Consider the following 57,671-nt stretch of genomic DNA (forward strand, 5'->3'; position numbering starts at 1 on the left):
ATAAACTTCCAAAACACGTTTGATAAAACCAGATTCAAATAAAGATTTTTGATACCGCTGGTTCACAATCGCAATGCCGTTTTGTTGTGCCTTTTCCCAAAGCGATTTGTCTTGATACAATGTCATTGCCGCTTCAGCAATACTTTCCAAATCGTCTGCAATCATTCCATTCCACGGCAAATCACCACACATTGATTCTGCTCCGATAGTTGTTGTAACGCTTGGTGTTCCGCATTGCATCGCTTCTAATAATTTGCCTTTGGCACCGGCTCCAAAACGGATTGGCGCTAAAACAACACGAGATTTTCCAACAACTTGAGCAGCATTTTCCGCGCGTCCTAAAATTAAAAACTGTTCTTTGGGTTGGTGCAACTGCAACACTTTCTGCGACGGATAAGCGCCATAAATCTGCATCGAGGCTTCGGGAAGTTTTTTTCGAATCAACGGCCAAACGGTTTCTTTTAAATATTGAACCGTATTCCAATTGGGTTCGTGTAGAAAATTGCCGATGAAGATGAAGTCTTTACGTGCTTCGAATGGCACCCAGTTTTTAGTGGTTTCTTCATCGATTTCATCGACCAAAAAAGGCAGATAATGCAACAAATTCGCATCTATTTTGAACTGGTTTTGCAGCAAATCCATTTCGATTTCTGAAATGATTAGCGACAAATCGCAACGCAACATACTTGCTATTTCCCTTCTGGCTGTATCAGAAAATAAATCCTCAGTTTCAAAACTTCTTTTTTCCTGAAAAGCTTTTTGACGCGCCAACCGCAAACAGTGTAAATCTTCAGTATCCAAAATACGCAAAGCTTCAGGGCATTGCTCCGCAACACGCCAGCCGAATTGTTCCTCGACCATAAAACGATCGAACAACACGATGTTCGGATTCAGTGCTTTGATAAAAACATCGAAATCAGAATCATTAAGGTTGATGGCTACTTTTTCAACCCTAAGCGAAGTCACGTCAAACATAAAATCACTGTCGGAAGCCGCGCTCGCAAACGTCACTTTCCAGCCTTGTTTTTGAAACAAAGCGATAAGTTGCAACATTCGCGTTCCGGCCGCAGAAGAATTGGGTTCGGGCCAGACAAAGCCTATGATTAGTATTGTAATCGGTGTTTTCATATTCTCGTTGCAAAATAACACTTTTAAAAACAGCAATTAAAATAAATCGCGGGGATATACCAACCTGAAACTTTTGGCGTTACTTTTGTACTAATCATCATCAATCAACTGGCTGCGGGAAACCGGCGCTACAAATCAATCATCATGTTAAAATCATTCTTCATCCTGTGTTCCGGGGCGGACAAAAATCTTTTACAAGATTGCTCCGAAGGCGAACAAACCAAATTCGTTGGCATCGGCGCCACCGTTTTCTTTACCGCTGTAATGGCATTCATCGCCAGTTCTTACGCCCTTTTTACAGTGTTCGACAGTATTTATCCCGCGTTACTTTTCGGTATCGTATGGGGTTTTTTAATTTTCAACCTCGACCGTTTTATCGTATCAACCATTCGCAAGCGCGACAGTTTCGCCAGTGAGTTTTTGCAAGCCACGCCGCGGATTATTTTAGCAGTTATTATTGCAATCGTCATTTCAAAACCGCTTGAAATCAAGATTTTTGAGAAGGAAATCAACACCGTTTTATTGAAGGAAAAAAATGCGATGGCACTCAACAACAAGAAAGAAGTTGCGAATTATTTTCAATCGGATCTTGATAAAAACAAAACGGAAATTGACAGCCTCAAAACGGAAATTGCGAAAAAAGAAACCGAAGTCAACAGTTTATACGAAACCTACATCACTGAAGCCGAAGGCACTAAAGGCACGATGAAATTAGGAAAAGGCCCGGTGTTCAAAGAAAAAATCGCCAAACACAATCTGGCCAAAGCAGAACTTGATACGTTGCGTAAAAACAACCTGATCAAAATCGCCGAGCGCGAGAAAAAAACCAAAACGCTTCAGGCCGATCTCGATAAAAAAGTAACCGAAACCCAACCCATCATTGACGGTTTCGATGGCTTGATGGCGCGGATTAACGCTTTGGGGAAATTGCCTTTGATTCCGTCAATGTTTATCATGCTGTTGTTTTTCGCGATTGAAACTTCGCCGATTATCGCCAAATTGTTATCCCCTAAAGGCGAATATGATTTCAAACTTGAAGATATCGAAACGGCTTTGAAAGCGACTTTATCGCAAGACAAATACCAACGCGAACTGCTAGTAAAAACCAGCGCTGCAATGCACGATAAGGTTTATGAAGATATTGCACAAGATAAAAAACTGTATGATTTACAACGCAAGAAAGCTACGGAATTGTTAGAATTGCAGGCAAATGGCTTTTTGGAAAAACAGAAGCGAACTTTATGATTTTGCCACAAAGGCGCTAAGGCACAAGTTTATAAAAGTGTACAATGAAAAACCCGATAAATAACTTATCGGGTTTTTCATTGAAAATCTTCGTGACTTAGTGTCTTCGTGGCATTTATTCCATACCTAAAACTTCACCCTGCATTTTCTTCGTCAAACTTTTAAACACCAAATCATACGAATGATCAATCAGTTCTTTTAGAAAACGATCGTTCACATCACGATTGACTTTCACGGTATTCCAATGCACTTTGCTCATGTGATAACCAGGTTGAATATCATCATACTGCGCACGCAATTCTTCAGCACGGTCGGGATCGCATTTTAGATTCACTGATGGATTGCCTTTTTCCCATTCTTGTAAAGAAGCCAAGGCAAACATTTTACCGCCGACTTTAAACACCAAAGTATCTTCATCAAAAGGGAAATGTTCGGTGACGCCTTTTTTGGATAGACAATATTCGAAGTAAGTTTCGATGTTCATATCGGGTTATTTAATTACTTTTTCCATCATTTTCTCCGGATGCGCCAATAAGGCAAATCCGAATTTCTCATATAAAAAGTGCGCGTCGCTGGTGGCCAGTCGCCAGATTTTCACTTGTTGCAATTGAGGTTCTTTCATCATCGCCTCGATTAAAATAGAGGAATAGCCTTTGCCGCGGTGATTCTCATCAATAAAAACATCCATCAGATAAGCAAAAACAACGTAATCGGTGATGACGCGCGCGAAACCAATCTGTTCACCATCGAGATAAATTCCGAAACAAAACGAATGGTCGATGGTCGTTTGCACTTCTTCTGTCGTTCTTCCAGCAGCCCAATAAATGTCTTTTAAGAAATTTTGGAGGAACGGTATGTTGAGCTTGGCTTTATCGGTTGATACAGTAATCATAAGTTATTTTGAATTTTAAATTTTGAATTTTGAATGAAAGCCCCAATTCAAAATTTAAAATTTAGAATTTAGAATAGAAAATAAAACGGGTTTGCTCGGGCTCGCGTCATTTTCAAACGAAGCGATCTGTAGGTTTAACAAATAACTTCCGTCAGCCACTTCATCAGGAATAAAAACCATCTCGGTAATTGTTGCATGGATTCGAGCATCTTCATTCAACTCATTGACATCTTTAACATTCCAAAAAGCTTTGTGCGCGGCTAATTTTCCGTCGTCATGCTCTTTGTCGACACTTGGTAAATCAATGAGTAAATGTTCTACGCCGATGTCATGAAGGAATTTCGCAGCTACATCTTCTAAGTAAGGTGGATTGGTATTCGAATAATTCTGACTTAACTTATGATCGTCGTTGGGTAAAGTCCGGATGATAATCGCTTCAGGTGTTTTTCCAGCCAATGCTTTTTCAATTTGATTTTTAGTGATTACCCAATCTTCGCTTTGCCATTCAGGAGCAATGGAAACGAGTTCCGCCACAAAGAAAAACTGTTTCAATGCTTGGTTGATGCTGTAAAAATCTCGTGTAATATGTCCCAAACATTCGGTGTGTGTGCCGTGTCCGTGTGGATTAAAAAAGATGTTGTTGAAATTGGTTGATGAACTTCCTTCAGACACTTTTCCGATCCAGTCGCCAAAACGAACGGGTTCTATGACGGGTTTGTCGATATACCAAGCAATGGGGTTTTTATCGGTATTGGTTAGTGGAATGGAAATGTCGATGGGTTGGGAAAGATCGACTTTAAAAGTTTGGTTTTGGTGTTGAATGGTTGTTTGCACTTGTTTTGTTTTTGTAACTACTCCAAATTTAATAAAAACAAATCACTCGCGATTCCATCCGTTAAAAACTTTCCTTTGGTTGTCGTTTTTAAAATAGTATCATCAATCACTAGCAATCCATCGTCGAGGAATTTTTGAGCTTGTTTTTTCAAGTAAGTCAATGTTGCTGTGCCAAATTCTGTTTCAATGTGTTGCAAATCAACACCCCAAATCGTGCGCAATCCTGTCATGATGTATTCGTTGTAGCGATCATTTATGGAAAGGATTTCAACTTCATTCGGCAATTGATCTTCCTGAATCGATTTTAAATACAAACTGTTATTCGCCACATTCCAACTTCTTGAAACGCCATTATAACTATGGGCTGATGGGCCAATTCCCAGATATTTTTTTCCTAGCCAATAACTCGAATTGTTTTTAGAGAAGTAATTGGGTTTTCCGAAATTCGATAATTCGTAATGAATGAAACCGTTTGTTTGAAGTGTTTCTACTAAAATTACAAACTGTTCTTGTGCGACTTCATCATTCGGCTCAACAATTTTTCCTGTTTGGATGAGTTTTTTCAAAGCGGTTTTGGGTTCCACCGTTAACGCATAACTCGAAATATGCGGAACACCAAAAGACAATGCGGTTTCGATGTTTTGTCGCCATTGGTCGTTGCTCATGCCGGGAATACCGTAAATCAAATCAATCGAAATGTTATCGAAATATTTCGTGGCTTCGGCTAAACAAGCTTTGGCTTCTTCGGCATTGTGCGCGCGGTTCATCATTTTCAAATCATTTTCGAAAAACGATTGGATTCCGATGGATAAACGGTTGATTCGATTTTTACAAAGCTGTAAGATTTTATTGTTCGATAAATCGTCAGGATTGGCTTCGAGTGTGATTTCAGGATGTTCCGCGACGTTATAGTTCTGATAAACGGTGTCAATCAATAATTTCAATTCGGGAATCTCCAGTACGCTTGGTGTTCCGCCGCCGAGATAGATGGTCTCGATGATTTCATTTTTGAATTCACCAGCACGCATCACTAACTCTTTCACCAACGCAAAAACCATCTCGTCTTTTTTCTTCATCGAAGTCGAAAAATGGAAGTCGCAGTAATGGCAAGCCTGTTTGCAAAAAGGAATATGGAGGTAAATTCCGGACATATTATTTTTTAACGCGCTCCTCGTTCTGTTTCACAAAAGCGTCCCAACCCGTATAGCTTTTCGCGCCGACGACTTTGCCCGAATTGAAGAAATGACAAACGGCCGCCGCCAATCCATCAGTGCTGTCTAGGTTTTTTGGTAAGGTTTTCAATCCTAACAATTGCTGCAACATTTTGGCGACTTGTTCTTTACTCGCATTTCCGTTTCCGGTAATCGCCATTTTGATTTTCTTCGGCTCGTATTCGGTAATCGGAATCTGTCGCGACAAACCTGCGGCCATCGCCACGCCTTGTGCCCTTCCGAGTTTCAACATCGATTGCACGTTCTTTCCGAAAAAAGGCGCTTCAATAGCAATTTCGTCGGGATGATGCGTTTCTATGAGTTCGATCGTGCGTTCGAAAATGACTTTGAGTTTGGTGTAATGGTCGTCGTATTTGCTGAGGATTAATTCGTTGAGTTGTATGAATTCCATGTTTTTGCCGACCACTTTAATGAGTCCGAACCCCATAATTGTGGTGCCGGGATCGATGCCTAAAATGATGCGTTCGTTTGCCATGTTGTTGCTACTAAGACGCGAAGGCGCAAAGTTTATTGAAAGTTATTTTAATCGACGAGAGTTTCCGTTCTTTGCAACGATGATTGCAATTCCCCACAAAGCTAAACAATTCCTCGTTTTTACCATCAAAGTTTTGATCGTATGCGGCGCTTTTTATTTCATCTACCGCCAACTGGCCGACAACGACCAGCTCGATTGGCAAAAGTTCACGGCGATGTTCCATAAAAACCAATCGGTGGGCGGGATTTTGTTTTTACTGCTGTTGAGTTTCCTGAACCGTTTTTTCGAAATCCTGAAGTGGCAGAATCTCGTCGCTTCATTCCGGAAAATTTCTTTAGGCGATGCAACGGCTCAAGTGTTAGGAGCTTTAACCGCCGGAATCTTCACGCCCAACGGACTCGGAGAATATGCAGGGAAAGCGTTGTTTTTTGAAAAAGAAAAAACTAAAAAAATTGTCTTTCTGAACCTGATTTGCAACGGCATCCAAATGTTGCTGACGGTGGTTTTCGGGATTTTTGGGTTGTTGTATTTCAATGCCGAATTCAATATCATCACGACCCAAACCATTGCGATTCTTTTCGGATTGTTGCTCGTTTTGGTTCTGGCTTCATTCTTCTTAAAAACTTTTTCGATTAAAGGCTATTCGATAGAGAAACTCGTGCATAAAATCAACCAGATTCCGAAGCGAATTCATCAGAAAAATATTGTTTTGGGATTGTGTCGTTACCTTGTTTTCTCGCACCAATATTACTTTTTGTTTCTCGCGTTTGATGTGCATTTGCCTTATTTCATTTTGATGTCAGCCATTACGAGCATTTACTTTTTGGCGTCGTCGTTGCCGAGTTTTCAGTTTCTCGATTTCGCCGTCAAAGGCAGTGTGGCGGTTTATTTCTTCGGATTGTTGGGTGTTAATGAATGGATTGTTATTTTTATCACGACGCTGATGTGGTTCCTGAATGTAGTGATTCCGGTAATCATCGGAAGTTATTATGTGTTGAATTTTAAACTCAAATCCAGAACATGATTTTGATTTTACTGCTGATTTTGATGGTTTATATCGTGACGATGGCGCAATTGATCGTGGGTTTCGACAAGATCAAAACCGTACCTTTCATACCAAGCGAACCCAAAACCTTTTTTGCGATTGTCGTTCCGTTCCGCAATGAAAGCGCGAATTTGCCGGTACTTTTAGAAAGCATCAAAAACCTCAAATATCCCAAGGAATTGTTCGAAATCATTCTCGTGAATGACGCTTCGGAAGATGATTCTGTGCGGCAAATCTATAACTGGCGTATGGAAAACGGCGTGTTTCAAACGACGCTTCTCGAAAACATCCGGCTTTCGGGTTCCCCCAAAAAAGATGCGATTTCGCGCGCGGTTCCGATTGTTAAAAATGAATGGTTGGTAACGACTGACGCGGATTGTATCGTTCCTGAAAACTGGCTCATGGCTTTGGACGCTTATATTCAAAAGCACGATATTGAAATGATTGTCGGTTCGGTAGTTTATGATACCAAGAAATCGTTTCTGCACCATTTCCAGCAATTGGATCTGATGAGTTTGCAGGGCGCAACGATAGGCAGTTTCGGTATGGGATTAGGGTTTTTGTGCAATGGAGCGAATTTCTGTTACACCAAATCTGTGTTTGAGAAACTGCATGGTTTTGCAGGAAATAACCAGATTGCAAGTGGCGATGATGTGTTCCTGTTGCAGAAAGCGATGCAAAAAAGCCCTGAAAAAGTACATTTTTTAAAATCGAAAGAAATTATTGTGCATACCAAACCGACTTCAAGTTGGGCGGAATTGTTTTCGCAGCGTGTGCGTTGGGCATCGAAAGCGGGTGCGTATCAAAGTGTGTTTGGGAAAGATTTGGCGGTGCTTGTGTTTGCAGGGAATTTGGCGATTGTTCTTGCTTCCTGCTTCTGGGCTCTTGAGATACTTTCGTGGAAGATTCCCGCGCTAATGTTTGCGTTGAAGTTTATGACAGACTACTTACTCTTATATAAAACCAATCGATTTTTAAGGAAGAAACGCATGCGGTTTTTGCTGTTCGCAAGTTTGTTCTATCCGTTTTTTTGCGTGACTGTTGCCATTTTTTCTTGGTTTGGAAAGTACGAATGGAAAGGCAGGAAGTTTTAAGGAAACGAAAACCCTAGCCCGGATAGAAGGGAAAATCCTTTTTTGTTTTTAAGGATTCTCAATGTATGTAGCGAGCCTTGATAAAACAAAAAAGATTGGAATGATAGCCGGAACAGCTCCTAAAAAACTACTTCTTCGCTACATTTAAAATCACCGGAAGCACAAATTGCGTCTTCACGGGAATGCCGCGCTTGATGGCCGGATTCACTTTTGGGAAATCGACCAATCTTGTTTTGATGATGCTGTCGATTTTGGCAGTGTCATACGAAAGGGTGTCGTTGAGTTGCGGCTCGAATGCTAAGGTTGCGTTCGCCAATACGGTGACTTTGACGTTGATCGTGTCGAGTTGCGGATATAAAACCGTGAGCGTGTCGCTGCTTAATTTTTGTTGGATCAGTTGCGTGAGGTACTCGAAAAAGCATTGTTTCTTTTGGGTTTTGTCGGCCACGGAATCGCAGCTTGTGAAATTGGGCAATTCGTCTACTTGGTTCCAGTTGATGGCTTTTAATTCTTTTTGCAACAACTCGTTTTGATCGGGAATCTGGGAGTTGAAATACTGACAAGAGTATAAACTAAGGCTTAGCAAAAGTAGTATTGGAATTGTTTTTTTCATATTCGTAGACGAAACCAAGGCGGATTGTTGGGCTATAAAAGTAGCATTTTATTTTTCAAAAATACTAAAAAATACTTTATGGGGCATTGCGATATCATTATAGTAGCCATTGACAAAGCGTAACAAAAAAACCAGCTTCGTAAGAAACTGGTTTTTTATATTTAGCAAACCTATAGGGCTTATTTTCGCATCACTTTTTTGATCACTTTCGATTGATTGGACGTTGTAACTTCGATGAAGTAAAGTCCGGAAGCCAATGAGGATAAATCAATGAAGTCGGTATTCGATGGCGTTGTTACTTTTTTGTGCAACATTGATTTTCCTTGAGCATCATATACTTCTATAAAATCGATACTGTTGCCATTGTTTTTTAAAGTAACGTTGAGCACATCCTGAGCCGGATTCGGATAAAAAAGGAAGTCTGTATTTTCGAACTGGTCTACAGCCAAAGTCGCTACGAATTCCGTTAAGAAAGTATTGGTGACAATGACGGGATTATAATCAAAATAAATTCCGGCAGTATTTGAAATAATATCGCCTGTTGCATATCCTGCTTTAGGTTTTACTTTGAAAGTAACATATCCTTTTCCGGTATTCATATTTTCCACGGAAGGTGGCAATTGAATGTTGTTGAATTTCCAGGTTAAGTTAGTATCGAGGCGGTCTAAAATATAATCATGACTTGCATTGACCATTTTGATCGAAGTTTCGTCGAGTTTTGAATCGAGTACATCTGAAATTCTAACATTGATTGCGCTGGCTGTTCCCGTGTTTTCGAAACGAATCGTATAATACAGATAATCGGTAGAGGCAAAACTCGAAGTGAGGATTTTATCACCATGAGATTCCATTTTGTCGTTCGGATCGTAGGAGCCGATTACAATTTCGGAAAGTGTACTGGCATTATTTTCCGGCACCACATCGCCAGCTAAAGGAACAATTGTCGCGCTGTTGGTGAGCAATTGACCAAGCGTCACACTAGGAATTGGCGGTACTTGCATTGAAACAGTCATCGTGCGCACTTCAAAAGGCAACAGATTGGTGAAAGTATAACTGAATCCATTGGCGTCCGGAGTGGTTCCGGATTGCGTATTTGCCGTAATGGTTAAAGCAGTATCTTTCGTAAAAGTTAGGGTCCCCGAAGCGATGGTTTGATTTCCATAGTTCGCATATACAACTTTATTGGAGTAGACAAATCCGGCTCTTGGTTGTTGCAACGGAATGATGCTGACCGCTAAATCTTGGAAAGATTGCACTACTGTTACTGGGAAACTATACACCTGCATTCCTGCTCCAATAACAGGGCTAATATTACTATAGGAAGCGGTTGTAAGCGCGTAAGTTGCACTATAGGCAGGATCAATAGTATATGCTAAGTCGTACGAACTGGCAGCGTTTTCATCATAAATGTTGTACACTCCGGAAGGAGACGTGATGTTGTGCACATTGTCATCGTTATTTTTCTCTATTTGAAATTGACCAAGCGGGAAATTTTGTTCGCCAACATCTTTCGTTCCATTGGAATTGGAGTCTAAGAATGCATTCAATCGAATGCCAGAGCAAGCTATTCCGCCTTGTGTATTGGCTGTTTCTGTGATGCGGATGTATCCGGGATCATTGCTGTAATTGGTAGTCATAATCAAATAATATTGACCCGTTTGAGCATTGTTAATGATAGGAAATTCGATTGCATCTACAGAATAGCTGCAACTCACAATATTATTTGCTGTTAATGCATTGTAGCATGGTGCCGTTGGCGTTGTAAAAGGACCGTATACAATATAGTCTACATCTAACAACTGATTGTCAAAATTGATGGATCTGTTTTGTTCAATTTTCAAATTAATCACGCCCGGACTGCTTACGGGTAAATAGAACCAGGTTGGGTTTGGGTGGGAAGCCAAACAGCCGTAACTCGCTCCAGGCTCATTAATGTTTAGGTTTTGTGTATTAGAAAACGGCGCGCCCAATGCATTGCATAAGGAATTCGCATTAATGCAAGTGGAAGAAACATTGCAGTTCGGTGTGGCTACTAACACTAAATTATAAAGCGCATCACATCCCGGCATAGTTACTCTAACTACAATAGGCATTGAATTGCCACCCACCGCTAAAGAGTATGACGTCGGATTTACAATAGGATTGATTCCATCCAACGCTTCTTGATAATTAGCATAAAAGGTTAGACTTCCCAAGTCGTTTATTTGCGATTGAACTGTGGTCAAATCAAACACCACTGAACCATCATTGTTGTCATCGCATTGAACCATATTGGGCAATGGAGTGGTCCCCGTATTTGCGGTTTGCATTATTAACTGGAATGTAAAAATTTGTGTTTGGTTGTTGGTAAGGTTCAGTAAACGTGCAAAAATAAGTACTGAGGGCGAAGAAATACAGGTGGGTTGGTCTGTATTGATGGCATTGGTCCCGGAACTAGCGCCAGATTGAGAAATATGATAGGTAAGGGCGTATTCCGACGGATTGAGTGTGCCTAAAATCGGATTGTTGTTGTCGTTCAAATTGAAACAAGCGGAACCAGTATCACTGCACTGAATCAAATTGTTAGGTTGTCCAGCCACATTACATTGGTTGGTTGTAATGCTATACGGCCCTGCCCATTCGCTAACGCCATTTTGTGTGCAGACACTTCTTACATAAAATTGGTAAGCAGTGCCACAAGGAAGTCCGCCAAATGAATATTGAGTCACAGTAGTAGTTCCAATAGGCGCCGTATTTTGTGTTGGCGCTGGAAGTCCCGCAGCTTGAAAGAATACATCATAACCTGACGCTCCTGTTGGTGTCCAATCAAAATTGGCCATGTCCTGAAAAACCATAGTTCCCGTAACCGCAGACGGAGCGAGGCAATTCGGATTGCATTGAACAATATAAACATTCACTAGTCCTGTTGCAGTACAGCCAGAAGCGTTGTTGTCCAATCGATAATACAATGGTAAAGTAGAAGGAAGTGTATTTAGAATAGTATAACAAGTCGTATTTTGGATAGGATTTGTTCCTGAACTCGCATTCGCTTGTGTTTCATAAAAGGTAACGTTGAACGCACCTCCACTAGAGATATTCCCAACTATTGATTCTAAGTTAACACAGATTGGCCCTGTAGTTACATTACCACAAACGGTAAGATTTTGCGTTGGAGCCGGAGGTGTATCTGCGAAATAAATCCCAAAAGAGGCTACAACTGAAGTATTGTTTTGAAGATCAAGCAACCTCGTGAAGATTTGCTCAGAAGCGCTAGTGCAATATTGCGTAGCGGTTAGGATGGGATTGCTTCCCGTTTGCGCATCCGCTGTGGTATTGTGATAGGTAATTTGATATTGAGATGGATTTAAGGTACCTAATATATTGGCGTCATTTTGGGTCAAATCAAAACAGGCAGTGATGCCGTTTCCGCATTGGAACAAATCCTGTGGCTCACCACTGCCTTGGGAACATGGAAATGTCATGAACGAAAATGGCCCAACCCAAGCACTTAATGAAGTATTAGAACATATTTTCTTTACATAATATTGATAAAAAGTATCACATATCAGTCCGGTTGCGGTATAAATGTTTGTTGATGAGGTGCCGGTAGCTGGCGTGGTTTCTAAAGGGGCGGGTGCTCCGCCCACAGTAAGGTATACCTCATATGACGCGTTAGAGTCGCTAGACCAACTCAGCTGCGCACTGTATTGAGAAACGTTTGTCACAGTTAGTGCTGTTGGTGCAACACAGACGGTTCGATTATTCGTTTGCCCGTAAATAATACTATTTAGCAACAATATACAGAGTAAAAGTAATTGTTTTTTCATGATGTAGAATTGCGTTTGATTTGAAAAATATTCAAGCTTTAAAAAAAGCACAGCAATGTACATTTTTTTAATGAATTGTAAATCAAAATAATGGAAGTATTTTTAAAAACAAAAAAGCTGTCCACAAAAGTGGAAAGCTTTTCATTGGTCTAACTACTAAACCGGCTACGAGTTACAAAGTCGTAGCGAAAACAACACAACTCTCTTTAGGCGTTCGCCTTTTGGGACAAAAAAGGTTTCCGTTTCCGAAAACCTTTTTCCCAATTTAGCGGTCTGGACGGGACTCGAACCCGCGACCCCATGCGTGACAGGCATGTATTCTAACCAACTGAACTACCAAACCTCTGCTTAATTGCGGTTGCAAATATACTATAGATTTTGTTATCTGCAAGTGATTGTGTAAAAATATTTAAGTATTTTAAAATGGCTTAACCAAAAGATTGTTTTTCAACCAAGTAGGTGGTGAGGATTTTTTCGAAATCGGCGCCAACATTTACCGGAACATACTTTATTTTGTTCTGTGCGCAGGTTTGTGCAAGCTTGGTAAAGTAACTTTGAACGCTTTCCTCATAGATTTCTTTTACATTTTCAGCAAAAAGCGTCACTTCATCTCCGTTTTCGATGTCGATGAATTTTCTCGGTGCGTTGTCGTAATCGAAATGAAGTTCGGTTTTGTCATCAATCACGTGGAATAAAACCACTTTGTGTTTGTCGTGTTTGAGGTGTTGCAACGCGTTGAAAAGCGCATTATCATCTTTGGTCTGCAACATATCGGTAAACAAAATAATCATCGAACGCCGGTGGATTTTCTCAGCAATTTGATGCAGGAACGTAATCGTATCCGTAGTTTTTGTTGCCGTTGGCGTTTCGAGTAAATTTTCGAGTTTGTTGAGCAACATTCTTTGATGACGATCGCTGCCTTTTTCGGGGGCATAATATTCGTAAGTATCAGAATAGATGCTCAAACCCACAGCATCGCGTTGTTTTTTGAGCAAGTTCATCAATACCGCGGAAGCCAATACGGAAAAACCGATTTTATTTTCGTAGAACGGTTGCCCTTCTTTGAGTTTCGGGTAGTGCATCGAAGAGGAATTGTCGATGATTAGATGACAACGCAGGTTGGTTTCTTCTTCAAAACGTTTGGTGTACAAACGGTCGGTTTTGGCGAACAGTTTCCAGTCGATGTGTTTGGTGCTTTCCCCTGAATTATAGACTTTATGTTCGGCAAATTCTGCAGAAAACCCATGAAAAGGAGATTTGTGCATGCCCGAAATGAAGCCTTCAACAACTTGATTGGCGAGCAATTCCAGATGCTGGAAGCTTGATATTTTTTCTAATTGTGATTCGATGTTCATGTTTCAAAGATAATTTTATTTCATAGAATTCGGTTACGCCTCGGGTGAAAATTTGAAAGTTCGGAGATTGGCAAACGGAAATCTATGGTATAAAAAAAGGCCGATTTTCATCAGACCTTTTTCACTCAAAAAAACTAAAACCTTGCGTTTACTCTTTTTTGTCGACCGATTTTTCAATGAATTGGCTTGGCAATTGACCGGTTTTAATGTCCGTTCCGTCAAACCAGATGGCTTTTGCGTTTTCGGTTTTATTATTTTCGTTAAACATCACCTCGTTGATATTGTTGTCGAACTCTTTTTCGAGCAGCGCTTTTGGTAGTTTGGTTTGTTGCGCATCAATTCGGTCGCCCACGGCAATCCACGAAACTGAAACATTACTGCTTCCATTGTTGAGTTCCTTAATGGTGAATCCGTTTTCATCAATCGATGCAATGTAAAGTCCGTTGCATTCGCCCATTGGCGATACGGTTATAACAGGAATTTCACCTAATAAATCGCTATAGTTTTTGTCGAAATCTACTCTCGCGCCTCCATTGACGAGCAGTGTTTTTCCTTTTTTGTAAATGATGCTTTCCGTTGAAGTTACGGTATAAGCAGCTGTTTTTTGATTGCCTGTATCCACAAGTTCGATTTGTTTTCCTGCGGTATATTCGTCGCCACTGTTATAAGAAGCGAATAGCGACCCGGAGCTCATCTGACCGATAATGTTGCCTTTGCTCCACGAACCGATCATGTCGCCGTAAAAGCCTCCGCCGATAGAAGTTGCATTTTGGCGCTGACTCATTCTTCCGGCTCCTGTTGCCAAAGCGGCTGTGGCGTATACACCGTAATTGGTTGGCGCACTGCTTCTGTATCCTAAACTTCCCCAATAAACGCCGTCCCACACCGCACCGAGAACACCGCCACTGCGGTTATAGCCAGCGCCCGTGTCGTTGTAGCTGAAGCCGCTCACACCAAAACTATACTTGTCGCCCCAATTGTTGTGTCCTTTGACCGCACTGTTTGAAGCGTCGCGCGAGTAGGCTGTGCCATCGTTTTGAGTAGTTCGGGTTCTGAATCCATAAATACTGCTTTGACCGTCATCATTGGGCGGAAGAGTAGTCTGTACGTTGTATACATATAGTTTATCCTTTCCTGAAGGCACAGTGCCAATCCCAAATCTGGCGGTGTTGATGTTATCCATTGCTTCGCCATAAAACACATTTCCAATTGACATTTGATAGTCAGCTGCAGGGTTGATCACATCACTGTTGGCACCAATACTGATGTTGTAATTGCCGCTTGTAATGTTATCTCCAGCCCGAAATCCGCTCGAGGTATTGTATGTTCCCGTAACATTCAACAGTGAATAAGCGCCTTGCGAGGTATTTCCTGCCCCCATTGTTGCCGCTCCCATCGCAAAATAACCCATCGCGGCATTGTTGTTTCCTCCGATGTGGTTTAAGGCATAATATCCTAATGCCGTATTATTGGAAGCATTGCCGTATTCCAGAGCATAATTCCCAATTGAAGTATTGCTAATCCCATCAGTATTGTTTTGCAAACTTAAATAACCAACACCGACATTATCGACTCCCTGTGTGTTCTCCGCTAAGGCACCATTGCCGACGGCGATGTTTTTATGCCCAATCGTGTTGGCTTTCAGCGAGTAATTTCCAACCGCCGTATTGTTGATTCCATTCGTTACTGCTGTTGGATTGTTATTGAATAAAGATTCTACACCCACCGCAACATTATCAGTATCGAACGGTGCGCCGCCATTAGCAAAACTCTGTTTATAAAGTGCCCTTTCGCCCAACGCTACATTCTTCGAGGCATTAGTATTAGCTATCATAGTACTCCTGCCAAAAGCCGTATTCGAAGAGCCTGCTTTATTGTACGCTAATGATTCCCTGCCAAGACCGGCGTTATAAGATCCGGTCGTATTGCTAAGCAACACGTTCATACCCACGGCTGTATTGTCAACGCCCGAGTTAAATCCTAAGATATTTCCACCCATCGCGCTATTGCCTATGGCCGTATTTCCGCTGCCGGTATTAAACCGCAAGGAACCGCGCCCGAACGAAGTGTCGTAAGTCCCGATTCGTCCGGCATCAAAAGAATCCCTGCGGAAAGTCACGTCTTGATCATCTGTGGTTCCAATAAAATTGAAGGCAGGATCTGTTCCGGCATTTCCTGTCAAACTCCAACCAGTATTCGCTCCAATGCCTTTCCAGCTCGTTGACGGATTGTCCCAATAATAAAACCCAGATTGGTTGGCTGGTGCCGTTAAGAAAACCATCATGCCGTTTTGTGCGGCCGTTGGATCGGTTATTGGGAACGCATCAATTTTTGGGATAATTATACCGTCGGTATTGTCCGGCGTGGTTTGGTTGGAAGCATTGATTTGAAGTTTGGCCTTTGGTGCAGGTTCGTTAATCCCGATTTTTGCCAATGTTGCGCTATTCATCGCAGTGCCATAAATCACATTGGCAATCGACATCTGATGGCTTCCCGCTACAATAGGAACATCTGCATTAGCGCCCAAAGTCAAATTGTTGTCGCCCGTGGCTAACTTACCTGCTCGATATCCGATAGCTGTATTGTTGTTTCCGGTTAAGTTTTCATACAATGCTTCAGAACCATTTGCTGTATTATTTAATCCTAAAGTATTTTTGTAGAGCGAATAATAACCAATAGCCGAATTGTCATTTCCTTGTGTATTGTATTCCAAAGAATTGCTTCCAAGCGCCGTATTGTGCTGGCCAATCGTATTGGTATATAAGGTGTTTGAACCAATTCCGGTATTAGAACTTCCTGAAGTATTGCCAAATAATGCGTAGTTCCCAAAAGCGGAATTAGAACTTCCGTTGGTGTTGCTTGACATGCTGCTGAGTCCGAAGGTCGAATTGTAGATTCCCGAATTCGCCGGATTCATGGAACTTCTTCCGAACGACGTGTTGGCCATCCCGATCTTTCCCGAAATCACATTGTCTCTACGGAACACCACATCATTGGCATCAGTGGTTCCTATGAAATTGACGTTCGGGTCGGTTCCGGAATTTCCAGTGAGTTCCCAACCTGAGCCCCCGAAGCCTTTCCATTGTGGTGTTCCGGTGTTGTCCCAATAGTAAAATCCGGGTGGTTTTCCTGCCGAAAGCGTCGTGAGGTAGACCATCATGCCTTGTTGCGCAGCCGTCGGATTGATGGCTGGAAAGGCATCGATTTTTGGAATTAGAATTCCGTCTTTATTGGTTGGTGTCGCCTGGTTGCTCGACTTGATGTGGAGTTGCGCGTCGGGCGATGTAGTGTTGATGCCAACTTGGGCGTATCCGTCGATTGCGGTGCAACACAAACCTAAAAACAGTAGTATCTTTTTCATGACCATTAATTTACTGACAAATTTGGCGCTAGTTTCCGTGTCAAAAAACCACCAATAGACCAATGCGTTTTTAAATAGATGAACGACCGAAATTTTGATGTTGGTTTTTTATATATATTTGATTCAACTTCAACGCGCCATGGAAAAATTGCAGTGTATTATTGTTGACGACGACGAAATCGACCGATTGACCGTGCTTTCGTATGCAAAAAAATTTCAGCAACTTCAAATCGTGGGTGTTTATGCTTCGGCTAAAGAAGCGTTGTCGGTGTTGCAAAGAAGCCATACCAAAATCGATGTGCTTTTTTTAGATATCGACATGCCCGAAGAAAGCGGTTTGGATTTAAGAAAAAAAGCGTCAGAAGTTCCGGTCTGCATTTTTATTACGGCGCATCCCGAACATGCCGTGGAGAGTTTCGAATTGGATACTTTGGATTTTATCGTCAAACCGTTGAAACTCGATCGTTTTTCGCAAACCATCCGGCGCATCGAGGAATTCATGGAAATCAAACACAAGGCGTTGCTGTTCGAGTCGAGCATTGGCGGCAACACGATTTACATCAAGGAAGGACACGAACAGACCAAAGTGAAACTGCACGATATCCTGTATCTCGAAGCCCTGAAAGATTACACGCTGATCGTCACGCCTCAAAAAAGGCATTGTGTGTTGTCGAGCATCGGGAATTTGCTTAAGGAAAACCATTTCCAGTCGTTCATCCGGACACACCGCAGTTTTGCCGTGCAGAAGCAATTCATACAGAAAATAGGCTCGACCGAAATCGTGCTCAACAGCGGCGCATTGATTCCGATCGGCAGAAGTTACAAAGACAACCTAAACGCCGTTTTATGAAGAAGCTGCTTGCCATTTGCTGTGTGCTGTCGTCCGTGTTCTGTTATGCCCAGACTCCGAAAACAATGGATTCGCTCAAAGTTTACCTCAATACCAAACCGAAAGACACCAATTATGTGCAGGCGCTGAATGACTACGCTTTTTTAAAGGTTCAGGAAGCCCAATTTGATGAAGTTGAAAAGGCCATAAAACAAATGGACGCGCTCGCGAAGAAACTCCATTACGGCATTGCCTATTACAAAGCGATGAACATGCGCGGCATTGTCGAATACTCGAACCAGAACCATGAGAAGGCGATGGAGTATTTCATGAAGTGCAGCGAAATCATCAAAAAGTATAAGCTTCCGAAGAAAATCTACCAGAACTGGCTCAACAACATCAGCATCATTCACTATCAACTGGGCGACCAGGACAAAGCCACATTCTATGCGATGAAGCTCATCAATTATCAGGAAAAGTACAAACTCGAACCGCTCAAGACTTCGCCATATGACCAGATAGGGCACAACCTCAAGCAGTTGAAGAAATACGATGAGGCGCTAAGCTATTACAACAAAGGATTGGCAATCGCGAAAAAGAACCAGAATTTCGTCGATATGGGCATCAGTGAGAATAATCTTGGGAACCTATACGACGACATGCACCAAACCCGTGAAGCCATAAAACACTACGAAACCGGATTGCGCTACGCCGAAGAAGCCAATTACAAATTGCATCAAACCGATTTCCTCTCGAACCTTGGGCGCATGCAACGGCAATTATCAGACTATGCTAAAGCCGAGCAATACCTGAAAAAGGCCGAAAAAATCTGCCAGGAACTCGAGGTGACGGCGCCTTTGAAAACGATTTATCAGGCATTGGGCGATGTGTATTCTGATCAGAAAAGATATGCTTTGTCTGAAACCTATTACATGAAATCGCTACGGATTGCCCAAGAATCCGGTAATTTTGAGGAATTGTATACCATCAATACGGCGCTCGCCGAACTTAAAAACGAAACCGGAAATTATAAGGAAGCTTTTCAGTATAAAGAAGCTGCGGATGTGGCTAAAGATTCGACCTTCAAACTCGAAACCGCCGAAAACACCGAAAACCTGCTCCGTAAATACGAAAGCGAAAAGAAAGAACAGGCAATTAAGACGCTTTCGGCACAGAACACCGTAAAGAGTCTCCAGATTGACAATGCCAACAAACAGCGTTGGTATTTTGTTTTCGGTTTGTTGTTGTTCGCCATTATCGGAAGTTTGCTGTTTTACCAAAGTCGAAATCGCAAAAAAGTCAATCAAAAACTACAGCTTTTAAACACCGAACTCGATCAAGCCAATAAAACCAAAACACGTTTTTTTAGCATATTGAACCACGATTTGCGAAGTCCGGTGTCGAACCTCATTCACTTCTTACACCTGCAAAAAGAAAACCCGGAACTCTTGGATGAGGCAAGCCGAAAGCGCATGGAACACAAAACGATTGTCGGCGCTGAAAATCTTTTAAGTTCGATGGAAGATATTTTGTTGTGGAGTAAAGGACAAATGCAAAACTTCGAGCCTAAAGCGAAAAGAATAGCGATAAGTGCTTTGTTTGAGGATATTCAAAACCACTTTTCCAGTGAGGAAAAAGCCAGCATTACTTTCGAAAACCCACAAAATATCGAATTGTTTACCGACGAAAATTACCTAAAAACAATCATTCGGAACCTGACGGGAAATGCCATCAAGGCTTTGGAAAAAACCGATCAGCCAACCATCATCTGGAAAGCCTGGCAAGAAAACCAACAAACATTGCTGTCGATTACCGACAATGGTTCGGGCGCCACACAAGAGCAATTCAAAGCGTTATACGATGATTCGGAAGTCGTCGGCATTCAAACGGGATTGGGTTTGCACCTGATTCGCGATTTGGCCAAAGCGATTGGTTGTGAAATTGCCGTGGACACAAAATCAGGTTCAGGTACCGTTTTCACTTTGAAATTGCCATAAAAAAAGGCCCGACTTGCATCGAACCTTTGTATAAAATTTAATCTTCTGATTTACAAAAGCGCATTCAAACTATCCGCATAAGTCTGTTTCGGAGCCACACCAACTTGTCTTCCGACAACTTCCCCGTTTTGAAACACCAACACGGTTGGAATGTTTCTCACACCGTATTTCGCAGCAAACTCTTGATTCGCATCAACATCTACTTTTCCGATGACGGCTTTTCCGGCAAATTCTTCACTGATCTCATCAATGATCGGACCTACCATTCTACACGGACCGCACCATGCTGCCCAAAAATCCACCATTACTGGTTTATCTGATTTTAATACCACTTCATCAAAAGTAGCATCGGTTATTGCTAAAGCCATAGTTTTATTTTTAAAAATTGTAGGACAAAATTAGCGATTTATTTTCAATGACAAGGCCAATAAAATTAGTTTTGGCTATTAACGTATTGCCTCTGGCTATTTTTGATTTTATAATGATTTTCAGGAGCTGTTCCCGCTGTTCAATACAATCTTTTGCGGCGAACCCCGCCCCAAAAGGATTTCCATTACCATCAGGGCTAGGGTTTTTTGTGCCGAAACTGTTTTGTTCTGTAACAGAACATTTTGTTTACGCTCCATGTTTTACGCAATAAAAAAATAATACATTTGATTCTCTAATTAAAAATTAACTTTAAAACCCAAAACCCCATGATGTTAGTTAAAAAAATGATCAGCGCCTTTACTTTGTCGCTCATGATTTTCTCTTGCGGCGGCGACAATGAAACGACTACAACTACAAGCGCACCTGCAAAATTAGCCAGAACCACGACCCCGAAAAAATTCCTGTTTGACGCTACCAAAGCCGAAACTGCAGGAAATGCCGACTGGGTGATTTGTGAAAATTCAAGCGGAACACCGATTCGTTTTCCAAACCCATTGCAAAGTACCGTAACCGCAACAACGCCCGAAACTTATTGGCGTGGCGCTTTATCAGCATGGGGCATTGCCTTAGCCAAAGAAGGACATTCCGTAGAAACTTTAGCACCGGGAGCCGCAATCACTTACGGCAACACGAGCAATGCACAAGATTTATCGAAGTATGACGTTTATGTCGTTGACGAACCCAACACTCTTTTTACAGCCGCGCAAAAAACAGCGATTCTTAATTTCGTAAAAAACGGTGGCGGACTTTTCATGATTGCTGACCATAATGTTTCCGACCGAAATAACGACGGTAAAGATTCACCTGCGATTTGGAACGACTTGATGACGAACAATACCGTACAAACCAATCCATTCGGATTAGCGGTAGAATTGACTAACTTTTCGCAAACTTCCACCAATGTCTTGACCGATGCGACCAATACCATTCTAAACGGTTCACAAGGCGCGGTAACACAATTAAAATTTAGTGCCGGAGCTTCGATCAAATTGACGCCGACGGCCAATGCTACGGTAAAAGGCTTAATCTGGAAAACAGGTTTGTCAAGAACGAGCACTACGGGCGTGATGTGCGCTTCTTCCACATTTTTCAACGGAAGGGTAGTGCTGATCACTGATAGTTCTCCGGCAGATGACGGAACAGGTGATCCGGGCGACACTTTATATCCCGGCTGGACAGAAGTCGGCGGCAACCACGCGCGATTGCATTTGAATGCTTCCTATTGGCTTGCTAAATTGCAATAAAAAGACTTTAAAATCTTTTCAGGTTTGTTCCTGAATTCAAATATGACCAAAAACAAGCGTATTAATTCACGTTTGTTTTTGGTTTTTTATTTTATGTTAAATGGAGCTTTCGCTTCGAATTCTAAATAGTATCCGTCGAATTCTAAATGCGTTTCATGGCATCGAATCTAAGTATTATATTTACGAGGAAAATTAAATCAGAATAGTATTCCATTTGAAAAGCATCACATGTTCTCCCCTAAATATATGAATCGTTTATTTTCAAAAGACAACCAATATTTTGCCATACTGTTGGCTCATATCCTATTGGGTTGCATACTTTATAAATACCCTAAGCTGGGTTCTTATTTCGGAATACTGGTAGCGGTTTCAGGTTTCTTTTATGTAATATTCCATAAAAACAAGAATCACGAAGTGCTTCAGGTAGCCGGTTATTTTATCGGAAGTGAAGTGTTGTTGCGCATGACTTATGGTTTTCTGAGTTACGAATTCATGAAATGCAGCCTTCTGATGTTGGCCGGACTCGGTATTTTCTACGATGGATTTTCCAAAAAAACATTACCCTATTGGATTTACCTTTTGGCTTTGATTCCGAGTATTTTTTTTGAAAATGACCTTAGCAACATTACCAGAACTACCTTAAACGGAATCGCCTTTGATCTTTTAGGACCCGTTTGTCTCGGTTTTTTTGCTATTTATACCTACGGAAAAAAAATATCGCTCCAAACACTCAACACCATCCTGATGGCTATAGGGCTTCCGATCCTGAGCTGCGGTGCGTATGTTTTTCTGTACAATCCCGACATTGATATTTATTTAAGAGGCGTTTGTTCCAATTCTATGTTTTCGGGCGGATTTGGTCCCAATCAGGTTTCCACCATCCTCGGGTTGGGCATGTTCATCTTCTTTATGCAGTTGGTCATCAACAGCGCTACTAAAATTCGCTTTGGGGTTCATTTATCGATTTTTTCCTTGCTGTGCTATCTTGGGTTTTTGACTTTTTCAAGAGGCGGAATGATTACCGGTTGTGCCATTTGCATCATTTTTCTGATTTCAATCTATTACGGTTCGGAAAGTTATGGGAAAGCCAAAGCGAAAACGGGATTGGTTTACTTTACATCGGTTGTTTTGCTAGTCATCGGCTTGATTTCTTATCAGACAAACGGGCTCATTGAAAAAAGATATACCAACCGCGATCACAGGGGAAAAGTACAAAAAGACACTTCCGTTGATAGGAAAGCGCTTGCGCAAACCCAAATTCGCTTATTTATAGAAAACCCTGTTTTGGGCGTAGGTTTAGGAAAAGGAATCACGGTTAAGGAAGTCAAAAGTGGCCACGTAAACTCACACGATGAGTTAACGCGTTTGCTGGCCAATCACGGCATCATGGGATTGCTGAACATCCTGATTTTAATCATCACGCCAATGGTACTTTTCTTTAAGTCGAGGCATAACGCCTATTGTGTGGTTTTCTTCACTTTTTGGTTCCTCTCGATCAACCATTCCGGGATGAGGACTGCCGCACCTGCCTTTTTGTACGCCTTGACACTTTTATGCGTAAAGATTGACGACGAAATTTTTTTTAAGAAACCAAACGAATCAACATCCTGAATTTATTAAATCAATTCAATTTAAAGTTGAGTTGCATCTTTTCAAGTTCCACCAACAATTCGTTCGAGATTTTAATTTTGAGTTTGCGGCTCGGCATCGACAAGCGCGTGATGATTTTCGTTTCCTCGACTTCTGTGGTCGTGCTTATCCCTGAAGATTCCTCGATGGATAAGGCTTCTTCATCAAGTATCGGATCTTCGGACTCTATTAAAATAGGTTCCGGAATCACTTCAATTTGTCTTTTGACGGTTTCGAGTTCCATGACTTCAAAATCTACGGTGTGATCGCCACGGTTTGATTGAAAAATGGAGCTCAGTTTCGCAATCATTTCGGATTGCAGATCTTTAATGTTGAGGTGGATGATCAGTTTTTTTGCAAAAGCAGGCAACACATCCTGTAAATACTGTACCAATAAGAACTGCAATCTTGGTTCGCCTTTTTTGCCCGTTTCCTTATCGGCCCATCCTTCTTTAACGGCAACTCGTATGTAAGTAAAATTATTCTGGATCAGGAAATGGCGGAACTTCAGGTATTCTTCGCCGAAAATCCGGAATTCGAAACTCTCGTCATAGCCTTCCATCATAAACGAAGCCCAGCCCTTACCATTCTTGGCGACGCGATGCTGTACGTTGGTGATAATGCCGCCAAAAGTTAAGTTCTTATTGACGTACTGATCAAGACTTTTGAGCGTTTCAAGTTTGGAATTGCAGAAGTATTGCATCTCAAACTTATAATCATCTAAAGGATGCCCCGAAATATAAATCCCGACCACTTCTTTTTCTTTAGCTAGTTTTTCCATCGTGCTCCAATCTTCGCAAGGCGGAACGATCGGTTCGGGAATTTGAACATTACTCGCTTCTCCAAACAAACTCACTTGCGACGAATTTTCATTTTCCTGAAACTTGGCACCATAACGAATGGCTTTTTCAAGAAACGTAATGCCATCGCCTTCATCGTGAAAATATTGTGCTCTGGTAGTATTTCCAAACGAATCGAAACCGCCAGCTAAAGCCAGATTTTCAAACGCTTTTTTATTGGCTGCTCTGAGGTCGATGCGTTTCGCTAAATCAAAAATCGATTTGTATTTGGCGTCTTTTCTATTTTCAACAATGGTTTCTACAGCAGCCATTCCTACACCTTTGACGGCGCCAATGCCGAAACGGACGGCGTAATTTTCATTCACCGTGAATTTGTAAAACGACTCATTCACATCGGGGCCTAAAACCTGCAATCCCATGCGCTTGCATTCTTCCATGAAAAATGACACCTGCTTGATATCGCTCATGTTGTTCGAGAGCACGGCCGCCATATATTCCGCGGGATAATTCGCTTTTAAGTAAGCGGTTTGATAAGCCACCCAGGCGTAACAAGTCGAGTGCGATTTGTTGAACGCATATTCGGCAAACGCTTCCCAGTCTTTCCAAATCTTTTCCAATTTTTCTTCGGAATGTCCTTTGGCTGCGGCTTGGCTGATGAATTTAGGTTTCATTTTGTCAAGGACGTCACGCTGTTTTTTTCCCATTGCTTTACGCAAAACGTCGGCATCACCTTTGGAAAAGTCTGCAAGTTTTTGGGATAAAAGCATGACTTGCTCTTGATAAACCGTAATGCCGTAGGTGTCTTTGAGCAATTCTTCACACGCTTCAAGATCGTATTCAATAGGTTCCTCACCATTTTTTCGTTTGATGAAACTTGGGATGTAAGCAATCGGGCCCGGACGGTACAAGGCATTCATCGCAATCAAATCGTTGAAAACCGTAGGCTTGAGTTCCTTCATGTATTTCTGCATTCCGGCACTTTCATACTGGAAAATCCCGACCGTTTCGCCGCGTTGGAAAAGTTCATAGGTTTTCAGATCATCAATCGGGAACGCGTCAGGATCGATGTCTTTTCCGGTTCTGTATTTGACGAGTTTGACGGTATCTTTAATTAAAGTCAATGTTTTTAAACCCAAGAAGTCCATCTTGAGCAGTCCCGCGCTTTCTACGACCGAGTTGTCGAATTGCGTGACATACAAATCCGAATCCTTCGCGGTAGCCACAGGAACGAAATTCGTAATGTCGCTTGGTGTGATGATAACTCCACAGGCGTGTATTCCGGTATTTCGCAGATTGCCTTCGAGAACCTGCGCTTGTTGGATGGTTTCGCCACTCAAATCTTCTTCTTTCGAAAGCTCGATGAGTTCTTTGATTTTGTCGAAATCTTCCTGACGCAGCACTTTCTTAATTTCCGATTCGGTATCATTCAAAAACCTGGCTAAACTCCATTTTGATGGAATCAGACCTGGAATCAGTTTGGCAATTTTGTCGGCTTCAAATAAAGGTAAATCCAAAACCCTTGCGGTATCACGAATTGCGGATTTGGCGGCCATCGTACCGTAAGTGATGATTTGCGCGACTTGCTTCGAACCGTATTTGTTGATTACATAATCCATAACTTTGCTGCGGCCTTCATCATCAAAATCGATGTCGATATCGGGCAAAGACACACGATCGGGATTCAGAAAACGCTCAAAAAGCAAATTGTATAAAAGCGGGTCGATGTTCGTAATCCCGAGACAATATGCCACGACCGAACCTGCTGCTGAACCACGACCCGGACCCACGGAAACGCCCATGCTTCTGGCTGCTGCAATGAAATCCTGTACAATCAGGAAATAACCCGGATAGCCTGAGTTCTCTATGGTTTGCAATTCAAAGTCGATGCGCTCCTGGATTTCGGGAGTGATGTTACCGTAACGTTTCTCAGCGCCTTTGAACGTCAAATGTTTCAGATACGAATTCTCGCCGCGTTTTCCGCCATCGGTTTCATCTTCGGCAATCAGAAAATCGTTTGGGATTTCAAATTTTGGAAGCAACACTTCTCTCGCGAGGTTGTAGATTTCAATTTTATCAACGATCTCGTTGATGTTCCCAATCGCTTCAGGGCAATCGTGGAAAAGTTTTTTCATCTCGTCCGCCGATTTGAAAAAATATTCCTGATTCGGCAAACCGTAACGATACCCGCGACCGCGACCAATCGGCGTGGTTTGTTTTTCGCCATCGCGCACGCAGAGCAAAATATCGTGAGCGTTGGCGTCTTCTTTATTGATGTAAAAAGTGTTGTTTGTAGCGACTACTTTGACGTTGTGTTTTTTAGACAGTGCCATCAATCCTTCATTGACGCGGTTTTCGTCTTCCTGATTGTGTCGCATGAGTTCGATGTAGCAGTCGTCACCAAACGTATTTTTCCACCAGAGCAAGGCTTCTTCAGCTTGATTTTCACCTAGATTTAAAAGCTTGTTGGGCACTTCACCGTATAAATTTCCGGACAGTACAATGATGTCTTCTTTGTATTGTTCGATGACTTTTTTATCGATGCGCGGCACATAATAAAACCCGTTCGTGTAGGCAATCGAAGACATTTTTGCCAGATTGTGATAGCCTTTTTTGGTTTTAGCGAGCAGCACGATTTGATAGCCGTTGTCTTTTCTGCTTTTATCTTGATGGTCATCACAAACGAAAAACTCGCAACCCACAATCGGTTTGATGATTTTTTCGGTGGGCGCTTCGCCGTTTTCTTCCGACGCTTTGTTTTTGGCTTCGGCGGTTTTATTGTGGTTGATGATATCACGTACAAAGTGAAAAGCGCCCATCAAATTGGCATGGTCGGTAATCGCGACCGCTGGCATTTTTTGCTGAATCGCCGCTTTAACCAAAGATGCCACACTAATGGTCGATTGTAAAACGGAAAACTGCGTATGGTTGTGTAAATGCACGAAGTCCACATCTACAAGTAATTCCTTATTGTCAGAAAGTTCTTTTTTGGAAATCGGAGCCGCTTGTTTGTCGCCCTGAACCTGACGTATTTTTTCAGAAGCTTCCTTCAGATTGACGTGCGTCAGCCCAATCGACTGAATCGGTTTTGGGTTTTTGGCTTGAAATTCCTGAAAATAACCGGCGTCCGCATGAAGTTCTTCGGCTGTAAAAATCTCAAGTCGAATCAACTCTAAAAAGCAACGCGTGGTCGCTTCTACGTCGGCGGTAGCGTTGTGGGCTTCGGCAAACGGAACATTAAATAAATATTGGTGTAATTCGGTTAAGGTCGGCAGTTTGAATTTCCCACCGCGGCCACCCGGAAGTTTGAGCAATGATGCGGTGACTTCGGTACACGTATCAAGAACCGGCATGCTTGCCATAGGCGATTCGATGCCCATACGGTGCAACTCGCACCCCATGATATTGATGTCGAACCCTAAGTTCTGCCCGACGATAAATTCGGCTTTCGATAAAGCGATGTTGAATTTTTCTAAAACTTCCTGCAAAGCGATGCCTTGCTCGGTCGCCAATTCGGTTGAAATGCCATGAATGCGTTCGGCGTCATACGGAATGTTGAACCCGTCAGGCCGGATCAGATAATCCTGATGTTCGATGACTTTTCCCATCGCGTCGTGCAACTGCCAGGCTATCTGAATACAGCGTGGCCAGTTGTTGGTGTCGGTAATAGGCGCGTCCCAACGTTTGGGCAATCCGGTGGTTTCGGTATCGAATATTAAGTACATAGCAGTGTTTGAAGTAGCGGTGTTTCCTCAAAAAGGAACTTCAAATTTAGGCTATTTTGACAGAAGAATAGTGCGGAAGTTATCAACAAAAAACCATTCAAAAAACTGACGAATCAATTCTTTGAATGGTTTATTTTGAAAATATAATTTAGTATATCCTGAAGATAAAGCTAATTAGTATCCACCACGGTTTCCACCGCCACGGCTGTTTCCACCTCCGTAACCACCACGAGAATCTCCACCGCTGCGGTTGTTGTTGAAGCTTCTTCTTTCGCCTTCTGGTTTTGGTTCAGATTTGTTTACTACAATGGCACGACCTTGTACAGTAGCACCGTTCAATTCTGCAATTGCCTTCAACGCTTCCTCGTCATTTTCCATTTCTACAAATCCGAATCCTTTACTTCTTCCGGTAAATTTATCGGTAATTATTTTTACAGAATCAACTGCACCATAAGCCTCAAAAGACTCTCTTAAATCTGCTTCCTCAATACTGAATGGAAGGCTTCCAACGAAAATGTTCATATGAATTATTTTAAATATTACACAAATATAGCTTTAATTTTCTTCTAAATGACGATGTAGCATATTATTTATGTTTTAAAAAAATAAAAACAGAAAATTTTCCCAACGGATTGATTCTCACGCTTTTTTAGGCACTCAAACTATCGATTGTCATGAACCGTGAATAAAGGAATCTTGCAACTATCAATAAGTATCTTGTAAGACTTTTTGACTTGGATAGGATTAATTTTAAAACATTAAACCTACTGATTATGAAATCTAAACTGCTTTATTATCTCGACGACGACCTCGACGATTTAAATTATTTTCGCGACGTAACTGAAGATTTGGGCCACCGCACAGTGATATTTATGACAGGAAATGAATTGTTGTATGCCTTAAAGCACGAATCGGAAAAGCCTGATCTGATATTTCTGGATGTGCACATGCCAATACTCAACGGCGAAGAAATTCTGAACATCCTGAAGAAATCGGAAGATTACAAGTATATTCCGACGATTATGATTTCCGGAGTTTTTCCGAAGAAACTGGTGCGTGATTATCAAAAAACTGGTGCGGATTATCTGATGAAAAAAACGATAGGCAGCGATTTAAAAATAGCACTGAATCATGTATTGGGGCTTGATTTTCCTTTGAAGGCTTAATGTTATCCGTGATAAACCCTCGAAAATACAATCTTGCCATCTTTGATTTCGAGCACTTCTGCCACGAGCATATCGGCTTCATTTTCGACGGTTCTGACGTATTCCATAAACACGCGGTCGGCATTTGCAGTCAGTGAAGTAACGCGATAATGTAAACTCGGAATCGTTTCAAAAGCGCCTTCCCACCAGTCATGCAAAGCCTTTTTACCTTTGACCAAACCATTGGTTTCAGGTTGCTTGATTTTGAGTTTCGGGCTGAAATGTTCCGCCTCATCATCGTACAAAGACAAAAGGGAATCCAGATTATGGTCGTTGAAAGCGGCAAACCAACGGTGTGCTATCGATAAATTTTGTTGTGTAATCATATCTTTTTTAAAAGAAAATTCCCGCTATTGTAACGGGAATCCCATATTATTTTATTCCTCAGAACCTCAGAACCTCAGAACCTCAGCGCCTTAATTTAAACATTCTTCAAATTAATAATTTCCTGCTCAGTCAAAAACCTCCAATTGCCACGCGGCAGATTTTTCTTGGTCAATCCTGCAAAAGAAACGCGGTCAATTCTGAGCACATCGTATTTGAAATTTTCAAAAATAGCACGCACCACTTTCACGTTCGACGTTTTCAATTTCAAACCCACTTCGGTTTTAGGCTGGTCTTCAATATAACTGATTTCTTCAATAAACAAGCGGTGCCCGTCAAGCGTCACGCCTTTTGAAATCTTTTCCAAATCTTCAAATTTCAAATTCTTATCGAGCGAAACCTGATAAATCTTCGAAGATTTCTGGTTCGGCAAACTGAATTTCCGGATCATATCCGTATCATTGGTAAACAACAACAAACCCGTCGTGTTCTTATCCATACGGCCGACAGCGGCGATTTTGGCATTCGTAGCGCCACGCACCAATTCAAGTACGTTACGGTCTTCCTGTCCTTCGTCTAAGGCGGTCGTAAAATTTTTGGGTTTGTTGAGTAAAATATATTCTTTCTTCTCAGGCGTTAAAGTCGCTCCGTCAAAATTTACCACATCGCCCGGCTTCACCATATAACCCATTTCGGTCACCGGAATGCCATTGACTTTCACATTGCCAGACTGAATGTAGATGTCAGCATCACGACGCGAGCACACGCCCGAATTCGAAATGTATTTGTTCAAACGCATCTCATCCGGATTCTTAGGGCGTTTCGGCGCCTGATTCGGTTTCTTTTCTGCTTTCGCGGCTTTGGCTGCTTCGGCAGGCGTCAGCGTTTTCGGTTTCACTTTCTTAGGCCCTTGTGCACGTTTGGCCATCGCAGGCTTCGGTTTGTTCGAACTCGGCCGCGATCCGCCACGCTTATTATTGCCTTCCTTATTATTCATAACTGCTTAATTTTGATGCAAAGATAGGTTTTTATTGGTTTTGTCAGGAGCTGTTCCGGCTATACGTTACAATCTTTTGCGCCAAACCCTGGCACAAAAGGATTTCCGCTACTATCCGGGCTAGTGCTTTAGGTTAAATTAAAAATCTTCCGTTTTCATTTGAAATTTTAGAAAATACCTGAAGTCCACTGGACTTCCTCCTCTTAATATCAAATTATCCGGGCTAGGGTTGTAATAGTAAATCGAACTTTTTAGATTGTTTCAAGCAGTTTCCTTCCATGCCACAAAACGGTCGGGTCAATGAGCACGATGCAGCATACGCCCGCGACAATCAGGAATTTCAAAAGATTGTGAAGTTTAAGGTATTGTTCCTTCGAATCGGATTGCCACAACTGGATGCCGAAAAAAATCATGATGATGAAACCGACATAAAAATAAATATCCATATAGCCGACATCAAACACGCTGACCAGAAAATACACCGGAATAATCGTCAACAGCAGCAAAGCAGTAATGCTGATTTTTGAAATGTTTTCGCCAAACGCAATCGGAATCGTCTCGTAACCGTTCGCCAGATCGCCTTTGATGTTCTCCAAATCTTTGATCATTTCCCGAACCAAAAGCAAAATGAAAAGGAAAGTAGCATGCGTGAAAATCACCGCGAGATCGTTGGTGTGGTTTTCAATTTCATTGAACGGAAGCCTGTAATAATAGTACAATAAAATTCCAAAAAAAGGAAAAACGGCCAGAAATGCAGCAATGAAGTTACTAAAAAGTGCGTATTTTTTGCGTTTGTGCGAATACAGCCAAATCAGAAAAATATAAGTCGCAAAGAATAAACTCGCGCGCCACGACACGAGAAACGCAAACAAGGTCGCGATGAAATTCAAAAGGAAATACACGCGCAGTTTCGTATTCTGACTCACCAAACGATCGAGCATCGATTTGTTCGGCCGATTGATTAGATCCTTTTTGCTGTCGTAAAAACTGTTGATGATATAGCCCGAAGCAATTGTTATCGACGAGGCGAAAACCACGATGAACAACTTATAATCGAGTAGGATGGAGAGCGCACTTTTGCCCGGCGCCAGAATAAAAATCGCCGATAAATATTGGGCTACGATAATAATAGGAATATTATAGCCGCGCACTACAGAAAACAAACTGACAACTTTCATGATCCGCCATTTGTTCTTTCTGCTTAACATAAAAGAAGGGTCTGTTTGGAATAAAGTAGATTAAAACTGATAAACGACCTCGAGTTTGTAATCCTTCAAGGATTGTTTGGCTTTTTCGAGGTCTTCCGTAAATCCTAAGATATAACCGCCGCCTCCCGAACCGCAAAGCTTTAAGTAATAATCATTGGTGTCGATCCCTTTCTGCCAGATGCCATGAAATTGCTCGGGAATCATCGGCTTGAAATTGTTCAGCACGACTTTCGACAATTTTTTGGTGTTTGAAAATAAAGATTTCATATCGCCGCCGAGGAAATTCTCTACGCAAGCATCAGTATATTTGACGAATTGGTTTTTAAGCATCGTACGGAAACCCTGATCTTTAAGGTTTTCCATGAAGATATTGACCATCGGAGCCGTTTCGCCTACAATTCCTGAATCCAGCAAAAACACTGCGCCTTTGCCCGTCAGGCTTTGCGTAGGAATTCCGGTCGCTTCGATATGATCTTTGGAATTGATTAAAATAGGAATGCTCAAATAACTGTTGAGCGGATCCAAACCCGAACTTTTACCATGGAAAAAAGATTCCATTTGCCCGAAGATGGTTTTGAGTTGCAGTAATTTTTCACGCGTTAAATTCTCTAAAACGGTGATTTTATTTTGCGCGTATTTATCGTAAATCGCCGCTACCAATGCGCCGCTGCTGCCTACGCCATATCCTTGCGGAATGCTCGAATCGAAATACATGCCCGAAGCCACATCATTTTTCAAAGCTTCCAAATCGAAAGTCACCAATTCTGGTTGTTCGCTTTGCAAAGTTTCAAGATGCGACACGAAACGCTTCAGATTCGCATTCGATTTGACCGCTTCAGCTGACGTATTGCCGTCTGATTTGAGCGCGCCGTTATAAAAATTGTAAGGAATTGACAATCCTTTAGAATCTTTGATGATTCCGTATTCTCCGAAGAGCAGGATTTTCGAGTAAAATAATGGTCCTTTCATAGTTAGTTTTCAAGCATTAATTGACTTCCTTGTCCAATTGCATCACAAATATACTGACCATTCTGACAATAGCCAACCAATTCGTGCTGAATAAATTGTAAAACTGTCACTTTATCGTTTTCGGGATACAAAACATGCACGTTCGCTCCAGCATCTAACGTAAAACAAACCGGAATGTTGTGCGCTTTTCTGAATTTCCAGATCGCGTTGATGATTTCGAGCGTGTTGGGTTTCATCAAAATGAAATACGGCATCGAGGTCATCATCATCGCGTGTAAAGTCAAGGCTTCGCTTTCTACGATGGCTATGAATTTTTCAAGATCGCCGGTTTCTAAAATGATTCTGAGTTTCGAAAGGTTTTCATGCGCTTGTGCGAATCTTTGTTCGGCATAAGGATGGTCGTGCATCAAATCGTGTCCGACGGTGCTCGATACTTGCTTTTCACCTTTGTCGACGAGTAAAATCGTATCCTGATAATTGTTAAAATTAGCGTGAATCTCAGTAGGAAATTCTACGCCGAACAAATCAGAACTTTCGTCAATGTCCGCGTGATTTCCCCAAACGACTACTTTCCCTTTGACGCTTCTACAGGCACTTCCGGAACCCAAACGCGCTAAAAACGATGCTTTTTCATAGAAATAATCTTCGGTCATTTCAGGGTTCAAAACTTTTTCAAGGCTCATGACGTTCATCGCCAAAGCTGCCATTCCCGAAGCCGAAGAAGCGATTCCGGAACTGTGCGGAAAAGTATTTTGGGTATCAATCGTGAAATGAAATTGCTTCAAATACGGACAATAAACCGCAATGCGTTCGAAAAATTTCTGGATTTTCGGTTTGAAATCTTCCTTAGGTTTTCCTTCGAAAAGCAAGTCAAAACTAAAATGATCGTGATTCTCTTTTTTGTTGAAAGTCAGTTTGGTGATCGTTTTACAAGCATCCAAAGTGAAACTTACCGACGGATTGGCCGGAATCTGGTGCGCTTTCTTGCCCCAATATTTGACTAAAGCGATGTTGCTCGGCGCGCTCCATTGAAATGTTCCGCTTTCGATGGTGCTCGAAAATGACTTGGGAATAAAATCCGTTGCAGTCCTCATAAATGGAAATTTTGACAAAGATACTTTTTTTGGTTAAGCCTCGATGAGTAACTTTGTGTATTCACCGATAATTTCATTACATTTAAAAAAAACTGCCATGAACAAATATCTTAAAATTTCTATTGTTGTCGTGACCTGCATTGCTGTTGGTTTTTTGTCGGGTCAAGCCACACAATCTTCGGTCACTACTTGGTTCCCAACTTTAGTCAAACCTGTTTTCAACCCGCCGGCTTGGGTTTTTGCTCCGGTCTGGAGTACACTTTACATCATGATGGGAATTGCCGCCGGTTTGGTATGGAGCCGTATCGATTTTGAAAGGGAAGTCGTTCGCAAAGCTTTGATTTTCTTCGCAATTCAATTGGCATTGAACGCACTTTGGTCGATTTTATTTTTCGGATTGAGAAACCCTTTTCTCGCGATGATTGAAATTGTTTTGCTTTGGTTGATGATTTATGAAACGTACATCAAGTTTGTGAAAATCGATAAAATTGCTGGCTATCTTTTTATCCCTTACTTATTTTGGGTGAGTTTTGCGAGCGTTTTGAATGCGAGTATTTGGTGGCTCAATAAATAAAAAAATCCCGAATGTTGGTTCGGGATTTTTTAAAGGTTTTTTAATTGCTTTTATTCTACAATCAGTTTTTTGATTTGCTTGAGGTTGTTTTTAGTAGTTATTTCTACAAAATAAATCCCTTTGGCAAAATCCGAAACATCTAACGTTTGTCGTACAGCGTTGAGATTGCTCATGTTTTTAATACATTTTCCAGACACATCATTGATTTTTATGGTATTGATGGTTTCGCTGGTATTCAATAAATCAATCTGTACTTGCTTATGCGTCGGATTTGGATATAAGGCAAGATTACCTGAATCGAAGTTGACATTTCCCAGCGCAGTCACAAATTTCGTATTAAACGTATTGGTCACAATAGGCGGATTCGAATCGAAATAGATGCTCGCAGTATTTGGAATTATTGTTCCGACAACATACCCGGGTTTTGGTTTTATTTTGAAATTCACATAACCTTTACTCGACGTTTCACTTTGTGCCTGAGGTTTCAATTGTATGCCGTTAAAATTCCAAACGACCTTGTTGTATACTCTGTCCATTGTATAATTATGGCTGGCATCAACCATTCTGATGCTTTGCTCATCGAGCCTGCTGTCAAGAAAATCTTCGAGTCTGACATCAATCGCATTCGAGGTTCCGGTGTTCTGGAAACGAATGGTATAATTTAGAAAATCGGTATTGTCAAAATCAGCCAATAGGATTTCATTGCCATGGGCTTCCATTTTATCATTAGGATCGTAGGATGCCACAACGATTTGGGCAATAGAATCGCTATTGTTGTTGCTATTGATGTCGTTCACCGGCGTTGTTATCGAAGCGCTGAAGTTTAGAACATCGTCAATATTAACCGAAGGAATAGCCGGAACAGTCATTGTTACCACAATCGACCGGATTTCAAAAGGCGCTAAATTGACAAAATCATAGCTGAAGCCGGTCGCATTATTGGTAATTCCGGTTTGGCTTACGGTGTTGATGGCAACTGCAGGATCTTTTACGAACGACAATGTGCCCGAAGTAGGCGTAAGTCCAAGGTTTTTATAGACAATTTTATTTATAAAAGTAGTCGAACCCGCAACAGGCTGATTCTGCGCAACAATCGAAACCGCTGCATCAGTGTAGGGCTGCGTAATGGTTAACGGAAAATAAATAAACTGGGTTCCACCATTAAAAACGACACTGACATCATTATAATTGGTAGGCGTTAAAGCATAATAGGCAGCATATTCAGGATAAATCTGATACGATATGTCGTACGTATTGCTTGGGTTGGGATCATTGATATTGTATTTTCCGAACGGGGAACTCGCGCTGATAATATCACCGGTATTGTTGATCTGATAATTGAATGTACCGTATGAAAAATTGTATTCGTTGTTATCCCGTATTCCGTTATTATTGACATCTACAAAAGCGACCAGTTGCATTTTGTCGGCACAAACGGTTTTACCTGCCCCCGGCGTTGAAAAATTGGTTTGCTCTAATTTGATGAATCCCGGATTGTTACTAAAATTGGTCACTAGTACTTTATAATATTCCCCGGCAACAGCATTCGGAATCGATAAAGTTTCGGTATAACTCGAAGAATAGCTGCAATCGACAATATTTCCGAAAGGGTAAAAGGTACTATTTGTCGGTGGGAAGTTATCAAACGGGCAAGTCGGACAATCCTCAAAAATGATTTCGCTACAATTATTATCCATGGCGAATGGGCCCCAAGCTGCAAAATCAACATCCATAAACAGCCCGGTAGGGTTTCCAATCGCATCAAATTGCGTATTTTGGCTGATGGTGTATAATAGCGGACCGGATTCGGTAACTTTAAGCGTATAGTAAGCCGGGTTAGGGTTTGTTCCTAAACAAGCGATCTGGCCGGTGCTTGGTATGCCGGCAGTATTTTCAAAAATATACGGATCATTTACTGTGGAACCACAAAACGCGGGTGCTGATTCACAACTCGAAATCGACTTGATGCAGATATCAAAAGTGACCATTTGACTCGTGCTATAAGTCGGGCTAAGTCTTAAATAATAAGTCTGTCCGATAACAAAATTAGAAGAAGAGGCTGTTAGGTTGATCGACGGAGAAGGCATACAAGCAAGTGCTGTTAAATTACCGCAACTGCCTGAGTAAATAACCATTTTCATGTCCTGATTATTACTGCCTTGCAAATTAGTTATCGTAATAATATGCCTGCCAGAAGTTGCTGTGAAACTATACCAAACATCATTGTAGGTGGTTGTGCAAGCTGTTGGCTCCGGAGAATGCGTCGCCTCACTAATCACGCAGGAATTGAAATTGACACACAAGGCTCCCGAATTGACTGCTAGCGGAATCGCATTAAGGCATTCGTCATTCGTTGACGGAGCAATACTTTGTGCGGTGATAGAATAACTAACGTTCAGCAAAAATAAAAGTAGCGTGGAAAATAAAGTTTTTTTCATAATGACTTGTTTAAAAATCAAATATACTTGATAATTAACAATCTACAACAATATTTTTTTTACGCAATAGCACTTGCCACAATAAACCCGCTAGTCCACGCATTCTGGAAATTGAATCCGCCCGTAATCGCATCGATGTTTACGATTTCTCCAGCAAAGTATAAATCCGGAAGGATTTTGCTTTCCATTGTTTTGAAATTGATTTCTTTCAAATCAACACCGCCTGCCGTGACGAATTCTTCCTTGAAAGTACTTTTACCGTTCACCTGAAAATGCGCATGGGTTAATTGATTCGCCAAATTCTGAAGTTGTGCTTTCGACAAATCCGCCCATTTGGTTTCGCTGTCAATGCCCGAGGCCAAAACGAAACTTTCCCACAAACGGTTCGGGAACTCAAAAGGCGATTTTTTGGAAACTGCTTTCTTAGCCTGATCTTGTTTAAGTTCTTTTAAAATTTCCATAGCTTCATTAAAATCAACATCATGAAGCCAATTGACAATAATCGTAAACTGATAATTTTTGTCGTGTAAAATTCGTGCGCCCCAAGCCGACAAACGTAGAATACCCGGCCCGCTCATGCCCCAATGCGTAATCAACAACGGACCGCTTGCGCTGAGTTTAGTGTCTTTTACTTGTACAGAAGCCAAAGCGGAAACGCCCATCAAATCCTTAATTCTCGGATCTTTGATGTTGAACGTAAACAGCGAAGGCACAGGAATGACAATCGAATGCCCTAAGTTTTGCAACAAATCCCACATTTTCGGATTGCTGCCCGAAGCCATCACGATTTTTTGACACGCAAAAGTTTCGGTTTGTGTTTCGACTTTCCAAAAAGTATCGCTGCGAAAAATCGATTGCACGCTTTGACCTGTCAGTACTGCAATGCCTAGTTTTTGGGTTGCCTTCAGAAAACAATCGATAATCGTTTGAGAGGAATTCGATACCGGAAACATTCTTCCGTCGTCTTCAATTTTGAGCTCGACACCATGTTTTTCGAACCATTCAATCGTATCGCCAGAGCAGAACTGATGAAACGGTCCTCGCAATTCCTTTTCGCCACGCGGATAAAATTTCACCAAATCATTCGGCACAAAACAAGCATGCGTCACATTGCAACGCCCGCCGCCCGAAATGCGCACTTTTTCCAAGACGTTTTTGCCGCGTTCGAGAATGGCCACTTTGAGTTTTGGGTTTTTCTCTGCAATATTGATTGCGGTAAAAAATCCTGCAGCGCCACCGCCAACAACAATAATATCGTAATTCTGGTTCATAATCGGTCGGGGAAATCGGTGATGATTCCGTTTACTTGAAAGTTTTTTATTTTTTGGATGTCTTCGGGTTCGTTGACCGTCCAAGGGAATACTTGAAATCCTTTTTGCTGCATTGTTATGGTGTTTTCTGCGGTCAATAAATGAAAATAAGGATGAATACTTTTCGCTTTGATGAAGGTGGCAAATCCTATCGCCAAATCAATCTCGGTAGAAGTCAAAACGCCCAAATTGATTTCAGGATTGATGGCATGAACTTCTTGCAACGCATTCCAATCGAAGCTCGAAACCAGAAACAAATCGTTTGTCCAGTTTTTTGCTGCGATATATTTTTCGATCAACGCTACAACTGGTTTCGCAGTTTGGTTTCCTTTGAGTTCCACATTGATGAAAACCTTTCGTTCAATAAGATCAAAAACTTCCGCAAGCGTAGGAATTTGATGTTCGTCGTCGATTCGTAATGCTTTCAATTCGTGTAAAGATAATTCATTGACGAAACCATTTGCGTTGGTCGTTCGGTTTACGGTATCGTCGTGAATGACTATAATTTCACCATCGGAACTTAAATGCACATCCAGTTCGACGCCATCAACCCGCATGTCAAGTGCTTTTTGAAATGAAGCCAAAGTGTTTTCAGGCGCATAGCCTTTCGCACCGCGATGACCGATTTTATAGAATGGTTGCATAACTTTCGAAAGCCGTAAAGCTAAAAAAACGCCTTCATTTCGGAAGACGTTTCGGGTATTTTATTTTTTGAGTTCGAGCAGTACGATGTCAAAATCGGTGTCGAGGATGACTTTTCCATGTTCGACCGTGTAGGCTTTTCCGGAATAAGCGTCTTTAACTTTGGTGCCGTTCTTAAAGATGGTTCCAACCGGGATTTCTTTTTTCCCTTGGTTCAATTCGAGACCAATCACCACTTGATCGCTATATTTTCCTTTGGTGAAAGTTCTTGAAAACACATAAGGTTTTTCAGAAATCTGATGGTGGATTCCTGCGCCAACAGCCGGGTGATGTTTTCTGAACATGCCTAATTTCTGCCAATGCGCTAAGATCTTTTGGGTTTCAGGATTCGATTTGACGTCGTTCCAGTTCATGAACGAACGTAAAGTCGCATCGCCTTCAGTGCCTTCTATGACTAATGAACGTCCGGTTTCATCGCCATAATATATCTGCGAAACGCCCGGCGTCAATAACAATTTGGTTCCAGCTTCGTAGCTTTTCGTGCGGTTGGGATCGAAAGGTTTTCCATCATCGTGCGACGAAATATAATTCAAAACGCTATAGCCTTTGAGTTCTCCGTTGAGCTTGTCGGAATATTTGGTGAACAAACCTTCATAACTTAACTGCGCGGCATTCCACTTAAACTCAAAGTTGATCATATTGTTGAAACCGTGTTTGAAATAATTGACTTTCTTATCGCCGAAATCGAAATTCTGCCCAGAGCTGATGCCGTAATTGTAGACTTCCGCAACGGTATAGAAAGCGTTATTATCCAAAACTTTCGTCGGATTTTTCTTTTTCCACATCGTGAAAGCGTAATCGCATTGGGTTTTGAAATCAGCCCAGACATCTTCATCCACATGCTTCACCGTGTCGCCACGATAGCCATCAATTCCGAATTCGAGAATATAATCCGTAAGCCATTTGATGATGTAATATTTCGGCGCGCGCGGATACCCCGTTCTCTTGAAAAACGCATCGAGCGACGCCATTTCGGTTTCATAACGGCCTTCTTTTTTCCATTTTTCGATTAAGAATGGCGGCACATCAACGTTAGTATTGTTTTCAGTCAACACATCGGGAAGGTTTTTCACGAGTGTACAAGCTGTAGTGTTTTGATAACTCTTGTAGTCACATTGTGGGCCGGTGCGTACCCAGTCATTAGGCCAAACGGTATCGATATCGGTTACCGGTCCGGTATGATTAATCACGCCGTCAAGCATGATCCTGATTCCTTTGGCGTGCGCTTTTGATACCAATTCCGCCAAGTCTTTTTTGGTGCCGAAATTCGGGTCGAGGGCTGACCAGTCGCGTGCCCAATAGCCGTGAAAGCCATAGGTTAGACCAGTGCCTTCATCAACGCCGTCGTGGATTTGTTCTACAATCGGAGTGAACCAAATCGCATTGACGCCGAGTTTATCGAAATAACCTTCATCGAGTTTCTGGATGATGCCTTTGAGGTTCCCGCCTTCAAATCCGCGCAGTTTTCCCGTGGTTTTGGTTCGGTTGAAGTAGGTTTCTTTCTTTGGATTTCCGTCCATAAAACGGTCGGTCATCAGGAAATACAGGTTCGCGCCTTCCCAAACAAAAGGTGTTTTTGCGGTTTTGACAGCCGTTTTAATTGCTTTTGGTTTTTTGGTTTGGGCAAAATCGTAGGTCGTGTTCAAGAGCAATAAGGTTAAAATTAAGAGGGTGGTTTTTCTCATTTTAGAATTGTATTTTGATTTCTTTTGAGGTTCCTTTTTCCCAAGTGACAGGAATTTCAATGGTATTCGAATTATTTTTGAAAGCAATATCTTTTCCGTTGACCGTTACTTTTTGAGCTTTCGAAGCATGATGTAAAACAAGATTTACATTTTTATCGGTTGCCGAGAAGGCTTTTCCAGTTTCGGAAGTGAAATTAATCGTCAATGTTTTAAAAACAACATTCGCTTTAAAATTCAGGATTTCATATTGGCCTTTTTCAAAATCGTTGGCCGTCGTTCCGTCGTCGTTGTATAGTTTTCCGGTACTCGAAGTAGTTTTTTCATCGAAATAATAATGCAAATCAAAATTCGACAAGGAATATTTAGTCGTGTTCTGAATCGTCTTAATCATCGGAATGAAAGCGCCGCCACGCACAAACACCGGAATGTGATCGTCACTCACAGCAACCATTTTCGCGCTGCCGCCAAGGTATTCTTGCTCAGAGTAAAAATCAAACCAGTTGTTGTTTTTCGGGAAATAGATTGAAGTGGAGGTTACGGCTGATTTGGTAATCGGCGTTACTAGGAAATCATTTCCCCAGAAATAAGTTTCACACACTTCATACAAGGCTTTGTTTTCAGGCTCTTCAAAGAATAACGGACGCATGAGTGGCGTTCCTTTTTGGTTGTTTTCGAAAGACAAAGTATAGTTGTAAGGCAACAATTGGTAACGCAATTCCACCAGTTTTTTTGCTTTGGCTTTGGTCACGACATCTTTATAAACGGGTTCCGAAGCCACTTCTTCCTGCGCATGCGGGCGGAAAATCGGTTGAAAAACGCCATATTGAAGCCAACGTAAATACAGTTCATTATCAAAATAATCACCGGCAAATCCACCCAAATCAGAGTGCATATAACCCATTCCCTGCATGCCCATCTGCAAAGCGATTTCAGTTTGTGATTGCAATCCGCCCCAAGAACGGCTTACATCGCCAGACCACGGAACCATTCCAAAACGCTGTGAACCCGAATAACCCGAGCGCATCAAAATGAACGGGCGTTGGTTTGGGAAATCTTTTTTATAACCGTCAGCAACGAGTTTCGCCCAATTGTGTCCGTATACGTTGTGCACGGCATCGGCTTTCCCTTTGGCGGTAATCGCTTTCGATGGAAACACTTCGGGTTCGCCCAAATCACCCCACAATCCGCCGACACCTTGGTTGATGAGTTTTTTGTAAATGTCCCAAAACCACGCTTTGCCTTCAGGTTTGAAAACATCAATGATTCCGGTATTTCCGAAATAGAAATCGTAAGTGCAAGGTTTTCCAGTTTTATCAACGGCGAGTATTTTTTTATCGACGGCTTCCTGCCATTTGCTCGAAGTCGTGAGTATGAAAGGTTCTGTAATCAATACGGTTTTGACGCCTTTGTCATTCAAATCCGAAATCATTTTGGTCGGATTCGGGAATTTGTCTTTGTCCCAATCGAGATTCCCCATCGTGCCCTGAATTGTTTTTCCGAACCAATACAAATCAAGGATGATGGCGTCAACCGGAATGCCGTCCTTAATAAAGCGGTCAATCGTTTTTTGCGTTTCTTCCTGCGAGTGATACCCAAAACGGCTTGAGAAATTCCCCAAAGCCCAACGCGGCAAAAGCGGTTGTTTTCCGGTTAAGTCGGTGTAATCTTTCACCAAATCCGTCCACGAATCAGCTGCAATAACCTGATAAGTTTTTCTTCCGGATATGGTTTCGTAAGCCAAAGTGTTGTCTTTTTTGCTGTCTAAATCCAAATAACCAATCGGTTCGTTGTCGAAATGAACGGCGTAGATTTTTGAAGACATGACAAGCGGCATCGTGAAATTCATCAGTTCCGCTTTGGTTTCGTAACCGTAATGCGCTCGGTTGTATAATTGCAGACGGTTGCCACGACGGTTCATACCTAAAGCCCTCGCGCCGCCACCGTAAAGCACTTCGACATTGTCAAGATTGAAATCTATGATCTCGGTCGAATCTTTTTTTGTGTAGCCGTTTTTCTCAGAAATGAGTTCTTTGGTATTATAGAAATAAGAAATCTTGAAAGGTGATTTTTGAATCGTAACTGACAAGCCATTGGTCGCATAAGTTAATGTTGATTTACCGTCAGAAACTTTCGTTTTTACTTTTTCGGGAACCAAAACCACCGCATGCGAATTCGGGTTGAAGGATTCGCCTTTCGGGATGAAAGAGGTTTCCACAATATTATCGGAATATGGCTTTAGAATATATTTCCCGTCGGAAGTATTAATTTCTAAAATGTTTCCGGCTTTTTTATAGTTTTCGAATTTACGGTTGGCGTTTTGCGCAACAGCTATCGAAGTGATTAAGAAAAGTAAAAGTATTTTTTTCATGAAATGTATTGCTTGGTGATTTTCTTATTGCTGTAATTCTAAAATTAAAACGGATTTGCTGTCAATGGTTAAATCATTATTCAAATCGATGATTTTTCCGGTCATGATGTCTTTTCCGGTTTTATAATTCCGGATGCTTTCCTGAAAACGGTTGGTGTTGAACGTTTGTGATTTCGCACTGTTATTCATCACAACCATCACGGATTGATTGTCGGTATAACGGAAATAGACATACACATTATTGTCAGGAATGTAATGCTTCATCTTTCCGAAATGCACTGCTTCGTTGGTTTTTCTCCAGTTGAACAGTTTTGAAGTGAAATCGAAATACTGGTTTTGTTCCGCCGTTCTTCCTGCTTTGGTAAACGCATTGTTCGTGTCGCCGTTCCAGCCGCCCGGGAAATCCCTGCGAATGTCCGCGTCGCCTTTGTTTTTATCGCCGGCCATACCGATTTCCGAACCGTAATACAATTGCGGAATTCCTCTAACCGTAGCGATCAAAGCCAATCCCATCTGGTATTTTTTGAAATCGTTTTTATAAGTTTGGTTGAAACGATTCGTGTCGTGATTCTCCAAAAACGTCATGATGCTGTTCGGATTTGGATACAGAAAGTCGTTGGTAAAATTGTCGTAAACTTTAATAAAACCCTTATCCCAAGTGGATTCGTCTTCATTGAAAACGGAACCGAACGCGTCGTGCAAAGTAAAATCCATGACGCTTGGCAAATAGGAATTGTAGTTTTCAATCGCGCCGATTTTACTGTCTTTCTGCCAATACGCCATTTGCGCCTGATTGTGCATCCAGACTTCGCCGACGATATTGAAATACGGATATTCATCAAGAATCGATTTCGTCCATTTTGAAATTCCTACCTTATCATTATAGGAATAAGTATCAACACGGAAACCATCAAGATCAGCGTATTCGATCCACCAGATTGCATTTTGCGTGAGATAATTCAAGACCAAAGGATTTGATTGGTTCAGATCGGGCATTGATCTTACGAACCAACCGTCGAGGCAGTTTTTGGTATCAATGGCAGAAGCATTAATGTCGAATTGGGTTGTCATGCGGTAATTCGATTGTGAAAAACCGGGAAACTGGTGAATCCAGTCGTAAGTCGGCAAATCCTTATACATCCAATGCTCGGCGCCCCAATGGTTGGTCACATAATCCATAATCAGTTTCATGCCGCGTTGGTGCAGTTCGGAAGATAATTTCAGATATTCCTCATCGGTTCCGAAACGCGGGTCGATTCTGTAAACATCCGATTGTCCGTAAGTGTGATAGGAATAACGCGCGTCGTTGTCTTCGCACATCGGCGTGGGCCAAACTGCAGTAACGCCTAATTCTTTTAAATAATCGAGGTGGTCGATCATGCCTTTGATGTCGCCGCCATGACGTCCGCCGGGATTGGAGCGATCGCCTTTTTCAGTGACCGATTTCTCGCTGTCGTTGTTCGGGTTTCCGTTGGCAAAACGGTCTGACATGATCAGGTAAATCATATCCGAAGCGTCGTAACCTTTGCGCAAAGCGGAATTTTCGCGGCGTGGTTTTAGGCTGTAGTTTTTAGTAAAGGTTATTTTGTCGGTGCCTTTAAAAGTGAAAGTTAACTCTTGCGCTGGTGCATTTTGGGTATCAATCGTGACGAAAAGATAATTGGGGTTTTCGGTTTTTTTAATGTTTTTGATGACGATGTTGTTGGAAACGGCGACGTCATTTTGCGCGATGTTTTTGCCGTAGAACATGATTTGGAGTTCGGGGTTGTGCATGCCGGCGAACCAGAAAGGTGGTTCGGTTTTTTCAAGCTGCGCTTGGGCTAGGGTTGTGAGTAGGAGAAAGAATAGTAGTTTTTTCATGGTTTGTTGTTTTGGTTTCTTCTTTTGCCTTGATGCAAAAGAAGCAAAAAATCAAGGCTGTATAAAATTGGCTAAAAATTAAACAATCAAGCTAAAAGAAAAAAAACTCGCTGCGCTCAGACAGTTTTTCTTTTTTAACGCTTGATTGTTTAATTTTCTTCACGCCAATTTTATAAAATGCCGCAACAAGCGGACTGATAATTTTTAGTTTTTGGCTTTCTGCGAAGCGCCAAAAAGAAGTACGCGAAGAAAATCTTCCTAGCTTGAAAAAAATCGTCTTCGCGTCGGCCTTTATAAAATCAGCGTTAAGAAAATCATTGGTACATCCGTTAAGAACGAAATTCTGTTTGAGCCGCAGGCGAGTTAATTTCGTTTAGGATTTACCAATGATTTTTAGCTGATTTTATACAAGCCTTGACTTTTGCTTCTTTGTGTCAAGACAAAGAAGAATATCTTTAAGAACGTTATCGTCTTGTCGAAGACCAAACCGCGTTAGGGATGGCAGCGGCATCCTTTTTTCGCTTTCTTTAAGCGGAAAAAGATATAGCGAACAGCCCGCTCGTAACGCCCTAAACCGTCACTAAATTATTCGGCTCCACCAAAACTTCTTTCCCGTTGACCACAACTTTAATGTCATGCTGGCCTTCAAGCACAAAATTTGTTTCATTCTGGTGCACAGACACTTTTAGAATCTGGTTTCTGAAATTGATCTTGAACGAATAGCCTTCCCATTCTTTTGGAATTCTTGGTGTGAAATGTAACGTATCGTCTTTCACGCGCATCCCGCCAAAACCTTCTACGATGCTCATCCAGGTTCCGGCCATTGACGTGATGTGACAACCTTCCTCAACTTCTTTGTTGTAATCATCAAGGTCAAGACGCGAAGTTCTTAAATAGAACGTGTAAGCCATATCCATTTTGTCTAGAGCGGCGGCCTGAATGGAATGCACGCAAGGCGATAACGAACTTTCGTGCACGGTAAACGGCTCGTAGAAATCGAAATGTTTCTCTAATTGTTCTTTCGTGAAATGGTCTTCGAAGAAATAAAACCCTTGCAAAGTGTCGGCTTGTTTGATGTAAGGTGAACGCAATACGCGGTCCCAGCTCCATTTTTGGTTGATTGGGCGTTGTGATTTGTCCAGATCTTTGACCGGAACCAAATCTTTATCTAAGAAACCGTCTTGCTGCAAATAGATGTCGAGTTCGTCGGAATAGGGGAAATACATATTGCCCGAAACTTCTTTCCACTCGGTCAATTCGAAATCGGATAAGTTGACTTTCTCGATGATGCGTTTGTAATCGGCCGGATATTCCGCTTTTACTTTCTGGATTTGGTCATACGTATAATCGATACACCATTTCGCAATATAATTCGTGTAGAAATTATTGTTGACGTTGTTCTCATACTCGTTCGGACCGGTAACACCCAGAATCATGTATTGGTTTTTGTTCGTCGAGTAAGAGGCTCTTTGGTGCCAGAAGCGAGCAATTCCGATTAAGACTTCCAATCCTTTTTCGGGAATGTAGCTGTAATCGCCCGTATAACGGTGGTAATTGAAAATCGCGAAAGCAATCGCTCCGTTTCTGTGGATTTCTTCATGCGTGATTTCCCATTCGTTGTGGCATTCTTCGCCGTTCATCGTCACCATCGGATAAAGCGCTGCGCCATTTTTGAACCCTAAGTTCTTTTGGGCATTTTCAATCGCTTTGTCGAGTTGGTTGTAACGGTAAGTGAGTAAGTTTCTCGCGACTTGTTGGTCTTTGGTCGCCATGTAGAACGGAATGCAATAAGCTTCAGTATCCCAATAAGTCGAACCGCCGTATTTTTCGCCAGTGAAACCTTTCGGGCCGATGTTCAGACGAGAATCTTTACCTAAATAAGTTTGATTGAGTTGGAAAATATTGAAACGGATGCCTTGTTGTGCTTTGACGTCGCCTTCAATCGTGATGTCGGACATTTCCCAGATTTTGGCCCAGGCATCGATTTGGTCTTTTAATAGTTGATTGTATCCAATTGACGCCGCAGTTTCAATCACTTTTTCAGCGGCAGTTTGCGTGTTTTCGTGGTTCATCGAAACAGTATAACCGCCAATCTTTTGGATGGATGAAGTTACGTTTTGAGGCACATTCACAGCGTATTTGAACTGTATTTTCTCTTTGTTGGAATCGACACTTTCGGGATTGATGTTGACATTTTTGGAGTCAAGCAAAATCGTATTGTGCATGAAAGTCGTCGCGATGAAATGCGTTTTGAACGTTCTTGCCGTCACGAAAGCCGAGTTTTTATCGTGTTTTACGTCGAGCGGTTCCCAGAATTTTTCTTCCCAGTTCGCGTCTTCGTTGGTCACGCCAGCATCGACATAAGGTTTGTAGACGATGACGGCTTCTTTATTTAGAGGTGTGATTTCGTAATTGATAACGCCGGTTTCATCTAAATTCAAACTTAGGAAACGGCGGATGTTGGCTTTGATTTCGGTGCCGTTTTTCAACGTGGCTTCGAACGATCTGTCGTACCAGCCTTCTTTCATGTTGAGTTCGCGGCGGAAGTTGGATACTTTCGTGCACGCATGCAAATCGAAATTCTCACCGTCGATTTCGATGTCGATTCCAATCCAGTTGGGCGCGTTTAAAACTTTGGCGAAATATTCGGGGTAGCCGTTTTTCCACCAGCCCACTTTGGTCTTGTCCGGGTAGTAAATACCAGCGATATAGCTTCCCTGAAACGTTTCTCCGGTGTAATGTTCTTCAAAATTGGCACGTTGCCCCATCGCGCCGTTGCCAATACTGAAAAGGCTTTCCGACGATTTTACTCTTTCTGCATCAAATCCTTCTTCTATGATGGACCAATGGTCTGGTTTGATATAATCCTGATTCATTTTGTTTGATTTTCAATTATTGACATGCTAAAACCAGTAGGACTGATCTTATTCTTTTCGTTATTTTTTGATTAATGATTCGATGAAACTGAGATCCATAAACGTAAAGTCTCTGAATATGTATTTTGCTTCGTGCAGGACGGATGCTTCTCCAATTCCGATGCTCGTCATGCCGGCAATGTTCGCTGCTTGAATTCCTGCTACGGAATCTTCAAAGACGATGGCATTTTCATTGGCAATGTTCAGTCCTTTGGCGGCTTGGACAAATACTTCTGGATCGGGTTTGGCATTGGTCACGTCGTTGCCGTCGATAATGACATCAAAATAACTCATGATGCCCGTCTTTTCGAGAATCGGCCGCGCATTTTTACTGGCTGAACCTAAAGCTATTCCTTGGTTGTGTTCTTTTAAAAATTGTAATACAGGGACAACTCCAGGCAATATTTCGCTGTAATCAATGTTGACCAGATAAGACAAATAATCCTCATTTTTCTGAACGAGCCATTTGTTTTTATCTTCCTGTGAGGCCTGAATGTTGCCTAATTCTAATATAATATCTAATGAACGGATGCGGCTCACGCCTTTTAGGTTTTCGTTGTGTTCTGGGGTAAATTCGATTCCGAGTTCGCTGGCTATTTTTTGCCAAGCAAGGAAGTGGTATTTTGCGGTATCCACAATCACGCCGTCGAGATCGAATATGAATGCTTTTTTGTTCATTATCCTATAATAACTTTTTTATCATTGATTAAAAAATTGCTTAAACCACCGAGGATAAGCGATATTCCGGCTAAAATCATCGGCGCGATACTGCTTTTGCTGATCTGTTCTGACAAGAAATTAATCCCGCCTAATGCCGCTATAATTTGTGGAATCACAATGAACATATTGAAAAGGCCCATCATCATGCCCATTCTTTTTTCGTCCACAGAACTGGAGAGCATGGCGTATGGCATTGAAAGGATGCTTCCCCAAGAAATACCGATTAGAATAAATGAGACATTCAGAAGCGGTGCTTGTCCGAGTCCCATCAGTAAGAATCCGACACCTCCGGCAACCAATGAAAACATATGGACCAATCTTCTGTTTACGGTTCTTTTTGCCGCATAAAAAGTGAGTAACAAAGCAAACACCATCGAAGAAAGCCCGTAGATTCCCATTGCAGAGCCTACATTATCTGAGGCCGTTTGGAACGCTTTGTTAGCTATATTGAAAGCCTGCTCTTGTGCAGGAATTGAAAAGTCATAAGAGGCCTTGTCAGGAGCGGGTGCTTTGTATACATAGTCAGTGAGCGCGGGCGTTGCCATGCTCCACATTGTAAAAAAAGCAAACCAACTGAAAAACTGGATCAATCCGAGTTTTTTCATCGTGACAGGCATGTTTTTTAAAGAGAATAAAAAATCATGCACGAAGCGATTTTCTTTTTTCTCCTTTTTAAAAGTTTCTAAATCCTTTGGCGGGTATTCTTTGGTTTTCATTATCGTGTAAAGGATACTGATCAGGAAAACCAGAGCGCCGATACCGAAGGCTATTTTTACATATTCTGGAACAACGCCCGCGGGTGCTTCTTCAGTAAATCCCATTTTGTTGACCAACCAAGGAAGGTTTGAGGCGATCCAGGTTCCGATTCCGATAATGAGTGTCTGAAGCACAAACCCATATGATCTTTGTGTTTCCGGAAGTTTGTCGGCTACCAAAGCGCGGAATGGTTCCATGCTGATGTTAATCGAAGCATCGAGAATCCATAAAAAGCCTGCGGCAATCCAAAGAGTTGATGAATAAGGTACAAAAAATAGCGCAAACGAACTTAAAATGGCGCCTAAAAGAAAATAAGGTTTACGCCTCCCATACTTAGGATGCCAGGTATTGTCGCTTAGGTAACCGATGATAGGTTGTACCAAAAGCCCCGTTAAAGGTGCTGCTATCCAAAGAGCTGGGATGTCGTGTGGTTCTGCTCCGAGGGTTTGAAAAATTCTAGACATGAATCCGCCTTGCAGAGCAAAACCGAATTGTATCCCCAGGAATCCGAAACTCATGTTCCAAACTTCCCAGAAACCTAATTTACGCTTTTCCATTATCGTAATTTAATGATTCAATACGATAAGCGCTTTGCTTATCAAAACTTACTATTATTTTCGAAGTAAAGTATAAGTCTTGATAATTCGGGTGTAAATATATGTTATTTTTCTTTTCAAAAAAGAAATGTTGAAAATTATCGATGAAATACCATTTGTCCAGGAAAGCTTTCTATTGAAGCGCCGGCGTTGATTCGCGTTGCACCAAATGCGTTTCGATGACTTCGGTTTTGTAGTGCTCTTCTTCCTCTTCTTCTGATTCCAATCTTTCGATGAGCATCTGCGCGGCCTTGTTGCCCATTTTGATGCCGTTCTGGCTTACTGTGGTAATGCTTGGTGAGGAATAGTTTGAAATAATTCCGTCGGTGAAGCCAATGACAGCAATGTCTTCAGGTACTTTGAGATTTAGTTTTTTCGCCGTTTTTATGGCGGTTACGGCAAACAATTCGTTAACGGCAAAAATAGAATCGAGTGGGTGGTTTGTCATTAATTTTTCGATTTGTTCGGCACAATTGTCAATGTCTTCAATTTTTACGATTAGATTTTCGTCGATGGCAATACCGTTACTTTTCAAGGCCTTGAGATAACCTTCAGTTCTCAATTTCCCAACACTTACGTAATCTACGGTGGTGATAAGTCCGATTTTTTTGAATCCGTTATTGATCAAATCCTGAACGGCTTCATAAGCGGCGAGACTGTCGTCGATGATCACTTTATCACATAAAATATCGTTGGTTACGCGGTCAAACATTACTACCGGCATGCCCTGATTGATGACTTCGCTGATGTGGTGAAAATCTTTTTTAAGTTGTGTTTCCTTAGATAAGGACATGATAAAACCATCGATGCTCCCGTTGGCAAGCATTTCCATGTTAATAACCTCTTTATCAAACGATTCGTCGGAAAGACAAACGATGACATTGTAGCCTTTTTCGTTTGCGATATGTTCGATTCCGCTAATGACCGTGGCGAAAAAATGATGCACGATTTCAGGGATGATGATGCCTATGGTCTTTGTTTTTTTGTTCTTAAGACTTAGTGCGATGAGATTGGGTTTGTAATTGTACAGTTTGGCGAAAGCCTGCACTTTTTGTCGGGTATCTTCACTGATTTCAGGACTGTCACGCAATGATTTTGAAACGGTAGAAATGGAAACGTCTAATTCTTTGGCGATTTGTTTTAAGGTAACTTTTCTTTTCATGTGGGCGTTGTGTGTAAAATAGGATTTTCAGAATAAAGATAATTTATATTTTGATTAATGGAAATTTAATCCTTAAAATAATGCGTAATCGGGAAAGTTTTCAACACGAAAACGTTTTCGGCAGACAATTAACAGGCGTTTCCAAAATAAAACCAAAAATTTACTTAAATTTAACGTTTCGAAGTAAGGTATAAGCTCAAAAAACAAACTCTAACTTAAACAAAATGTATGAAAACAATTTACAAAAAGTTGTTATTTTTAATGCTTCTCCTGCCATTTGGTGTCTTTGCACAAAGCACTTTTGAAGGGACAGTTGTTGATAAGGTTTCAAACCAACCAATTCCGGGCGTCAACGTCCAGATTCAGGGAGCTTCCAACGGTACCCAGACCGATTTTGACGGGAAGTTCAAATTACTAAAAGTAAAAAAAGGCGATAAAATTGTGTTCTCTTACATGGGTTATACAAATTACACCATTACTTATGATGCTCAGAATAACCTCACGGTAAAGTTGGAGGAAGAATCCAATCAGCTTCAGGAGGTTTTGATTCAAGTAGGATACGGGTCTGCTAAAAAGAAAGATGCGACGGGTTCTGTCACATTGATTAGTTCCAAAGATTTCAACAAAGGGCCAGTATTGTCAGCCGATCAGCTGATTGTAGGAAAGGCCGCGGGGGTCAGAATTACAACCGAAGGCGGACAACCAGATGCTAAACCTAATATTAGAATCCGAGGAGGCGCGTCTTTGAGTCTTTCAAACGATCCGTTAATCGTGATTGACGGAGTTCCTATCGACAACACAAATCCTGCAGGAGTTTCTAATCCGTTTTCATTAATCAACCCTAACGATATTGAGAGTTTTTCGATTCTTAAAGATGCATCTTCTACTGCGATTTATGGGTCAAGAGCGTCAAATGGAGTTATTATTATAACCACCAAAAAAGGAAGCTCGGGAGCGCCTCAATTCAATTATTCAGCTACAACTTCAATTAGTAATTTGCCTAAATCCAAACAAATACAAATGATGGATGGCCCTACGTTTACTAATTTTATACAAAAAAATCATCCTCAATACACCTATCTACTCGGTATTGATGACCCAAACACTCCCTTAAAAGATTCTCCAGGTGAAGACAATCCTGCTACACCTCAAATTGAGGGAAGAATTTTATCCAACACGGATTGGCAAGACTTGATTTTTAGGACAGCATATTCCTACGAACACAATTTTAGTGCTCGGGCTAATTTATTTAAAAAAATTCCTTTCAGGGGTTCTATTGGTTATGTAAATACCGAAGGATTGGTCAAGACCAACGATTATGAAAGAGTTTCAGGGTCCTTAAAATTAACGCCAATGTTATTTAAAGATCATTTAAAAATTGATGTTAATGCAAAATTGTTGCGGGCGAGAAAAAATGCTATCGATGCAGATGGTGCTATTAGTTCAGCCGTTAATATGGATCCTACCAGACCTGTATATGGAGAAAGTCCTGACAATCGTTTCGAGGGTTATTACCAAAATACTAGATTTGATAATGTTTCTGGGCGATACAATCTTGATGGACAAACCAATCCTTTGTATCTGTTAAATGGCAGAAGACGACCAGAAATAACTACCAAACTTTTAGGAAATATCGAATTTGATTACAAGCTTCATTTCTTTCCAGATTTAAGAGCGGTATTAAATTTAGGTATTGAAGCTTCTAGAACTTCTATAGACGAGATTTATACTGGTAATGCGATTTCAACTTATAAGTTTGTTCAAGGAAATAATAATTCTTCAACCAATTATGTATTTAATCCAGGCACAAATTATAAGGAAAACCAAACAATAACTAATAAAACCATGGATGCTTATTTAGCGTACTCTAAAAAGTTATCGGGATTTGTTAGCAAGTTTGATGCTCAAGCGGGTTATTCTTATCAGAATTTTGTGAACGATGGTAATAAAGTCAACTATGAATATGATGCTAATACAGGATTAAGAATTGAGAAAATTGATCTTGTGAACAGAAACAACAGATATTATAACGTGAATAATTTGCAATCATTTTTTGCAAGGTCTAATGTTGATTTATTAGAAAAGTATCTCTTCACCTTAACCCTAAGAGCTGATGGATCATCTTTTTTTAGTCCTGAAAAAAGATGGGGTTATTTTCCGGCAGTTGGTTTTGCATGGAAAGTTAATGAAGAAAAATTCTTAAAGGATTCCAAAACTGTTAAAGAGCTTAAATTGCGTTTAGGTTATGGTATTACAGGACAACAAAATATTTCTGGGATTGCAAAAACTTTTTATCCTTACACGCCATTTTTTGGATTGGGAAATTCAGAAAGTCAATATCTGCCCGGAGCAACAACCTATTATGCTAAGCCATTTGATCCAACTTTAACATGGGAGAAAACATATACGTACAACGCAGGAATTGATTTTTCTTTGTTTAAGAACAATATGATTACGGGTTCTTTTGATGTTTATAATCGCATTACTAAGGATCTTTTGGCTAGAGTACCTTCTATTACTGGTCAAGCTTTAACTAATGAATTTGTCAAAAACGTTGGGCAATTGTCTAATAGAGGTTTCGAATTTTCGATGGCTGTAAAACCAATAGATAAAGAAAATTTGACTTGGCAATTGAATGGTAACATCGCCCATAATTTAGGTAGGGTTGATGATTTGCGAGGAAAGAACAATCTTGTTGCTGATGAATCAAATATTCCAACTTCGACAGGAATTAAAATAGCCCGATATGTTGTCGGAGAACAACCATATACTGCTTGGGTCTATGAACAAGTTTATGATCAAGCCGGAAACCCAATTGTTGGCGCTTACGTAGATAGAAACGGTGACGGAGTTATTTCTGACAAAGACAGATATGACGTAGCTTTGAGACCTAATTGGACTTTTGGATTTGGTACGAATTTCACCTATAAAAAGTTCGATTTAAATGCTAGTTTTAGAGGGCAAATAAATGGAAAAATATACAATACAAGGAATTTGGTCGTTACCAATATAGACCATGCTTTACCTGGAAACAGTAATAGTTTAAATAACATGTTGGATGCAGCATTACCATTTCAAAATATTCAAGAACCAATTCCTACTTCCGATTACTTTTTAGAAGACGCTTCGTTCATACGTTGTGAAAATATTACTTTGGGTTACAGATTTCCAAATATTACCAAAGGAAGCACATTGAAATTATTTGTGTCTGGAACCAATTTATTCATAATAACTAAATATTCAGGTCAAGATCCTGAAAATTTTAATGCTATCGATAATAACTTTTATCCAAGACCTAGTGTATATAGTTTTGGAGTAAACTTAGATTTTTAAAAATATGAAAAATTTTAAATTTAGAATAATGGCATTAAGTTTAATGCTTTTATTACTCAGCTCATGTGTTAATGACTTGAATACTGAACCAAAGGTAGAGCAAACCTTAGAGAGTATTATAGCAAATGATCCAAATGCCGTTGCAGGATTATTGTCTAAAATATATGGAACGTTTGCATTGTCTGGTCCTGATGGTCCAGCTAGTCAAGACATTGTCGGCCCTGATGCCGGAGAAACAGCTTTTTTGAGAGGTATCATTAATTTGCAAGATTTTACTGCTGATGCAATGAAAAATCGATGGGGAGATGACGGTTTAGATCAATTAACTACAGCATCAAACTGGTCTCCTAGCAATAAATTTTTTAGATATCTTTACGACAGGGTATATTTTACAGTCCCAAATTGTAATAATTTAATCATTGCTTTAAATAGTACAAATGTTTCTGGTAAAGAGCAATATATTGCGGAGTTACGTTTTTTAAGATCTTTGGCTTATTTCTATATGATTGATTGTTTTGGGAAGGGTGTTATTGTTACTGAAGAAGATTTAGGGTCGCTTGTTCCGAAGCAACAATCAACAAGAAAGGAAATGTTTGAATATGTTGAATCCGAATTACTCAGTGTGGAATCTAATCTGCCTTTAACAAACACGTATGGAAGAGCCAATAAGTCAGTTGCCAGAATGCTGTTGGCTAAACTTTACTTAAACGCGAAAGTATATACTGGTCAAGAGCGTTATGATGATGCCGTAGTATATATAAAAAAGGTAATTGATGAAGGTAATTTTTCATTAGCGCCAAATTTTGTAAGTGTTTTTTCTGGAGATAACAATACTTCACCTGAAATTATTTTTCCATTAATTGCAGATCCTTTGGTGAGTAAAAGTTATGGTAATTCTACATATTTAATTAACGGAAGTATTAGTGCCGATACCATGACTCCGAGTATTTATGGCATCAATGGTAATGGATGGCAAGGTCATCGTGCTACCAAAGCATGGTATGGTTTATTTGGTAATACACCTCAAGAGCTTGAATCTTCAAGCGATGATAGAGCACATTTGTTTTGGTCAAATTATTCAGATTCAAATCCTGACAAGAGACATAGTTATGAGATGAATGATTACAAAAAATGGACGGATGGCTATCCATCAACAAAATTTAGAAGCACCAATTTTAATGGGCCACAAACCAACACTGATTTTTCGGGAACTGATTTCCCATTGTTCAGATTAGCCGACGCTTATTTGATGTACGCAGAATGTGCCGTTCGAGGAGCAAGTAATGCATCTCTTACTGAAGCCTTAGGCTATGTGAATGACATAAGACGCAGATCTCATGCTGCTGAAATTTCAGCAGGACAAATGACTTTAGATTTTATTTTGGATGAAAGAGGCAGAGAATTAAATTTTGAAGGTCATAGAAGAACTGATTTAATTCGTTTCGAAAAATTTGCAGGAGGCTCGTATTTATGGCCTTGGAAAGGTGGTGTAAAAGAAGGAACTTCTATTTCTCCAAATTATAATTTATTTCCTATCCCTACAACGGCACTTCAAGCAAATCCTAACCTAACTCAAAATCCAGGATATAATTAATATTTAATTAAACTTAAACATGAAAAACATATTTAAAATATCGATACTATCTTTTGTGTTAGCATCCATAGGATCGTGCACAGATGACAAAGATCCGGTTGTGAGTACTAATGGGTTTGCACTTCGCAAAGACGATTCGGTAATTGCTCCTACGGTATTTTCAGAAGCAAACAAAACCGATACATTTGCGAAACTTAGTTGGGATAGAAGTAATTACGGAATGCCTACTGTAGCTACTTATGCGGTTTATATTTCTGATCACGATCTTGATCCTAATTTTGAGAATGGCGTAGAATCTACTGCTGAACTCAATACAGATGTAGCCGATGCAAGAACCGCGGAATTTTCAGTCGAGGAATTTAACAATTTGATCAACCGACTTCCTTCCTTCACTTGCAATCAGATGAATATTGATATCAGGGTGAAATCAAAATTAGGAAATAGTAGCAATGCGGTATATCAATACTCAAACCCTATAACGGTTGCAGTAAAAGGTTACCCTAAAAGCCTTCCAATACTGGCATTTGTAAAAGATTCAGGTGATCCGACTGCTGCGTCAAAATTAGCAGCTTCAGATTATACCTCATCCTCTAATTATGAAGGCTATATGTATCTTGAAGCCGGAAATTATACTTTATATCAACCGAATGCTTGTGGTGATTTTACATCACCTACGATTTACGGATTAACTTCAGGGTCAATAGGCGGAACAGGTAGCTTTGTGGTAACCACTGCAGGGCATTATTTTGTAAAAGCTAATTTATCATCTAGTGCCAATACTGATACTGGAGTAGCTGCAATGTCTTACGTGATTACTCCGTTTACTTCCTTTGGTATTTTTGGAGCCGCGAAAGGATTACCAACCGGGGCTAATAGAGCGATGACGTATAATTCAACAAATAAAAAATGGGAATTAACCTTTGATTTATTTAAAGGCAGAAAATTCAGATTTAAATCGGTTAACGGAACAGCTGGAGTTTCTGTATTAGGAATGTCAAGTCCGAATCAACTTATTGAATTTCCATTAACAGCAGCAACGGGTGGTGATATTCGTGTTCCAGGAACCGACGATGGGACCAAGCAAAAGTATGATATCAAAATAGATACAAACAACCCAAGGAATTATACTTATGAGTTGGAATTAAATCCAAATTAATTGTAAAAAAACGCTAATAAAAAGGGCTGCTATACAACAGCCCTTTTTTAACAAACACTGCTATGAAAAAAAATATTTTATTAAGTTTAATTATTGCTTTGTTTTCAACAGCAATATTTTCTCAGGTCACCATTTCTCCTGCCAGTTTTAATGTAACGGATCAAATTACAATTACGGTATCTTTTGCCAGTGCGCTCTGCAATGGTATGGGTGCCGCCCCCGCTAAAGTATATATGCATGCAGGAATTGGGAATGATACTAATGCTTTTGGTTATTCCGTTGTAGGGAATTGGGGTGTAGACGATAGCGTAGGTCTGATGACCAATAATGGCAATGGTACCTGGAGTATCACGCTAACACCAAGCACGTATTTTACGGGTTTTGACGCTACAGAACAAGCCAATGCTACAAAGCTAGGGATGGTTTTTAGAAACGCCACTGGAACACAAACCTTGAAGAAACCAACAACATGTTCGGATTTTATATTCAATGTCGGATTGTTTCAGACAACCTTAGCCACGCCGCCAGTAAACAGCACAACCATCATTAACTCAGGAGGCAGCAGATCGGTACAGGCATCCAATACCAACGGAGTGGCAAGTTATAATCTGAAAGCTAATGGCGTATCAATTAATAGTGTTCCAAGTGCTACTTCTTATAGTTATACTCATACAGGCATTACCCAAAACACAAATTATGATCTAGAAATCGTTCAAGGGGCATCAACCCAAGTTAAGAAGTTTTATGTGATAGTCGATCCAGGAGTCATCTCTGAGGCATTGCCTTCAGGAACGCTTGAAGACGGGATTAATTATAATACATCAGATGCCACGAGAGCCACTTTGGTTCTGACAGCACCGGGCAAAGATTTTGTCTATGTCGCTGGAAGTTTTAATAATTGGCAACCCGATATTAATTATGCGATGAAGAAAGACCCGACTTCTGGTAAATTCTGGTTAGAAATCTCAGGATTGA

At 41.1% G+C, this 57,671-nt stretch carries 41 protein-coding genes and 1 tRNA gene (2 of these 42 running past the window's edge); 13 read left to right on the top strand and 29 right to left on the bottom strand.

Going from position 1 to position 57,671, the window contains the following annotated elements:
* Nucleotides 1-1,128, bottom strand: the 5' portion of a protein-coding gene (locus tag Q0058_RS06385) for a glycosyltransferase family 4 protein (protein WP_298222050.1). The gene continues 132 nt to the left of window position 1, outside the view; the window shows 1,128 of its 1,260 coding nt (coding positions 1-1,128); its start codon is at nt 1,126-1,128; its stop codon lies off the left edge, out of view.
* Nucleotides 1,129-1,272: 144 nt separating this feature from the next.
* On the opposite strand from Q0058_RS06385, the gene Q0058_RS06390 reads away from it, so the two are divergent.
* Entirely contained in the window at nt 1,273-2,373 is a 1,101-nt protein-coding gene (locus Q0058_RS06390) for a DUF4407 domain-containing protein (RefSeq protein ID WP_298222051.1), read from the top strand.
* Between the two features lie 115 nt (nt 2,374-2,488).
* On the opposite strand, the gene Q0058_RS06395 is transcribed toward Q0058_RS06390, so the two are convergent.
* From Q0058_RS06395 to ruvC, 5 genes are read right to left on the bottom strand one after another with little or no spacing between them, the layout of a single operon-like run.
* On the bottom strand, nt 2,489-2,857 hold the full coding sequence (locus tag Q0058_RS06395; protein WP_298222052.1) for an MmcQ/YjbR family DNA-binding protein: 369 nt from the start codon (nt 2,855-2,857) through the stop codon (nt 2,489-2,491).
* Between the two features lie 6 nt (nt 2,858-2,863).
* Nucleotides 2,864-3,265, bottom strand: coding sequence for a GNAT family N-acetyltransferase (locus Q0058_RS06400; RefSeq protein ID WP_298222053.1), 402 nt, complete (start codon nt 3,263-3,265; stop codon nt 2,864-2,866).
* Between the two features lie 54 nt (nt 3,266-3,319).
* Nucleotides 3,320-4,099: a cyclase family protein gene (locus tag Q0058_RS06405; protein ID WP_298222054.1), complete on the bottom strand. Its 780-nt coding sequence runs from the start codon at nt 4,097-4,099 to the stop codon at nt 3,320-3,322.
* 17 nt (nt 4,100-4,116) lie between these two features.
* Nucleotides 4,117-5,250, bottom strand: a complete 1,134-nt coding sequence (gene hemW, locus Q0058_RS06410) for a radical SAM family heme chaperone HemW (RefSeq protein ID WP_298222055.1) — start codon at nt 5,248-5,250, stop codon at nt 4,117-4,119.
* Nucleotide 5,251: 1 nt separating this feature from the next.
* Nucleotides 5,252-5,806 (bottom strand): crossover junction endodeoxyribonuclease RuvC, encoded by a 555-nt coding sequence (gene ruvC, locus Q0058_RS06415; RefSeq protein ID WP_298222056.1) that lies wholly within the window; start codon nt 5,804-5,806, stop codon nt 5,252-5,254.
* A gap of 79 nt (nt 5,807-5,885) precedes the next feature.
* On the opposite strand from ruvC, the gene Q0058_RS06420 reads away from it, so the two are divergent.
* Both Q0058_RS06420 and Q0058_RS06425 read left to right on the top strand, forming a co-directional pair.
* On the top strand, nt 5,886-6,830 hold the full coding sequence (locus Q0058_RS06420) for a lysylphosphatidylglycerol synthase domain-containing protein (protein WP_298222057.1): 945 nt from the start codon (nt 5,886-5,888) through the stop codon (nt 6,828-6,830).
* Nucleotides 6,827-7,945, top strand: coding sequence for a glycosyltransferase (locus tag Q0058_RS06425; RefSeq protein ID WP_298222059.1), 1,119 nt, complete (start codon nt 6,827-6,829; stop codon nt 7,943-7,945). The genes Q0058_RS06420 and Q0058_RS06425 overlap by 4 nt, the downstream gene beginning before the upstream one ends.
* Nucleotides 7,946-8,072: 127 nt before the next feature.
* Here Q0058_RS06425 and Q0058_RS06430 read toward each other — a convergent pair whose 3' ends face one another.
* From Q0058_RS06430 to Q0058_RS06450, 5 genes are all read right to left on the bottom strand, one after another.
* The gene (locus tag Q0058_RS06430; protein WP_298222061.1) at nt 8,073-8,558 is read right to left on the bottom strand and encodes a hypothetical protein; all 486 of its coding nucleotides are present in this window, start codon (nt 8,556-8,558) and stop codon (nt 8,073-8,075) included.
* A 179-nt stretch (nt 8,559-8,737) separates the two neighbouring features.
* On the bottom strand, nt 8,738-12,364 hold the full coding sequence (locus Q0058_RS06435) for a T9SS type A sorting domain-containing protein (RefSeq protein WP_298222063.1): 3,627 nt from the start codon (nt 12,362-12,364) through the stop codon (nt 8,738-8,740).
* Nucleotides 12,365-12,633: 269 nt separating this feature from the next.
* Nucleotides 12,634-12,707: transfer RNA gene (locus Q0058_RS06440), tRNA-Asp, on the bottom strand.
* Between the two features lie 85 nt (nt 12,708-12,792).
* Nucleotides 12,793-13,719: a DUF58 domain-containing protein gene (locus Q0058_RS06445; RefSeq protein WP_298222065.1), complete on the bottom strand. Its 927-nt coding sequence runs from the start codon at nt 13,717-13,719 to the stop codon at nt 12,793-12,795.
* A 148-nt stretch (nt 13,720-13,867) separates the two neighbouring features.
* Nucleotides 13,868-17,080, bottom strand: coding sequence for a hypothetical protein (locus tag Q0058_RS06450; protein WP_298222067.1), 3,213 nt, complete (start codon nt 17,078-17,080; stop codon nt 13,868-13,870).
* A 139-nt stretch (nt 17,081-17,219) separates the two neighbouring features.
* Between Q0058_RS06450 and Q0058_RS06455 the strand changes: the two genes are divergently transcribed.
* Both Q0058_RS06455 and Q0058_RS06460 read left to right on the top strand, forming a co-directional pair.
* Entirely contained in the window at nt 17,220-17,930 is a 711-nt protein-coding gene (locus tag Q0058_RS06455) for a LytTR family DNA-binding domain-containing protein (protein ID WP_298222069.1), read from the top strand.
* Nucleotides 17,927-19,906: a tetratricopeptide repeat protein gene (locus Q0058_RS06460; protein ID WP_298222071.1), complete on the top strand. Its 1,980-nt coding sequence runs from the start codon at nt 17,927-17,929 to the stop codon at nt 19,904-19,906. The genes Q0058_RS06455 and Q0058_RS06460 overlap by 4 nt, the downstream gene beginning before the upstream one ends.
* A gap of 50 nt (nt 19,907-19,956) precedes the next feature.
* On the opposite strand, the gene trxA is transcribed toward Q0058_RS06460, so the two are convergent.
* On the bottom strand, nt 19,957-20,274 hold the full coding sequence (gene trxA, locus Q0058_RS06465) for a thioredoxin (RefSeq protein WP_298222073.1): 318 nt from the start codon (nt 20,272-20,274) through the stop codon (nt 19,957-19,959).
* A 327-nt stretch (nt 20,275-20,601) separates the two neighbouring features.
* Here trxA and Q0058_RS06470 point away from each other — a divergent pair, with 327 nt between their 5' ends.
* Nucleotides 20,602-21,579 (top strand): hypothetical protein, encoded by a 978-nt coding sequence (locus Q0058_RS06470; RefSeq protein WP_298222075.1) that lies wholly within the window; start codon nt 20,602-20,604, stop codon nt 21,577-21,579.
* Nucleotides 21,580-21,825: 246 nt separating this feature from the next.
* Nucleotides 21,826-23,190 carry an O-antigen ligase family protein gene (locus Q0058_RS06475; RefSeq protein ID WP_298222077.1) on the top strand — a complete coding sequence of 455 codons (1,365 nt, stop codon included), beginning with the start codon at nt 21,826-21,828 and terminating at the stop codon, nt 23,188-23,190.
* Nucleotides 23,191-23,200: 10 nt separating this feature from the next.
* Here Q0058_RS06475 and dnaE read toward each other — a convergent pair whose 3' ends face one another.
* A complete protein-coding gene (gene dnaE, locus Q0058_RS06480) occupies nt 23,201-27,730 on the bottom strand; it encodes a DNA polymerase III subunit alpha (RefSeq protein WP_298222079.1) in 4,530 nt (1,509 codons plus the stop codon).
* Between the two features lie 174 nt (nt 27,731-27,904).
* Nucleotides 27,905-28,252, bottom strand: a complete 348-nt coding sequence (locus Q0058_RS06485; RefSeq protein WP_298222081.1) for an RNA-binding protein — start codon at nt 28,250-28,252, stop codon at nt 27,905-27,907.
* A 251-nt stretch (nt 28,253-28,503) separates the two neighbouring features.
* Between Q0058_RS06485 and Q0058_RS06490 the strand changes: the two genes are divergently transcribed.
* On the top strand, nt 28,504-28,896 hold the full coding sequence (locus Q0058_RS06490) for a response regulator (RefSeq protein WP_298222083.1): 393 nt from the start codon (nt 28,504-28,506) through the stop codon (nt 28,894-28,896).
* Between the two features lie 2 nt (nt 28,897-28,898).
* Here Q0058_RS06490 and Q0058_RS06495 read toward each other — a convergent pair whose 3' ends face one another.
* The 5 genes from Q0058_RS06495 to mvaD all read right to left on the bottom strand — a co-directional run bounded on the left by Q0058_RS06495 (nt 28,899) and on the right by mvaD (nt 33,527).
* On the bottom strand, nt 28,899-29,261 hold the full coding sequence (locus Q0058_RS06495) for a nuclear transport factor 2 family protein (RefSeq protein ID WP_298222085.1): 363 nt from the start codon (nt 29,259-29,261) through the stop codon (nt 28,899-28,901).
* A gap of 95 nt (nt 29,262-29,356) precedes the next feature.
* Nucleotides 29,357-30,256 (bottom strand): pseudouridine synthase, encoded by a 900-nt coding sequence (locus Q0058_RS06500; RefSeq protein ID WP_298222087.1) that lies wholly within the window; start codon nt 30,254-30,256, stop codon nt 29,357-29,359.
* A gap of 251 nt (nt 30,257-30,507) precedes the next feature.
* Nucleotides 30,508-31,464 carry a geranylgeranylglycerol-phosphate geranylgeranyltransferase gene (locus Q0058_RS06505; RefSeq protein ID WP_298222089.1) on the bottom strand — a complete coding sequence of 319 codons (957 nt, stop codon included), beginning with the start codon at nt 31,462-31,464 and terminating at the stop codon, nt 30,508-30,510.
* 30 nt (nt 31,465-31,494) lie between these two features.
* A complete protein-coding gene (locus tag Q0058_RS06510; protein WP_298222090.1) occupies nt 31,495-32,433 on the bottom strand; it encodes a mevalonate kinase in 939 nt (312 codons plus the stop codon).
* A gap of 2 nt (nt 32,434-32,435) precedes the next feature.
* The gene (gene mvaD, locus Q0058_RS06515; protein ID WP_298222092.1) at nt 32,436-33,527 is read right to left on the bottom strand and encodes a diphosphomevalonate decarboxylase; all 1,092 of its coding nucleotides are present in this window, start codon (nt 33,525-33,527) and stop codon (nt 32,436-32,438) included.
* Nucleotides 33,528-33,624: 97 nt separating this feature from the next.
* Between mvaD and Q0058_RS06520 the strand changes: the two genes are divergently transcribed.
* Nucleotides 33,625-34,101 (top strand): TspO/MBR family protein, encoded by a 477-nt coding sequence (locus Q0058_RS06520; protein WP_298222094.1) that lies wholly within the window; start codon nt 33,625-33,627, stop codon nt 34,099-34,101.
* Nucleotides 34,102-34,151: 50 nt separating this feature from the next.
* Here Q0058_RS06520 and Q0058_RS06525 read toward each other — a convergent pair whose 3' ends face one another.
* From Q0058_RS06525 to Q0058_RS06570, 10 genes are all read right to left on the bottom strand, one after another.
* Nucleotides 34,152-36,539, bottom strand: coding sequence for a T9SS type A sorting domain-containing protein (locus Q0058_RS06525; RefSeq protein ID WP_298222096.1), 2,388 nt, complete (start codon nt 36,537-36,539; stop codon nt 34,152-34,154).
* Nucleotides 36,540-36,598: 59 nt separating this feature from the next.
* Nucleotides 36,599-37,810: an NAD(P)/FAD-dependent oxidoreductase gene (locus Q0058_RS06530; RefSeq protein WP_298222098.1), complete on the bottom strand. Its 1,212-nt coding sequence runs from the start codon at nt 37,808-37,810 to the stop codon at nt 36,599-36,601.
* Nucleotides 37,807-38,493: a glycerophosphodiester phosphodiesterase family protein gene (locus Q0058_RS06535; protein WP_298222100.1), complete on the bottom strand. Its 687-nt coding sequence runs from the start codon at nt 38,491-38,493 to the stop codon at nt 37,807-37,809. Before Q0058_RS06535 ends, Q0058_RS06530 begins: the two co-directional genes overlap by 4 nt.
* 60 nt (nt 38,494-38,553) lie before the next feature.
* Nucleotides 38,554-40,236 (bottom strand): alpha-amylase family glycosyl hydrolase, encoded by a 1,683-nt coding sequence (locus Q0058_RS06540; protein WP_298222102.1) that lies wholly within the window; start codon nt 40,234-40,236, stop codon nt 38,554-38,556.
* A 1-nt stretch (nt 40,237) separates the two neighbouring features.
* Nucleotides 40,238-42,604 carry a TIM-barrel domain-containing protein gene (locus Q0058_RS06545; protein WP_298222104.1) on the bottom strand — a complete coding sequence of 789 codons (2,367 nt, stop codon included), beginning with the start codon at nt 42,602-42,604 and terminating at the stop codon, nt 40,238-40,240.
* Between the two features lie 24 nt (nt 42,605-42,628).
* Nucleotides 42,629-44,464 (bottom strand): glycoside hydrolase family 13 protein, encoded by a 1,836-nt coding sequence (locus Q0058_RS06550; protein ID WP_298222106.1) that lies wholly within the window; start codon nt 44,462-44,464, stop codon nt 42,629-42,631.
* Between the two features lie 569 nt (nt 44,465-45,033).
* A complete protein-coding gene (locus Q0058_RS06555) occupies nt 45,034-47,340 on the bottom strand; it encodes a glycoside hydrolase family 65 protein (protein WP_298222108.1) in 2,307 nt (768 codons plus the stop codon).
* Nucleotides 47,341-47,400: 60 nt separating this feature from the next.
* Entirely contained in the window at nt 47,401-48,057 is a 657-nt protein-coding gene (pgmB, locus tag Q0058_RS06560) for a beta-phosphoglucomutase (RefSeq protein ID WP_298222110.1), read from the bottom strand.
* Entirely contained in the window at nt 48,057-49,412 is a 1,356-nt protein-coding gene (locus Q0058_RS06565; protein ID WP_298222112.1) for an MFS transporter, read from the bottom strand. The genes pgmB and Q0058_RS06565 overlap by 1 nt, the downstream gene beginning before the upstream one ends.
* 172 nt (nt 49,413-49,584) lie before the next feature.
* Complete coding sequence (locus Q0058_RS06570; RefSeq protein ID WP_298222114.1) at nt 49,585-50,613, bottom strand: LacI family DNA-binding transcriptional regulator; 1,029 nt, start codon at nt 50,611-50,613, stop codon at nt 49,585-49,587.
* Nucleotides 50,614-50,841: 228 nt separating this feature from the next.
* Between Q0058_RS06570 and Q0058_RS06575 the strand changes: the two genes are divergently transcribed.
* The 4 genes from Q0058_RS06575 to Q0058_RS06590 form a co-directional block, all read left to right on the top strand.
* On the top strand, nt 50,842-53,946 hold the full coding sequence (locus Q0058_RS06575) for a SusC/RagA family TonB-linked outer membrane protein (RefSeq protein ID WP_298222117.1): 3,105 nt from the start codon (nt 50,842-50,844) through the stop codon (nt 53,944-53,946).
* A gap of 4 nt (nt 53,947-53,950) precedes the next feature.
* Complete coding sequence (locus Q0058_RS06580; protein ID WP_298222119.1) at nt 53,951-55,540, top strand: RagB/SusD family nutrient uptake outer membrane protein; 1,590 nt, start codon at nt 53,951-53,953, stop codon at nt 55,538-55,540.
* Between the two features lie 19 nt (nt 55,541-55,559).
* The gene (locus Q0058_RS06585; RefSeq protein ID WP_298222121.1) at nt 55,560-56,696 is read left to right on the top strand and encodes a SusE domain-containing protein; all 1,137 of its coding nucleotides are present in this window, start codon (nt 55,560-55,562) and stop codon (nt 56,694-56,696) included.
* A gap of 62 nt (nt 56,697-56,758) precedes the next feature.
* On the top strand, nt 56,759-57,671 hold the 5' end (the start) of the coding sequence (locus Q0058_RS06590) for an alpha-amylase family glycosyl hydrolase (protein ID WP_298222123.1). The gene runs 1,982 nt beyond the window's last position; the window shows 913 of its 2,895 coding nt (coding positions 1-913); it begins with the start codon at nt 56,759-56,761; its stop codon lies beyond the right edge, outside the window.

This window comes from Flavobacterium sp., from assembly GCF_027484705.1.
Taxonomy (GTDB): Bacteria; Bacteroidota; Bacteroidia; order Flavobacteriales; family Flavobacteriaceae; genus Flavobacterium.

Excerpts from the sequence above, each read along its gene's own strand:
- Q0058_RS06575 (WP_298222117.1), top strand. The coding sequence starts at position 50,842 with ATGAAAACAATTTACAAAAAGTTGTTATTTTTAATGCTTCTCCTGCCA.
- Q0058_RS06495 (WP_298222085.1), bottom strand. The coding sequence starts at position 29,261 with ATGATTACACAACAAAATTTATCGATAGCACACCGTTGGTTTGCCGCT.
- hemW (WP_298222055.1), bottom strand. The coding sequence starts at position 5,250 with ATGTCCGGAATTTACCTCCATATTCCTTTTTGCAAACAGGCTTGCCAT.
- Q0058_RS06475 (WP_298222077.1), top strand. The coding sequence starts at position 21,826 with ATGAATCGTTTATTTTCAAAAGACAACCAATATTTTGCCATACTGTTG.
- pgmB (WP_298222110.1), bottom strand. The coding sequence starts at position 48,057 with ATGAACAAAAAAGCATTCATATTCGATCTCGACGGCGTGATTGTGGAT.
- Q0058_RS06580 (WP_298222119.1), top strand. The coding sequence starts at position 53,951 with ATGAAAAATTTTAAATTTAGAATAATGGCATTAAGTTTAATGCTTTTA.
- ruvC (WP_298222056.1), bottom strand. The coding sequence starts at position 5,806 with ATGGCAAACGAACGCATCATTTTAGGCATCGATCCCGGCACCACAATT.
- Q0058_RS06510 (WP_298222090.1), bottom strand. The coding sequence starts at position 32,433 with ATGAAAGGACCATTATTTTACTCGAAAATCCTGCTCTTCGGAGAATAC.
- Q0058_RS06500 (WP_298222087.1), bottom strand. The coding sequence starts at position 30,256 with ATGAATAATAAGGAAGGCAATAATAAGCGTGGCGGATCGCGGCCGAGT.
- Q0058_RS06445 (WP_298222065.1), bottom strand. The coding sequence starts at position 13,719 with ATGAACATCGAATCACAATTAGAAAAAATATCAAGCTTCCAGCATCTG.
- Q0058_RS06530 (WP_298222098.1), bottom strand. The coding sequence starts at position 37,810 with ATGAACCAGAATTACGATATTATTGTTGTTGGCGGTGGCGCTGCAGGA.
- Q0058_RS06555 (WP_298222108.1), bottom strand. The coding sequence starts at position 47,340 with ATGAATCAGGATTATATCAAACCAGACCATTGGTCCATCATAGAAGAA.
- Q0058_RS06435 (WP_298222063.1), bottom strand. The coding sequence starts at position 12,364 with ATGAAAAAACAATTACTTTTACTCTGTATATTGTTGCTAAATAGTATT.
- Q0058_RS06450 (WP_298222067.1), bottom strand. The coding sequence starts at position 17,080 with ATGAAAAAGATACTACTGTTTTTAGGTTTGTGTTGCACCGCAATCGAC.
- dnaE (WP_298222079.1), bottom strand. The coding sequence starts at position 27,730 with ATGTACTTAATATTCGATACCGAAACCACCGGATTGCCCAAACGTTGG.
- Q0058_RS06400 (WP_298222053.1), bottom strand. The coding sequence starts at position 3,265 with ATGATTACTGTATCAACCGATAAAGCCAAGCTCAACATACCGTTCCTC.
- Q0058_RS06585 (WP_298222121.1), top strand. The coding sequence starts at position 55,560 with ATGAAAAACATATTTAAAATATCGATACTATCTTTTGTGTTAGCATCC.
- Q0058_RS06550 (WP_298222106.1), bottom strand. The coding sequence starts at position 44,464 with ATGAAAAAACTACTATTCTTTCTCCTACTCACAACCCTAGCCCAAGCG.
- Q0058_RS06420 (WP_298222057.1), top strand. The coding sequence starts at position 5,886 with ATGATTGCAATTCCCCACAAAGCTAAACAATTCCTCGTTTTTACCATC.
- Q0058_RS06485 (WP_298222081.1), bottom strand. The coding sequence starts at position 28,252 with ATGAACATTTTCGTTGGAAGCCTTCCATTCAGTATTGAGGAAGCAGAT.
- Q0058_RS06540 (WP_298222102.1), bottom strand. The coding sequence starts at position 40,236 with ATGAGAAAAACCACCCTCTTAATTTTAACCTTATTGCTCTTGAACACG.
- Q0058_RS06545 (WP_298222104.1), bottom strand. The coding sequence starts at position 42,604 with ATGAAAAAAATACTTTTACTTTTCTTAATCACTTCGATAGCTGTTGCG.
- mvaD (WP_298222092.1), bottom strand. The coding sequence starts at position 33,527 with ATGAGGACTGCAACGGATTTTATTCCCAAGTCATTTTCGAGCACCATC.
- Q0058_RS06505 (WP_298222089.1), bottom strand. The coding sequence starts at position 31,464 with ATGTTAAGCAGAAAGAACAAATGGCGGATCATGAAAGTTGTCAGTTTG.
- Q0058_RS06570 (WP_298222114.1), bottom strand. The coding sequence starts at position 50,613 with ATGAAAAGAAAAGTTACCTTAAAACAAATCGCCAAAGAATTAGACGTT.
- trxA (WP_298222073.1), bottom strand. The coding sequence starts at position 20,274 with ATGGCTTTAGCAATAACCGATGCTACTTTTGATGAAGTGGTATTAAAA.
- Q0058_RS06525 (WP_298222096.1), bottom strand. The coding sequence starts at position 36,539 with ATGAAAAAAACTTTATTTTCCACGCTACTTTTATTTTTGCTGAACGTT.
- Q0058_RS06520 (WP_298222094.1), top strand. The coding sequence starts at position 33,625 with ATGAACAAATATCTTAAAATTTCTATTGTTGTCGTGACCTGCATTGCT.
- Q0058_RS06430 (WP_298222061.1), bottom strand. The coding sequence starts at position 8,558 with ATGAAAAAAACAATTCCAATACTACTTTTGCTAAGCCTTAGTTTATAC.
- Q0058_RS06565 (WP_298222112.1), bottom strand. The coding sequence starts at position 49,412 with ATGGAAAAGCGTAAATTAGGTTTCTGGGAAGTTTGGAACATGAGTTTC.
- Q0058_RS06490 (WP_298222083.1), top strand. The coding sequence starts at position 28,504 with ATGAAATCTAAACTGCTTTATTATCTCGACGACGACCTCGACGATTTA.
- Q0058_RS06395 (WP_298222052.1), bottom strand. The coding sequence starts at position 2,857 with ATGAACATCGAAACTTACTTCGAATATTGTCTATCCAAAAAAGGCGTC.
- Q0058_RS06390 (WP_298222051.1), top strand. The coding sequence starts at position 1,273 with ATGTTAAAATCATTCTTCATCCTGTGTTCCGGGGCGGACAAAAATCTT.
- Q0058_RS06460 (WP_298222071.1), top strand. The coding sequence starts at position 17,927 with ATGAAGAAGCTGCTTGCCATTTGCTGTGTGCTGTCGTCCGTGTTCTGT.
- Q0058_RS06535 (WP_298222100.1), bottom strand. The coding sequence starts at position 38,493 with ATGCAACCATTCTATAAAATCGGTCATCGCGGTGCGAAAGGCTATGCG.
- Q0058_RS06425 (WP_298222059.1), top strand. The coding sequence starts at position 6,827 with ATGATTTTGATTTTACTGCTGATTTTGATGGTTTATATCGTGACGATG.
- Q0058_RS06455 (WP_298222069.1), top strand. The coding sequence starts at position 17,220 with ATGGAAAAATTGCAGTGTATTATTGTTGACGACGACGAAATCGACCGA.
- Q0058_RS06470 (WP_298222075.1), top strand. The coding sequence starts at position 20,602 with ATGATGTTAGTTAAAAAAATGATCAGCGCCTTTACTTTGTCGCTCATG.